Raw genomic sequence first — 56,651 nt, forward strand, 5'->3', positions numbered from 1 at the left:
CGGCGGCCTGATCCGCCGCCACCGCGACCGCTTCGACTTCTGGCGATGGTCGCGCCAGGTAGAGCGCCAGGTTGGCGGCGGCCTGGGCCCGCACCTTGCCGCGCAGGAAGGGCGACCAGCCCAGCAACAGGCCCGGCGTGCCCAGCGCCTGGCGCGACCATCGCCAGAAGTCGAAGCGGTCGCGGTGGCGGCGGATCAGGCCGCCGGGCGTGAACTCGAACTCGGCATCGATGCGGTTGAGCACCAGGCGGCCGGTGGCCGAGAAGCGGTAGTGAGCGTCCCAGTGCGCGCTGCGGTCGGTGATGTCGCTGACCTCCAGCTTCCAGGCGTCGCGGCCCTTGGCCTGGGTGGCGTCGCACAGCATGCGCCACATGCCACCCACCTGGCGCTGGCCGGCGAGCGTGAAGACCTCGTCCTCGAAGCTGGCGTCGGGGGCGTAGCAGGCCTGCATGGCCTTGCCATCGAGCCGCTCGAAAGCGGCGTAGAAGCGGGTGATGGTGTCTCGGCTCATCGCGGGGCTCCGGTGGCGGTCTGCCGCACGGTGTCGGCGTGGTGGCAGGCGACCCAGTGGCCGCCGGCGATCGGGCGCAGCGGCGGTGCCTGGCCCAGGCAGTCATCCTGCCTGAAGGCACAGCGTGGCGCAAAAGGGCAACCCCCGGGGGCGGCGATGGGCGTCACCGGGGTGGGCCGCGCGCGCCGCGCGCCGGGTTGCGCGCGCGGCACGGCCGCCATCAGCAGGCGGGTGTAGGGGTGCGCGGCGGCCTCGAACAGCAGGTCGGGGCTGCCCAGCTCGACGACGCGGCCCTGGTAGAGCACCAGCACCTCGTCGCACACCAGGTCGACCACCGCGATGTCGTGGCTGATGAACAGGTAGGTCACGCCTAGGCGGTCCTGCAGGTCCTGCATCAGGTTCAACACCTGCGCCTGCACCGACACGTCGAGCGCACTCACCGGCTCGTCGGCGACGATGAGCCGAGGCCCGGTGACCAGCGCGCGGGCGATGGCGATGCGCTGGCGCTGCCCGCCCGAGAACTCGTGCGGCACCTTGGCCGCGTCGCTGGCGCGCAAGCCCACCGCGTCCAGCATCGCGGCCACGCGCTCGGCCCGCTCGGCCGCGGTGCCCTGGCCCTGCGCCACCAGCGGCTCGGCGACGATGCGGCCCACCGGCTGGCGCGGGTCGAGCGAGCCGAACGGGTCCTGGAACACCATCTGGAAGTCGCGCCGCGCGGCGCGCAACTCGGCCGCCGACAGCGCCTGCAGGTCGCGCCCGGCCAGGCACACCCGGCCGCTGGTGGGTGGCTCCAGCGCCATCACCAGCCGGCCCAGCGTGCTCTTGCCCGAGCCCGATTCGCCGACCACGCCCAGGCTGCGCCCGGCCTGCAGCGAGAAGCTCACGCCCTGCAGCGCGCGCACCACCGGCGCCGCGGCCAGCAGGTGCCGGCGCGGCAGCCGGTAGTGCCGCACCAGGTCGGTCACCTGCAGCAGCGGCGCGTCGTCGACGCATTCGTGCACTCTGCGGCCTTCGGCCGGTCTCGCCCCGCGGGAATGAGCCCCTTCGGGCGGCTGCGCGGTGCTCACCGCACGGCGTCCAGGCGGATGCACCGCGCCGTGTGGCCGGGGGCCACCGGGGCCGGATCGGGCAGCGCCCGGCGGCAGGCGTCCACCGCCAGGTCGCAGCGCTCGGCGAACGCGCAGCCGGCCGGCAGGTCGGCCAGTTCAGGCACGCGGCCGCGGATGGTGGCCAGCCGGCTGCCACGCGGCAGGCCCATCCGTGGCCGCGCCGCGAACAGGCCGCGCGTGTACGGGTGCGCCAGGCGCTCGAAGACCGAGGCCGTGGGCCCGCTCTCGACCACCGTGCCGCCATACATCACCAGCATGTGCTGCACGGTCTCGGCCATCACGCCGAGGTCGTGGCTGATCAGCAGCAGCGCCATGCCGTCCTCCTCGACCAGGCGGCCGATGAGGTCGAGCATCTCGCGCTGCAGCGTCACGTCGAGCGCGGTGGTCGGTTCGTCGGCGATGAGCAGGTCGGGCCCGCAGGCCAGCGCGATGGCGATGACCACGCGCTGGCGTTGCCCGCCCGACAGCTGGTGCGGGTGCGCATCGAGCCGCCGCGCGGCCTGCGGCAACTGCACGCGCTCGAGCAGGCGCAGCGCTTCGGCGCGCGCGGCGGCGGTGCCCAGGCCGCGGTGCAGGCGCAGCGACTCGCCCACCTGGTGGCCGATGGTGTGCAACGGGTTCAGCGCCGTCATCGGTTCCTGGAAGACCATCGCGACGCGGTCGCCGCGCAGCCGGCACCAGCCGGCCTCGTCCAGGCCCAGCAGCTCGCGCCCGTCGAAGCGGACCGAGCCCTCGGCGCGCGCGCCCTCGGGCAGCAGGCCCATCAGCGCCAGCGCGGTGATCGACTTGCCGCAGCCCGATTCGCCGATCAGCCCCAGCGTGCCGCCGCGGTCCAGCGAGAAGGACACGCCGCGCAGGGCGTCGGCCGGCCCACGCGCGGTGCGCAGCGTGACGCGGAGGCGATCGACTTCGAGCAGGGCCAAGCGGGTGGGTCGGTGGACGCGAAGGCCCGACCATAACGCCTTGGCGGTCGGCCGCCGTCGCCGCGGCGGCGCAGTGCGTCAGGCGGGCAGCGGCGCCGCCATCTGCAGGCCCGGCAGCTGCTGGGCCGGCACCGGTCGCGAGAACAGGTAGCCCTGTCCGTAGCGGCAGCCGATGGACTGCAGGATGCCGGCCTGCGCCGGGTCCTCGATGCCCTCGGCCACGCTGGCCATGCCCAGGTTCTCGATCAGCGTCACGGTGGCGTGGATGACGGCCAGCACGTCGGGGTTGGCGACCAGCCCGTCGACGAAGGACTTGTCGATCTTGACCACGTCGAAGGGGTAGTCGCGCAGGCACCCCAGCGACGAGGTGCCGGTGCCGAAATCGTCCATCGCCAGGCGCAGGCCCATCGCGCGCAGGCGGTCCATCAGCGCGCGGGCGTGGGTCGGGTCGCGCATCACCTCGCGCTCGGTCACCTCGAGCTGCAACCGCGAGGGCGGCATGCCGGTGTCGTCCAGCACATGCTGCACGTGGGCGATCAGCCGGTCGCCCTGGTGCATCTGCACGCGCGAGAGGTTCACGCTCATCACTGCCGGCGTGCGCTCGGGGATCGTGCGGTGCCAGGCCATCCACTGGCGGCAGGCCTCGTGCAGCACCCATTCGCCCACCGGCAGGATCAGCGACGATTCTTCGGCGATGGGGATGAACTCCGAAGGCGACACCGAACCCAGCTCGGGGTGGCGCCAGCGCAGCAGCGCCTCCACCGAGGTGGTGGCGCCGGTCTGCAGGTCGACGATGGGCTGGTAGACCAGGCGGAACTCGCGCCGCGCGATGGCGTGGCGCAGCGCTGCCTCCATGGCCTGCGCGCGGGCCAGCCGCTGGTGCATGGCCGGGTCGAAGAACACCGCGGTGGCGCGGCCGGCGCGCTTGGCCTCGTACATCGCGATGTCGGCGTCGCGCAGCAGGTCTTCGGCGCTGCGGCCGTCGGCCTCGCCCATGACGATGCCGATGCTGGCGCTGGAATGCACCTCCTGGTCGAGGATCTGGTAGGGCGCCGAGAACACCTCCAGCAGCCGCGCGGCCACGCGCGCCGCGTCGTCCACCGTGCGGGCGTCGCGCAGCAGCACCACGAACTCGTCGCCGCCGAAGCGCGCCACCGCGTTGCCGTTGCCGCCATGCACGTCGCCCACGCGCAGCGCGCCGCGCAGCCGCTGGGCGATCTGCTGCAGCAGTTCGTCGCCCGCGGCATGGCCCAGCGTGTCGTTGACCTTCTTGAAGCGGTCGAAATCGAGGAACAGCAGCGCGAAGCGCTCGTCGGGGTCGACCTGCTGGAAGGCCACCGCCAGCTCCAGCCGCTGCAGCAGCATGGCGCGGTTGGGCAGGCGGGTGAGGCGGTCGGTGTGGGCGGCGTCGAAGAGCTGGTGCTCCAGCTCCTTGCGCTCGGTGATCTCCATCAGCGTGCCGTACAAGGTCAGTGGCTGCCCGTCGGCATCGCGCTGCAGCACGCGGCCGCGCTCGTGCACCCAGACCCAGTGGCCTTCGCGGTGCAGCACGCGGCACTCCACGTCCACCAGCGACAGCTCGCCGCGCAGGTGACGCTGGATCTGGTCGTCGCGGTAGGCGCGGTCCTCGGTGTGAACGCGTTCGTGCCAGTCGGCGGCGCCCAGGGCCTGCAGGTCGGGCAGGATCAGGCCGACGATCTCGGCGAAGCGCGCATCGACCTGCAGCGCGCCCGACGGCCAGTGCCAGTCCCAGGTGCCGGCCATGGTGCCATCCAATGTGGCCTGCAGGCGCTGGCGCAGCAGGGCGCATTCGTCGCGCAGGGCCTGCAGGTCGGTCGGCGCGTCGTCGCGCGCCGCGGCGGGTGGTGCCACGGCCTGCGGCGCGGCGCGGGCCGCCGTGGCGGCCTGGCGTCGGTCGCCCTTGCGACGGTGGGGCGCATGCATCGGGGAGCCTCTTCGGTGTTCAGCCCGCGGCGGTGAAGGGCTCGAGCAGCGCCGGCAGCTGCGCCTGCAAGGCCTCGAGCCGGGTGCGGTCCAGGCCCAGGTGGGCGTGCTCGGCGGCCAGCGCGGGCGCGGCTGGGTCGCCGCCGGTGGCGCCGTCCCTGGTGCCGTCAATGGTGCCGGCCAGCAGCTCGGTGGGCAGGCCGAAGCCCGCGGCCGTGGCCACGGCCTCGGCCAGGCGCAGCAGCGCGCACACGTCCGCGGCCTGCGGGTCGTCGGGCAGCGCATCGTCGTGGTGGAGGGCCACGGCCGACTGCAACCACTGCGGCAACTGCCAGGCCCGCATCACCAGCAGGCCGCAACGCGCATGGGTGGTGCCGATGGTGGCCAGTTCGCTGCCGCAGTCGGGGGCGGCCGACCAGTGGGCCATCGCCACCGGTCGCATCGCCCACTGCACCAGCACGCCGATGTCGTGCAGCACGCCGGCCATGAAGGCCTCGGCCTCCAGCGCCGGCCGCGCCTGGCGGGCCAGCGCCTGGCCCGCGCAGGCCACGGCCAGGCTGTGGCGGCGCAGCCGCGCGGCATCGTCGGCCGGCAGGCCGGGGTGCACCGAGACCACGCGGTCCAGGCAGGCCGCCGCGGCGATGCCCTTGACCGTGGCGGTGCCCAGCACCTGCACCGCGCGGGCCACCGTGCCCACCTCGCCCGATCGGCGGTAGTAGGCCGAGTTGGCGACCTTCAGCGTGCGGGCGGCCAGCACCGGCTCGGCGGCGACCAGCCGCGTCAGCTCGTCTGGGTCGATGTCGGGCTTGTAGAGCGCGGCCATGCGCTGGGCCGGACCGGCGCCGCCGCCCGGCGACAGGTTCATGGCCCGGGCCGCGGCCAGCACCTCGTCGTCGACGAGCGGGGTGGAGCTTTCGTGCAGGTGCAGGGCGGTCATGGCGGAGGCGGGCGGGTTCGGACGCTCCCGCCAGACTACCCGCCACGCGCGGTGCCGATCGCTTGAAAAGCCCGGCCTGTCGATGCGAAATCGCCGCCCTTCGCCGAGCGGCCGGTGTGGTGGCTCGTGGCGCTCGGAGCCTCAGCCGCGCCACGCGGCCCAGGCGCCCCGGTCGAATGCGTCCGTTGCGCCCCAGCGGCCGCTGACCTAAGCGGGCACGCCCGCCAGCAGGTCGAGGTAGGCGCCGGAGACCAGCGCGTCTTCCTTCACGCCCAGCGCGTTCATCACGGCGCGCGCGATGGCCTGGCCCTCGGCCTCGGTCTGGCCCTTGGACAGCACCACCTCGAGCTCGAGGAAATCGCCCAGGCCCTCGACCCGGTCGAGGTGCACCCGGGTGGGGCCCACCAGCACCAGGAGGCGGGCCTTGCGCACCCGGCCGAGCTGGCCACAGGCGCGCTGCAGGGCCTGGCGCAGGGCGTCGGGGTCGGTGACCGGCGCGATGACGTAGTCGGACACCTTGGGTCCGTCCGTGTCGACGCGGTGGTAGTGGATCAACTCGCCGGCCCCGTCGGCGAAGACGCGCAGCTTCAGCCGACCATGCGGCACGGTGAAGAACGTGTCGTCCTGGTGGATGAGCTGGGCGTGTTCGTCTTCCGACAGCGCCAGGGCGCGGGGCAGCATCGCCTCGACGCTGGCGATGCGGGCCTTGATCTCGACATTGGCTGGCATGGCGCGCATTTTGCGGCATGCTCAGCGTGTCGGGCATCGGGGCCCGGGGGCAGGAACTTGTTGGAGATCAAGATGATCGGATCGAATCGCCGGCGCGTGTTGCGCTGGTTCGGCAGTGCGGCGCTGGTCGGCCCGTTGGTTGGCCCGCTCGGCAGTGGCCCCGCGCGGGCCCAGGACGGCAAGACGCTGCGGCTGCTGGTGGGCTTCCCGGCCGGCGGGGGCACCGATGCCATCGCGCGCTTGTTGGCCGAACGGCTGAAGGGCGAACTCGGTGTCACGGTGCTCGTCGAGAACAAGCCCGGCGCCGGCGGCCAGATCGCCGCGCAGGCGCTGAAGGCGGCGGCGCCCGACGGCAGCACCTTTTTCCTGTCGCACGACCACACCGTGTCGATCTTGCCGCTGGTGGTCAAGTCGCCCGGCTTCGACCCGGCGCGCGATTTCGTGCCGGTGGCCGGCTTCGCCAGCTTTCCCAACGCCTTCGCGGTGTCCGGCGGCACGCCGGCCAAGACGCTGGCCGAGTATGTGGCGTGGGTCCAGTCGCAGGGCGGTGGCAAGGGCGTGGTGGGCGTGCCCGCACCGGCCTCGGTGCCAGAGTTCATGGTCAAGGTGCTGGCCGAGAAGTTCAAGCTCGACCTCGTCTCGGCGCCCTACCGCGGCAGCGCGCCGATGATGGCCGACATGCTGGGCAACCAGATCGCCGCCGGCGTGGGCTCGATCCCCGACTTCATGGAGAACCACCGCGCCGGCAAGCTGCGCGTGCTGGCGGTGATGGGCTCGGCGCGCCAGGCCACGCTGCCCGACGTGCCGACGCTGGCCGAGGTGGGCCTGCCCGGCTTCGACGAACTGCCCTACTACGGCGTGTTCGCGCCCGCCGGCACGCCGCGGCCGGTGCTCGAGCACTTCGGCGTGGCGCTGGCGCGGGTGGTGGCGATGCCCGACGTGCGCGAGCGCCTCACCGCGATGGGCCTGACCGTGGGCTTCATGTCGCAGGGCCAGCTGCAGGCCCGCGAACGCGCCTACTCGGCGGTGTGGTCGCGCATCATCCAGGCCAGCGGCTTCCAGCCGCAGTGAGCCCGGGCCGCGGCGGCGCCGGGGTGCGCAAGCCCCCTCAGCGCTGCCGCGCCAGCCGCGGGTCCAGCAGGTCGCGCAGGCCGTCGCCCATCAGGTTCAGGCCCAGCACCGACAGCGCGATCGCCACGCCGGGGTAGACGGCCAGCATCGGCGCCTGGAACATCAGCGCCTGTGCCTCGTTGAGCATGCGGCCCCAGCTGGGCTGCGGCGGCTGCGTGCCCAGGCCCAGGTACGACAGCGCGGCCTCGGCCAGGATGGCGGTGGCGAAGGAGATCGTGGCCTGCACGATCAGCACGCCGGCGATGTTGGGCAGCACGTGGTCGGTGGTGATGCGCCAGGCGCCGAAGCCGGCGGCGCGCGAGGCCAGCACGTACTCGCGCGCCCACACCGCATTGGCCGCGCCGCGGGTGATGCGGGCGAACACCGGGATGTTGAATAGGCCGATGGCCACGATGCCGGTCATCAGCCCCGGGCCGTAGATGGCGCCCAGCATGATGGCCGACAGCAGCGCCGGGAAGGCGAAGACGAAGTCCGAGCTGCGCATCACCAGCTCTTCCACCGCGCCGCGCCGCGCCGAGGCCAGGCAGCCCAGCGCCACGCCCACGGCCAGGCCGATGCCCACCGCGACCACGCCCACCATGATGGAATTCTGCGAGCCCACCAGCAGTTGCGAGGCGATGTCGCGGCCATACACGTCGGTGCCCAGCCAGTGCGCCGCGCTGGGCGGCTGCAGCTTGTTCGGGATGTCCATCTCGGCCGGCGGGTAGGGCGACCACACCAGCGACAGCAGCGCCGCCAGCACCAGCAGCGCGCTCAGGCCCGCGCCCACCAGGAAGCTGGGGTGGCGCCACGCGCGGGCGGCAAAGCCCGGCATGCCTGGCGACGCGGCGGCCTCACGCATCGCTGGCCTTCAGGCGCGGGTCGATCGACGCGTACAGCACGTCGACGACGAAGTTCACCACCACCACCATGGCCACCAGGCCCATCACCACGTCGCGCACCACCACCAGGTCGCGGTTGGCGATGGCCTGGAAGACCAGCCGGCCGATGCCCGGCAGCACGAACACGTTCTCGACCACGATGGTGCCGGTGACCAGGTTGGCGAACTGCAGCCCGGTGACGGTGAGCACCGGGATCATCGCGTTGCGCAGCACGTGGCGCCACAGCGTGGCGCGCGCGCTCAGGCCCTTGGCGCGCGCGGTGCGCACGAAATCCTCGCGCATCACCTCCAGCACCGCCGACCGCGTGACCCGCGCCAGGATGGCCGCCTGCACCAGCGCCAGCGACAGCGCCGGCAGCAGCAGCGCCTTCAGCCCCGGCCAGAGCCCGCCGCCGTCGTCTTCCGACCAGCCCGGGAAGCCCCCGGCGCCGACCCACTGCAGCTTCACCGCGAACAGCAGGATCAGCAGGATCGCGAACCAGAAGCTCGGGATCGCGATGCCCAGCTGGCTGAGCGCCATCACGCCCACGTCGCCCAGGCGCTGGTGGCGCGACGCGGCGTACACGCCCAGCCCGAGCGACAGCACCACGGTCAGCGCCATCGCCATCACCGCCAGCGGCAGCGTGACGTGCAGGCGCTCGGCGATCAGCTCGGCGGTGGGCGTGCCGTACGACACGCTGTCGGCCGTGCGGCCCTGCAGCAGCCCGCCGACCCAGGCGATGTAGCGCTCCAGCGCGGGCCGGTCCAGGCCCAGCCGGGCTTCCAGCGCGGCCAGCGATTCGGGCGTGGCGGTGTCGCCCAGGATCACCTGCGCCACGTTGCCGGGCAGCAGTTCCAGCACCGCGAACACCAGCGCCGAGGCGATGGCCAGCGTGGCCAGGAAGGTGGCCAGGCGCTTGGCGAGGAAAACGCTCATGCGTTGCCGCAGTCGACCACGGCAGCGACGCACCGACACCGGGCCGCCGAGGGGCTTCGAGGCGAAATCATGCGAACTATCATGCCCCAAACCCCGAGGAGACCGTGATGCCGCAGATCGGATTCGACACCCGCCAGGTGCTGATCGGCGGCACCTGGCGCGCCCCTGCCGGCGGCCAGGTGCTGCCGCTGATCGACCCCAGCGACGGCCGCCTGCTGGCCGAGATCGCCCGCGGCGGCGCGGCCGACATCGACGCCGCCGTGCAGGCCGCCCAAGCCGCGCTCGAGGGCGACTGGGGACGCCTCACCGCCGCCGAGCGCGGCCGGCTGATGCTGCGCATGAGCGCCCTGGTCACCGAGCAAGCCGACGAGCTGGCGCGGCTCGAGGCGCTGGACGTGGGCAAGCCCGTCAAGCAGGGCCGCGCCGACGCGCTGGCCATGGCCCGTTACCTGGAGTTCTACGGCGGCGCGGCCGACAAGGTGCACGGCGAGACGCTGCCCTTCGCCAACGGCTACATGGCCCTGACGCTGCGCGAGCCGCACGGCGTCACCGGCCACATCGTGCCCTGGAACTACCCGATGCAGATCATCGGCCGCTCGGTGGGCGCGGCGCTGGCGATGGGCAATGCCTGCGTGCTCAAGCCCGCCGAGGAGGCCTGCCTCACCGCGCTGGCCTTCGGCCGGCTGGCGCAGCAGGCGGGCTTTCCGGACGGCGCCGTCAACATCGTGCCGGGGCTGGGCGAGGAGGCCGGCGCCGCGCTGTCGTCGCACCGTGGCGTGGCGCACCTGTCGTTCACCGGCTCGGTGGCGGTGGGCCAGCTCATCCAGGCCGCGGCCGCCCGCAACACCATCCCGGTGACGCTGGAGCTGGGCGGCAAGAGCCCGCAGCTGGTGTTCGCCGACGCCGACCTCGACGCCGCGCTGCCCTTCCTGGTGAACGCCGGCATCCAGAACTGCGGCCAAACCTGTTCGGCGGCGTCGCGCATCCTGGTCGAGCGCCCGGTGTTCGACGAGGTGGTGGCGCGCATGGCCGAGCGCTACCGCGCGCTGCGCGTCGGGCCGGCGCTGGCCGACCTGGACGTCGGCCCGCTCATCTCGGCGCGTCAGCGCGAGATCGTGCAGGGCTACCTCGGCATCGCGCGCGACACCGGGCTGCGTGTCGCAGCCCAGGCCACGCTGCCGACCGACCTGCCCGCTGGCGGCTGCTACGTGGCGCCCACGCTGCTGGCGCCGGCCACGGCCGACCACCGCCTGGCGCAGGAGGAGATCTTCGGCCCGGTGCAGGTGGTGATCCCGTTCGATGGAGAAGCCCAGGCCCTGGCCATCGCCAACGGCACCGACTTCGGCCTGGTGGCCGGCGTGTGGACGCGCGACGGCGGCCGCGCGCTGCGCGTGGCGCGCAAGCTGCGCTGCGGCCAGGTCTTCATCAACAACTATGGCGCCGGTGGCGGCATCGAGCTGCCCTTCGGCGGCGTCAAGCACTCGGGCCACGGCCGCGAAAAGGGCTTCGAGGCGCTGTACGGCTTCTCGGCGCTGAAGACCATCGCGATCAAGCACGACTGATGCCGGCTTCAACGCACAGGAGGCGCACCATGGCCCACCGCGTGCACGGCGAGGGCCGGCGCTGACCGCCACGTCCTGGTGCCCGTCGGCACGTGCCCGTGGCCGTGCCGCCCGTGCCACACTGACGCCCGAGGGACGCGGGGAGGTGGAGGTCGATGGGCGCGAGCGCTGAGTGGGGTCTCGGACTTCGGGCGTGGCGCCGTGTCGTGGGGCTGGCCGTGCTCGCCGCCTCGGTGCTGGCATGGGCCGATGCAGCTGGCGCGGTCGAATACCGGTTCCGTTCGCCCACGACCGCCGCGGCGGCGTTGCCGCTCAACACGCGGGTGCTCACCGAGGCCGAGCGGCAGTTCATCGCCGGCCTGCCCGAATTGCGCGTGGGCGTGCCCACGCCGCCCGCCCAGCCCTACGAGATGGTCGCCTCCGACGGCCAGGTCTCGGGCATCCACCCCGAGATGCTGGTCGCGCTGGCGCGCACCTTCGGCCTGCGGCTGACGCCGGTGGTGCTGCCCGACTGGAGCAGCGTGCTGCAGGCCGCGCGCGAGCGCCGGGTGGACATCGTGATGACGCTCGGCGTCACCACAGAACGGCTCGAGTACCTGGCCTTCACGATCGGCGCCACGCCCCTGCCGGGGGCGCTGTTCGCCCGGCGCGGTGCCGAGATCGACCCATCGCACGCCAGCTTTGCGCTGGAGCGCAACTACCTGGCCGTCGACCATGTGCGGCGCCAGTACCCCGAGGCCAGCATCCTCACCGTCGAGACCACGGCCGACGCCCTGCGCGCGGTGGCCGACGGCCGCGCCGACGCCTACCTCGGCAGCCTGCTCGAAGCCAGCGACTGGCTGGCGCGCGAGCCGCAGCCCGGCATCGAGCTCAATCGCCTGGTCAGCTATGGCACCGGCTACTACCACTTCGGCGTGCGCAAGGATTGGGCGCCGCTGGCCACCATCCTCAACAAGGGCATCCAGTCGCTGCGGTCGAGCACCGGCCGCGACCTTGCCGCGGCGCTGGGCGCGTCGCTGCCCGCGGGCACGGTGTTGTCGCAGCCGCTGGCCTTGCCGGAGGCCGAGGCGGCGTTGCTGGCCCAGCGGCCGGTGTGGCGCGTCGGCGCGGTGCGCGGGCTCACGCTGCTCAACGACATCGACGTCAACGGCCTGCACTCCGGCATCGGCGCCGAGTATGCCGAGCAGGTGGCGCGCCGGCTGGGCGTGGCGATGCAGCCGGTGGCCTTCGGCAGCGTGGCCGCGATGCTCGACGCACTGCGCCGCGGCGAGCTCGACCTGGTGCCCTTCCTCACCCGCACGCCCGAGCGCGAGAAGGACTTCCAGTATTCGGCGCCCTACGTCGAGATGCCCTACATGCTGGTCGCACGCAGCGACGGGCCGCTCTACTGGAACCTCGACAGCCTGCGCGGCAGACGGCTGGCGCTGCCGCCGCAGCACCCGCTGCGCGGCCTGCTGGCGCGGGACTATCCGGACATCCGCATCGTCGACTCCGCCAGCGGCAACGACGCGATGGACCGCGTGGCCCGCCGCGAGGCCGATGCCGCGGTGGAGGTGAAGCTGTTCGCCAACCTGCGCATCAACGCCGACAACGACGGCAGCCTGCGCACCGTGGCCGAGGTGTACGAGCTGCCGGCGCAGTTCCACCTGGCCACGGCACGCGGCGGGCCGTCGCTGATGCCGCTGGTCGAGCGGGCGCTGGCCGACATCCCGGCCGACGAGCGCCAGCGCATGCTGCGGCGCTGGGTGGCGGTGGACCTGCGGCCGGGCTTCCCGTGGCGCCGCCACCTGCCGCTGCTGGCGGTGTCGGCCGCTGCACTGCTGGCGCTGGCCGGCGGCACCGCGTGGTGGATGCGCCGGCTCAGCCGCGAGGTGCGCGCGCGCCGGCGCTCGGAGGCGCTGCTCAACGACATCGCCACCACCGTGCCGGGCGTGGCCTTCCGTTATGTCATCGAGCCCGACGGCTCGCTGCGCCAGAACTACTTCACCCCGGGTGCGAAGGCCTTCCTGGGCATCGACCTCGACCCGAAGCACACGGTGCTGGGCAGCCTCGGCCCGCGCCTGCGGCCGGAGCACCGTGCCGCGGCCCTGGCCGAGCAGGAGGCCAGCCTGCGCACTGGCCGGCGCTTCAAGACCACCGGCGCCTACCGGCACCCCGATGGCCGCGAGCGCTGGCTGCATGCCGAGGCGGTGCGCGCGATGCGGCCCGACGGCCGCGCGGTGTGGACCGGCTACATCGTCGACGTGAGCACCGAACGCGAGCTGCAGGAGCGGCTCGAGCGCGAGGCCGATGCCCGCCACCTGATGCTGGCCTCGGCCAGCCACGAACTGCGCGCGCCCACCCACACGCTGTCGCTGGCGCTGCAGGCGCTCGGCACCGAGGGGCTGGAAGGCGACCAGCAGCAGGCGTTGCGCATCGCACGCGAGTCGGCGCGCACCCTCACGCAACTGCTCGACGACGTGCTCGACAGCGCCCGGCTCGACCAGCAGGCGCTGGGCCTGCACCCGCGCACCGTCGACCTGCCCGCGCTGCTGTCCGAGGTCTGCGACGCCTGGCGCGCGGCAGCCCGGGACAAGGGGCTGGACTTTGTGCTCGAGATCGCACCCGAGGTGCCGGCCCAGGCCGAGCTGGACCCGCTGCGCGTCAAGCAGGTGCTGACCAACCTGCTGAGCAATGCCTGCAAGTACACCGCGGCCGGCCGGGTCGGCCTGCGCGTCGAGGTGGTCCATGGCGCCAGCACGGTCGATGGGCCGCGGCTGCGCATGGTCGTCGACGACACCGGCGTGGGCATCGATGCGCAGGCGCAGGCCCGGCTGTTCGAGCCCTTCGCCACGGTCGACGACCCGGCGCAGCCATCCACCACCGCCCCGAGCAGCGGCCTGGGCCTGTCAATCTGCCGGCGCCTGGCGTCGATGATGGGTGGCTCGATCACGCTCGACAGCGAGCGCGGGCGCGGCACCCGCATGAGCTTCGAGCTGCCCTTGCGGCAGCCGATGCCGATGGGCGAGACGCCGGCCCTGCGCCCCGAGGGCAGCCTGGTGGTGGTGTGCGACGACGACGCCACCAGCCGCCTGCTGCTGGCCCACATGCTGCGCCGCCAGGGGCTGGAGGTGGCCGAGACCGGCCAGGGCGACGAGGCCCTGGCGCTGTGGCGGCGTGGGGGCGTGCGCGCCATCGTCACCGACCTCGACATGCCCGGCATGAATGGCCCGGCGCTGCTGCGCCAGGTGCGCGCCGAGGAGACCGGCCGGGGCGAACGCACCGTGCTCATCGTGTGCTCGGGCAGCCTGGCCGAGTTCGGCGACGACGTGCCCGCGCCGCCCCCGCACGACGCCATGCTGCTCAAGCCGGTGGACGTGTCGGCGCTGGTCGAGACCTTGCGCCGGCTGGGTGTCACCGCGGCCCACCCGGCACCGGGTTGATGCGGCGCCGGCGCGAACGCGGGCGGGTCAGCCGGCCAGCACGGCCGCCATGGCCTCGGCGGTGCGCTCGACGTTGCCGGTGTTCAGCCCGGCCACGCAGATGCGGCCCGAGCGCAGCAGGTACACCGCGTGCTCGTCGCGCAGCCGGTCCACCTGCGTGGCGCTGAGGCCGGTGTAGCTGAACATGCCGCGCTGCGACAGGAAGTAGCCGACATCGCGCCCGGGCAGCAGCGCGCTCAGGCGCTGGTGCAGCATGCGCCGCATGGCGGCGATGCGCTCGCGCATGGCGGCCAGCTCGAGCTCCCACATCGGGCGCAGGTCGGCATCGCCCAGCACGTGCGAGACGATCTTGGCCGCATGCAGCCCGGGGCTCGAGTAAAGGCGCCGCACCGTGAAGCGCAGCTGGCCCATCACCAGGGCCGCCTCGGCCGCATCGGCGCACACCGCCGTCAGCGCGCCGCAGCGCTCGCCGTAGACGCTCATGCTCTTGGAGAACGAGTTGGCGACGAAGAAGGTGATGCCCGCGTCGGCCAGCGCCCGCACCGCATAGGCGTCTTCGGCGATGCCTTCGCCGAAGCCCTGGTAGGCCAGGTCCAGGTAGGGCAGCAGATTGCGCTCGCGCAGCACCGGCAACAGCGCGTCCCATTGCGCTGGCGTCAAGTCCACGCCCGTCGGGTTGTGACAGCATGCATGCAGCAGCACGATGCTGCAGGCCGGCAGACCGCGCAGCGTGGTCAGCATGGCGTCGAAGGCCACGCCACCGGTGGACATGTCGTGATAAGGATAAGAATTCACCTCGAAGCCACTGCCCTCGAACATCGAGCGGTGGTTGTCCCAGGTGGGGTCGCTCACCCACACCGCGCTGCCGGGCAGCCAGGTGCGCAGGAAATCGGCACCCACCTTCAGGCCGCCCGACGAGCCCACGGTCTGGATCGTCGCCACGCGGTTGGCGGCGATGGCCGGGTGGCCGGCGCCCAGCAGCAGCGCCTGCACCTCGCGCCGCGCCGCGGCATCGCCTTCCATCGGCAGGTAGGGCTTGGCGCCGCCTTCGGCCAGGATGCGCTGCTCGGCGGCCAGCACGCTGGGCAACACCGGCAGGCGGCCCTGCTCGTCGAAGTAGATGCCGATCGACAGGTTCACCTTGTGCGGCCGCAGGTCGGCATTGAAGGCGTCGACGATGGCGAAGATCGGGTCGCCGGCGTAGTGCTGCACGTGGTGGAACATCGGATTCTCCGGGGGAATGGAGCCGGGATTATCCGGTCCGCGCCACCCGGCCATGTGAGTGGCCGCGCCACCCCCCTCACCGTTTCGATGACGGCGGGGCCAGCGCAGCGCGTCGCGCGTTCCGTGTGCCCGCGGCCCGCGGCGACGCTCGGTCTGCCGTCGAATTCCTTTACATCGCGCGTCGCCGATCCCCGGGTTGATGCGCTAAGTCCATGATATCGATGAGGTTTAATTTTCGGTACGCCACTTGCTTGTGTTTTTTGTGCTAGCCGAAAATGGAAAGGTCGGCCACGGTGGACTGAATGCAAGCGATCGTCACGTGCGTCCAGAGCACTGGTGAGACAAGGTTTGAAGGCGTCACGACAAGGTCGAAGCAGTCTTCTCTATCTGTTTGCGGCAGGGGCAATCCCACTAAACCGGAGGTAAAGACCATGAAACGAAACACGCTCAGCATCCTTTGCGCGTCGGCCTTGGCAACATTCGCCGTGGGAGTCCAGGCGGGCGGCTTTGACAACTTCAAGGCCGATGTCAATGCAGCGATCGACGCGGGCCTGAACTTTTCTCGGAGCAACGGCCTGTTCACGTCCGAGGTCTATGGAGGCTATGGCTACGCCACCGGACTGTCCTTGCTGACCCTGCTCGAGAAGGAGTCGATCCCTGCGGGCTACAACGGCCTGTCGGCGGCCGACAAGCTGTTGGCGCAGAACGCCGCCTGCATCCTGATCGACAGCGGCAATTTTGGCGACCGTGCGGGCTTCTACTCGTACTACGACGGCCAGGTCTTGATGGCGCTGTCCGTCTACCTCACCACGGGTGGACCGGACCAACCGGCCGCCTCCGCGGGCTATTCCTGCGCCGGTCGGTCGGCTCGCGCCACCATCGACAAGGTGGTGGACCGCTCCATCGCCGCGCAGTCACCCGGCGTACCCGCCTTGGGCGGAGCACCTGGCTACTGGGGCTACAGCGGCGCCGGCACCGACTCGTCCACCACCCAGTTCACCCTGGCGGGTTTGTCGGCGGCAAAGGGGTTCTATTCGGGCCTGGGCGAGTCGGTCGACAAGGCCCGCATTCCGCTCATCACCAGCACCCTGGACAAGACCTCGGCGGCTTACGCCATCAACGGCCGGCAGAACGTGGGCGGCCTGTTCGACACCTGTGGTGCGGTGGGTTGCTTCGGTCACGGTTACCAGTCCACGTACGGTTCCGCTAACACCAGTTCGCAGCAGACGGCCTCGGGGACGTGGGGCCAGTTGGCAGGTTCGGGCAAGGACGTGAACGACGCCTCCATCCAGAAGTACCTGCGGTGGTTGCAGAACACCTACAACTACAACACCAACATCCGGCCCGACTCATGGCCTGAGGCCTATTTCTACTACCTCTGGTCCTCGTCCAAGGCCTACAACATCATCCAGCACGCCGGCGTGTCCGCAGCGGCGGGCAACATCGATCCGGCCGCCATGGGCACGCTGCCCGCCATCGGCACCAGCCGGCTGACCAACCGGGATCCGGCCACGGACACGCGCCCCGCATCGCGCGGGGCAGGCGCGGCCGGCTACTACAGCGGAACCTCCCAGGGCTGGTACTACGACTATGCCTACCGGCTGATGTCGCTGCAAAACGCCGCCGGCCGGTTCCTCAACTCGAATGGATCCTGGGATATGTTCGCGGACCAGGCGTACGCCATCCTGGTGCTGCAGCGGTCGCTGGGCGGTGCCTGTGTCGACACCGACGCCGACGGCGTGTGCGACAGCGTCGACAACTGCCCGGCCGTTCCCAATCCGGATCAGGCCGACAGCAATCGCAACGGCATTGGCGACGTCTGTGAGCCGCCGGTCGCGAAGTGCGACATCGATGGCGATGCCGACATCGACAGCATCGACATCGCTCGGATCATGGCGCTGCGCAACAAGCCGGCAAGCGTTGAGCCGAAAGCCGACGCCGATGGCAACGGCACGATCAACGTCAACGACGCCCGGGCCTGCGCGCTGAAGTGCACGCGCCCGAACTGCGCGACGCAGTGAGCGACGTCTGGCTATCGACTTCCGAATCAGAAAGGATTGATCATGACAAGTCTCAAGAAGCTGGCCCGCGTTGCCGCGGTGGCTGCTGCCCTGGTCATCGGCGCGGCGTCGGCCGTGGCCGCGCCCACGATCTATTTCGGCCCGGCAACGGATGCCGGTGGTGGGGTGATCGGTGTCGACGTGGTCGTGGGTGACCTGGGCGCGCAGATCGTCTCCGCGTTCGACCTGGACGTGAGCTACGACGTTGGCGCACTGACCTTCGGGACCGTGCTGTTCAGCAACATGCTGGGCGATGCCTCCTTTTTCGAGGCCATCAACGCGTTCGCAGAATCCGGCGGCGTGGTCGATCTGGCGGCGGTTTCGCTGCTGAGCGACGCGGAACTGCTCACCCTGCAAGGCGGCGGACCCGTGGTGCTGGCCACGCTGCAGTTCACGGGCAGCGATGCCAGTTCGTTGGCCTTCATCAACTGGGGCACCGACCTGGTGAACAACACCACCAACGACGTGAAGGGCCTGGACAACCAGGTCATCATCCCCGTGCCCGAGCCCGCGAGCTATGGTCTGGCAGGCCTGGCCTTGCTGGCGGCGGGCATCGCACGCCGTCGCGCGCACTGATCGGGAACGGCCGCTTCTCGCGCCGACAGGCCGGCCTCGTGCCGGCCTTTTCCTTCGGGGATGAGGCCCGGGGGGTGGGCACCCCCGGCGGGCCCCGAGCCGTTCAGCCAGCGGCCAGTGCGGCCTCGATGTCGTCGGCCAGTTTGGCGGGCGCGTCCTGCGGTGCGTAGCGTCGGATCACGTGGCCGTCGCGGCCCACGAGGAACTTCGTGAAGTTCCACTTGATGGCCTTGCTGCCCAGCAGGCCCGGCGCCTCGCGGCTGAGCCACTGGTACAGCGGCAGAGCCTGCGCGCCGTTGACCTGCACCTTGCCCATCATCGGGAAGCTGACCCCGTAGTTCAGCTGGCAGAACGACGCGATCTCGTCGTTGCTGCCCGGGTCCTGCGCACCGAATTCGTTGCTCGGGAAGCCCAGCACCACCAGCCCGCGCTCGCGGTAGGTGTCCCACAGCGTCTCCAGCCCGGCGAACTGCGGCGTGAAGCCGCACTGGCTGGCGGTGTTGACGATCAAGATCACCTGACCTTGGTATCGGGACAGCTTGACACGCTTGCCGTCGATGGTCTCGGCGTCGAAATCCCCGATGCAAACTTCGGCCATGGCTGCGACACTCCGATGAAGGACGGTGATGGACGCCGACCATGTTATCCATCCCCCATGCAACGCGCCCGCCCCGCCACGATCGCCCTTGTTGACGAGGCAGGCACCGCGTTGCTCAACTGAGTCGTCTCGATGTCCGCGCCGATCCCCGTGGCCTTGCTGGGCTTCACCAACTTCGAGCGCAACGCGCTGGCCTCGTACTTCCGGCTGTCGCCGAGGCGCAGCCCGTCGTACGTTCACGTCCTGGATGTCGACGATGCGCGTTTCGTCGTGGCCGATGCCGACCAGTCGGGCGTTCCCGAACTGCTGAACACATTGGGCCGCACGGGTGACGCGGTCTTCATCGGCGCCCACGGTCCCGAGGACGGGGCGGCCTGGATGATGCGGCCGATCGATCCCGCCCAGGTGCTGCGCGAGCTGGACCACCTGCTGGCCGCCCGCGACAACCCGTCCACCGGCCCGTTGCCGTTGAGCACGCGGTCCGCTGCCGTGGCCCGCGCCCGCGGCGCTATGCAGGCCGCGGCGCCCGAGCGCACGCCACCGACGCGGCGCGCCGACGACGAATCGTCCTCCCCGGCCATCGCCAGCGAGCGGCTGGCCGAGGCCCAGGCGCGGCGTGCCCGGCGCGAGGCGGCGCTGCGCCCGGTGTCCGTGCGCCGCGCGCTGATGGTCGACGACAGCGAGGTGGCGCTGGCCTTCCTCGAGCGCCAGCTGCACCGGCACGACATCGCCGCCGATTGGGCGCAGACCAGCGAGAAGGCCATCGAGCTGATGTCGCAGCGACCCTACGGCATGGTCTTCCTCGACGTCGACCTCGGCGAACGCAGCGAACTCGATGGGCTGGCGCTGTGCCAGCACATCAAGCGCCGGCAGGTGCATCCGAGCGGCCGCACGCCGGTGGTGGTGCTGGTGTCGGCCTTCAACGAGCCGGTCGACCGCGTGCGCGGCACGCTGGCCGGGGCCGACGGCCAGCTCGGCAAGCCGCTGGACACCGCGGCGCTCGATCGCCTGTTGGTGGCGCACGGCCTGGCTGCGCAGCCCACCGGGCCTGCGCCCCGCGCGCCGCGTTGAGCCGCTCGGCCCGCGGCGCCGCCGCGGGATAGGCGATCAGTCGCGCTGCCAGGCGGCCAGTGCGGCGGCCCCCACGATCAGCGCGCCGCCCACTGCCGTGCGCAGGGTCAGTGTGCCGGCGCCCAGGGCCACGGCCGAGGCGCTGGCGAAGAACACCTCGGTGATCATCACCACCGCCGTGGTGTGCGCGGCCAGCCGCGCCGCACCGAACTGCAGTGCCAGGTTCGACACCAGGTACCAGGCCGCCAGCAGTACCAGGCCGATCATCCAGCCCGCGGCCGGGGCGGGAAGCGCCGGCACCCGCCCCGCCTGCCACAGGGCCATGGCCAGCACCCCGCTGACCACGGCGCCACCGATGAACATCGCCAGCGCGCGGGCCGGCTCGCTGCGGTGGGCTTCGCGGCGCAGCATCACGTTGTTCAGTGCGAAACTGAATCCGCCCAGCAGTGCCAGCGCCTCGGGCAGCCCCAGCCTTTCGGTCAGGCTGGCCAGGCGACCGTCGGCCGGCCACAGCACCACCACCGCGCCGGCCAGCGCCATGGCCACGCGCACGGCGGCACGCCAGCCGATGCGCTCGCCCAGCAGCGGCCGTGCCAGCAGCACCGCCCACAGCGGCATCAGGTAGAACAGCAGCACGACGCGGACCACGTCGCCGATGGTCACGCTCCAGTTGAAGCAGGCGTTGGTGGTGCCCGAGGCCAGCACCAGCACCGACAGCGTGGGGGTGCGCAGCACCTCGCCCAGCGCCGCGGGCCGGGCCACCAGCAGCAGGCTCACCACCAGCAGGAAGGTCAGCGCCGTGAGCCACAGCGGGTGCAGGCCCAGGCCTTCCATCTGGCGCAGCGGCCACCACGAGATGCCCCAGGTGAAGGCGTTGAAGACCAGCGCCGCCACCGCCGGCCCGCGGGCCGCCACCGTGGCGCTCAATGCTTGTCCGAGCGGGCGATGGCCAGCAGGCGCTCCACCTCGTCGCGGTGTTCGACCAGGTTGCGCTTGTGCCAGCGGCCGATCAGCGCCATGGTGCCGGCCACCACCAGGCCGAACACCGCGATGGCGATGTAGGCCGACAGGCCGGCCTTGGTCATGCCCGCGTAGAACGCGCCCAGTCCCAGGATGCAGGCCTGCTCGTTGAAGTTCTGCACCGCGATCGAGCGGCCGGCCCCCATGAGGTTGTGGCCGCGGTGCTGCAGCAGCGCGTTCATCGGCACCACTAGGAAGCCGCTGAGCACGCCCAGCAGGATCAGGAACGGGGCGGCCACGTAGACGTTGGTGATGACGTTCAGACCGATCACCAGCATCCCCATCACGATGCCCAGCGGGATGACGCCGACGGCCTTGTCCAGCCGCATCGTCATCGAGGCCATCACCGCGCCCAGTGCCGAGCCGATGACCACCACGCCGGCCAGCTTGGAGGCCTCGGCGGTGCCGTAGCCCAGCGCCGCCGCCGCCCAGGCGAACACGATGACGCGCAGGTTGCCGAACACGCCCCACAGCAGCGTGGTGCTGGCCAGCGAGATCTGGCCCAGCTTGTCGCGCCACAGCCGCGAGTTGCAGGCAGAGAAGTCGCGCAGCAGCACCGACGGGCCGCCGGCCAGCGGTTGCAGTGCGGTCTCGGTGCGCGGGATGAACAGGTTGAAGCCGGCGGCAATGATGTAGACCAGCACCATCCAGGCGATCGAGACCTCGGGCGCGGTGTCGATGCCGGTGTCCATCATCGGCACGTCGATGCCCAGCACCCAGGTGGCCAGCTTGGGGTCGATGAGCAGGCCGCCGAGCAGGATGCCCAGGATGATCGAGGCCACCGTAAGGCCTTCGATCCAGCCATTGGCCTTGACCAGCTGCGACGGTGGCAACAGCTCGGTGAGGATGCCGTACTTGGCTGGCGAATAGGCCGCTGCGCCCAGACCCACCACCGCGTAGGCCAGCAGCGGGTGCGTGCCGAACAGCATCATCAGGCAGCCCACCACCTTGACGGAGTTGCTGAAGAACATGACGCGCCCCTTGGGCACGGCATCGGCGAAGGCCCCGACGAAGGGTGCCAGCACGACGTAGAACAGCGCGAACATCGGTGTCAGCGCCGGCACCTGCCAGGCGGGGGCGTTGGAGGTCTTCAGCAGTTCGATCGCGGCCACCAGCAGCGCGTTGTCGGCCAGCGAGCTGAAGAACTGCGCCGCCATGATGGTGTGGAAGCCTCTTTTCATCGACTGCGTGTCTTCCGCATCCTGCCCGCGTGTGTCCCCGACGTTTTCTTTGGTCCGCCTGAGTCGCAGCGGCCGCGGGTTATAGCATGCCCCGGGTGGCAGAATCCGCCGCCGCCCCCGCGAAGCAAGGCCCGCCGTGCCCCGTCCGATCGATGCCGTGATCCACTCCGATGCGCTGGCCGCCAACCTGGGCCGGGCCCGCGCCGCCGCGCCCGATGCCCGCGTCTGGGCCGTCGTCAAGGCCGATGCCTACGGCCATGGCATCGAGCGTGTCTACGAGGCCCTGCGCGGCGCCGATGGCTTCGCGCTGCTCGACCTGGCCGAGGCCGAGCGCGTGCGCGCCCTGGGCTGGCGCGGGCCGGTGCTGCTGCTCGAAGGCGTGTTCGAGCCGCGCGACCTCGAGCTGTGCTCGCGCCTGGGCCTGTGGCACACGGTGCACTGCGACGCCCAGATCGACTGGCTGGCCGCGCACAAGACCCAGCAGCCGCACCGTGTCTTCCTCAAGATGAACAGCGGCATGAACCGGCTGGGCTTCGCCCCGACGGCCTTCCGCAGCGCCTGGGCGCGGCTGAACGCGCTGCCGCAGGTCGACGAGATCTCGCTGATGACGCACTTCTCCGATGCCGATGGGGAGCGCGGCATCGACCACCAGGCGGCGGTGTTCGAGGCCACCACGGCCGACCTGCCCGGCGAGCGCAGCCTGTCCAACAGCGCCGCGCTGCTGCGCCACCCGGCGCTGCGCAGCGACTGGGTGCGTGCCGGCATCCTCAGCTACGGCAGCGCGCCCGACTTTCCGCTGCACGACATCGCCCACTGGGGGCTGCAGCCGGCGATGACCCTGCGCTCGCGACTCATCGCCACCCAGCAACTCCAGCCGGGCGACACGGTGGGCTACGGCAGCCGCTTCGCGGCGCCGCAGGCCCTGCGCATCGGCATCGTGGCCTGCGGCTATGCCGACGGCTACCCGCGGCTGTGTCCCACCGGCACGCCGGTGCTGGTGGACGGCGTGCGTTGCAGCACCGTGGGCCGGGTGTCGATGGACATGCTGGCGGTCGACCTGACGCCGGTGCCCGGCGCCACGCTCGGCAGCGAGGTCACGCTGTGGGGCCGCGGCCCGGGGGGGGCCGTGCTGCCCATCGACGAGGTGGCGCAGGCGGCCGGCACCATCGGCTACGAGCTGATGTGCGCGCTGGCGCGGCGCGTGCCCGTGAGCGTGGCGCCATGAAAAAGGCCCGGCAGTGCCGGGCCTTTGCACCTCATGGCGTCGGGACGACGCCGGACGATCAGGCCTTGCGGTGGCGGGCGCCGAAGCCGATGCCGACCAGGGCCAGGCCGACCAGCGCCAGCGACCCGGGTTCCGGCACCTGGTTCTGGCGCACGTCGTAGCTGAACCCGAACTGGTCGACAGAGAGATCCCAGCCCACGGCGCCGTTGATGGCCAGGGCCAGCGTTCCGCCAGCCGACACGGCCGCCAGTTCTGCGGCGCTCAGACCAAAGGACACGCCCTTGTTGATCGTGTTCGGAGCGATGCTGAAGCTGGCCAGCGGGTTACCGTTGAAGCTGAAATCCAGGCTCGTCGGATTGCCATCCGAGGCGACGATCTGCATGAAGAACCCGACATTGAACGCGTCGGCCGGCAGGGCGAGCGCGCCGATGGTCCATTCCAGGCCGATGGTGGCGTCACGCGAGTCGGTGTTGGCCACGGTGAGCACGCCGCCGGTGGCGCCGTTGCCGAAGCCGACCAGGGTCGACTGGACCAGGTTGTTCGGCCCCGAAAGGTTGCCGAGCGTCAGCGTCCGCGTGGCATCGCTGTGTGACGACGCGAGGTTGCCGGCGCCGGTGAGCACGACGTCGGGCGAGTTGAAGTCGTCGATCGTGATGACGGCGGCGTTGGCGCTGCCGATCGCGGCCAGTGCGATCGACGCGGCAAGGACGGTGAGTTTTTTCATTGAGACTGCTCCGGAAAGGGGACTGCTTGGGGGACTGAGGGACACCCGGATCGGGCGTCCTGGAGCCTGAAAAGCCAGTTTCATGCCATCGAACCTGAAAGCGAAAAATCCATTTGCTATCAATGGCTTGCAAAGCTCTGCGAAATGCACCCTACACGAAAATGCAAGAACTCCCGACACGATCATAGGTATAGGTATGACCTCTCCATTTGGCCTGTTGGGATGAGGCTGCGGAGCCGCCCGCGAGGCGCCCGCCAGTGGCGCTACAGTGCCCGGGTGAGCACCCGAGCCAAGACCCAGTACACCTGCAGCGCCTGCGGCGGCACCAGCCCGCGCTGGCTGGGCAAATGCCCGCACTGCAGCGAATGGAACACGCTGGAGGAGACGGTGGCCGAGCAGGCCCCGGCCAACCGCCACCGCTACCAGTCGCTGGCGCCGGTGCAGGCGGTGGCCACGCTGTCGGAGATCGAGGCCGCCGACGTCGAGCGCACGCCCACCGGCCAGCCCGAGCTCGACCGCGTGCTCGGCGGCGGCATCGTGCAGGGCGGCGTGGTGCTGATCGGCGGCGACCCGGGCATCGGCAAATCCACGCTGCTGTTGCAGGCGGCCGAGTCGCTGTCGTCGCACATCAAGGTGCTTTACGTCACCGGCGAGGAATCGGGCGCCCAGGTGGCGTTGCGCGCCCGCAGGCTGGGCCTGGCGGGCACGCAGTTGCGCGTGCTGGCCGAGATCCAGCTCGAGAAGATCCAGGCCGCGCTGGCGGCCGAGGCGCCCGACTTCTGCGTCATCGACTCGATCCAGACGGTGTATTCCGACCAGCTCACCAGCGCGCCGGGCTCGGTGGCGCAGGTACGCGAATGCGCGGCGCAGCTCACCCGCACCGCCAAGTCCAGCGGCTGTGCCATCGTGCTGGTGGGCCACGTCACCAAGGAGGGCGCGCTGGCCGGCCCGCGGGTGCTCGAGCACATCGTCGACACGGTGCTGTACTTCGAGGGCGACACGCACAGCAGCTACCGCCTGGTGCGGGCCATCAAGAACCGCTTCGGCGCCGTCAACGAGATCGGCGTGTTCGCGATGACCGAGCGCGGCCTCAAGGGCGTCAGCAACCCCAGCGCGATCTTCCTGTCCACCCACGGTGCGCCGGTGCCGGGCTCGTGCGTGCTGGTCACCCTGGAGGGCACGCGGCCGCTGCTGGTGGAGATCCAGGCGCTGGTCGATTCCGGCGGGCCCAGCCCGCGGCGCCTGAGCGTGGGCCTGGACCGCGACCGCCTGGCCATGCTGTTGGCCGTGCTGCACCGCCATGCCGGCGTCGACAGCCTCGACCAGGACGTGTTCGTCAACGCCGTCGGCGGCGTGCGCATCAGCGAGCCGGCGGCCGACCTGGCGGTGCTGCTGGCCATCCAGAGCAGCCTGCGCGGCAAGGCGCTGCCGCAGGGCTTCCTGGCCTTCGGCGAGGTGGGCCTGGCCGGCGAGGTGCGGCCCGCGCCGCGTGGCCAGGAGCGGCTGAAGGAGGCCGCCAAGCTCGGCTTCAGCGTGGCGCTGGTGCCGCGCGCCAACGCGCCGAAGAAGCCCATCGAGGGCCTGACCGTGCACGCCATCGAGCGCATCGAGGAGGCAGTCGATGTCGTGCGTTCACTCTGAGCCTGCGCGGGCCGACTGCCTGCCGCCGATGCGCGCGGGAGGCTCGCGATGAACGCCAACCTGGGCTGGGGCCTGGCCGTCGTGGCCATTGCCGTGGGCTACAGCGTCTATGGCTGGCCCGGTGTGGCGCTGGCGCTGACGGTGATCGTGTTCTGGCTGCTGCTGCAGTTCAGCCGGGCCATGCGCGTGATGCGCGTCGCCGGCCAGGCGCCGGTCGGGCAGGTCGACAGCGCGGTGATGCTGCACTCGAAGATGCGCACCGGCATGCGCCTGATGGACGTGCTGCCGCTCACACGCAGCCTGGGCGAGAAGGTGTCGGACGACCCCGAGACCTTCGTCTGGCGCGACCCGTCCGGGGCCAGCGTGCGCGTCGAACTGCGCGGCGGCCGTTGCACGGCCTGGTCGCTTCAGCGGCCCGATGCGGGGCCCGACGCGCCGGCTGTGGGCCCCGTGGCCTCGCCGGCCGAATAAAATCCCGGCTTTCACCCCACACGAGGACCCTCTCATGTCGATGTCCGACCGCGACGGCAAGATCTGGATGGACGGCCAACTGGTCGACTGGCGTGATGCAAAGATCCACGTGCTGTCCCACACGCTGCACTACGGCTGCGGCGCTTTCGAAGGCGTGCGCGCCTACAACACGGCGCAGGGCACGGCCATCTTCCGGCTGCGCGAGCACACCGAGCGGCTGTTCAACTCGGCCAAGATCCTGCGCATGAAGATCCCGTTCTCGATCGAGCAGGTCGAGGACGCACAGAAGCAGGTGGTGCGCGAGAACAAGCTCGAGAGCTGCTACCTGCGCCCGCTGGTCTGGATCGGCGACCAGAAACTCGGCGTCAGCCCCAAGGGCAACACCATCCACCTGATGGTCGCCGCCTGGGCCTGGGGCGCCTACCTCGGCGAAGAGGGCCTGCGCCGCGGCATCCGCGTCAAGACCAGCAGCTACACCCGCCACCACGTCAACATCACGATGACGCAGGCCAAGGCGGTGAGCAACTACACCAACTCGATCCTGGCCAACATGGAGGTCACCGACGAGGGCTACGACGAGGCGCTGCTGCTCGACTCGGCCGGTTTCGTCAGCGAAGGCGCCGGCGAGAACATCTTCATCATCAAGAAGGGCGTGGTGTACACGCCCGACCTGTCGGCTGGCGCGCTGAACGGCATCACCCGCGACACCATCTTCAACATCTGCCAGGACCTGGGCTTGAAGCTGGTCGAGAAGCGCATCACCCGCGACGAGGTCTACATCGCCGACGAGGCCTTCTTCACCGGCACCGCGGCCGAGGTGACGCCGATCCGCGAGCTCGACCGCATCCAGCTGGGCGCCGGCGAGCGCGGCCCCATCACCACCCAGATCCAGGCGGCGTTCTTCGACATCGTCAACGGCCGCAATCCCAAGTACGCCGAATGGCTTTCCAAGGTATGACCGACATGACAGACGCAAAGGCCGTGGTCGAGCTGACCGCCAAGGATCTGCAGGGCCCCGGCGTGGTGGCCTGCCCCAACCCGAAGATGGCGCTCTGGAGCGCCCACCCCAAGGTGTTCATCGACGTGGCCGCCACAGGCGAGGGCAAGTGCCCGTACTGCGGCACCGTGTACCGCCTGAAGGCGGGCGAGAAGGTCGGCGCCGGGCACTGACCGGCCGTCGCCACGGCGCCGCCGGTGCGGGGCGCGGGGGCCGGCTGCCTACAATGCGCGCCCATGGCGCGACACCCCGAGTTCATCCTCACCCTGTCCTGCAAGGACACCACCGGCATCGTCTACGCGGTGTCCGGCCTGTTGTTCCAGGCCGGCTGCAACATCATCGACTCGCAGCAGTTCGGCGACGTCGACGGCGACGATGCGACGGGCCTGTTCTTCATGCGCGTGCACTTCGCCGCGCCGCCCCATCTGGCCGCGCCGGGCATGCTGCAGAGCCTGTTCTCGCATGTGAGCGGCCAGTACGGCATGGAGGCACGCTTCCATGCGGTGGCCGAGCGGCCTCGCCTGCTGCTGATGGTCAGCCAGCATGGCCACTGCCTCAACGACCTGCTGTTCCGCTGGAAGAGCGGCCAGCTCGCGGTGGACATCCCGGCCATCGTCTCCAACCACGCCGCCTTCGAGTCGCTGGCGCAGAGCTACGGCATCGCCTTCCACCACCTGCCGTTGCCCACTGGCAGCGACGCCGCCACCAAGCGCGCACAGGAGCGCGAGGTGGAGGCGCTGGTCGACCGCGAGCGCATCGACCTCGTCGTGCTGGCGCGCTACATGCAGATCCTGGGGCCGGATTTCTGCGCTGCGCTGAAGGGCCGGGCCATCAACATCCACCACAGCTTCCTGCCCAGCTTCAAGGGCGCCAAGCCCTACTTCCAGGCCCATGCCCGCGGCGTCAAGCTGATCGGCGCCACCGCGCACTACGTCACCGCCGATCTGGACGAGGGCCCCATCATCGAACAGGACGTGGCGCGGGTCGACCATTCGCTGTCGGCCGAGGAGATGACGGCCGTGGGCCGTGACGTCGAATGCGTGGTGCTGGCCCGCGCCGTGCGCTGGCACGTCGAGCGCCGCGTGCTGATGAACGGCCACAAGACCGTGGTCTTCCGCTGAGCGCCGCATGTCCCGCCCCAAGCCGCAGACCGCCCACCTGATGGCCTCGCCCGACGACGTCGAGGCGCAGTTCTACGACGCGCTGCGCGAAGGTGACATCGACAAGCTCATGTCGCTGTGGGCCGACGACGACGAGATCGTCTGTGTCCACCCTGGCGGTGGGCGCGTGGTCGGGCCACAGGCCATCCGCCACACCTTCGAATCGATGTTCGCCACCGGCCGCATCCCGGCCCATGCCGAGCAGGTGCGCCGGGTGCACACCATGGATGCGGCCGTGCACAGCGTGGTCGAGCGCATCGAGATCGGCACCGCCGACAGCCCGCGCACCGGCTTCGTGCTGGCCACCAACGTCTACCTGCGCGGCGCGCAGGGGTGGCGCATGGTGGCCCACCATGCCAGCCCCGGCGCGGCCGACGAGGGCCCCGAGGTCGTGGCGCCGCACGCATCGATGCTGCACTGACCGGCGCGCCCGGCCCCGCGCCCCCGCAGCGCCCGACGATGCAGCGCTTCTCCGCCCCCTGGTGGCTGCCTGGCGGCCACCTGCAGACCATCTGGCCCGCGCTGTTCTCGCGGCCCCGTGTGGGGCCGCCCCTGCGCTTCGAGCGCGAGCGCTGGACCACGCCCGACGGCGACTTCATCGATGTCGACCATCTGGCGGGGGCGCCGTCCGAGGCGCCCATGCTGGTGCTCTTCCATGGCCTCGAAGGCTCGTCGGCCAGCCACTACGCGCAGGCCTTCGGCCTCTGGGCGCGGCAGGCCGGCTGGCGCTATGCGGTGCCGCACTTCCGCGGCTGCTCGGGCGAGCTGAACCTCGGGCCGCGGGCCTACCACTCGGGCGATTTCGAAGAGATCGGCTGGATCCTCGCGCGGCTGCGTGCGGGTACGCAGGCGCCCCTGCGCGCCATCGGCATCTCGCTGGGCGGCAATGCGCTGCTGCGCTGGGCGGAGGAGGCCGGCGACAGCGCCTCGGCCACCGCCGCCGCGGTGGCGGCCATCAGCTCGCCGATCGACCTGGCCGCCGGCGGCCACGCCATCGGCCGCGGCTTCAACCGGCTGGTCTACACCCGCATGTTCCTGCGCTCGATGAAGCCCAAGGCGCTGGCCAAGCTGGCCCAGCACCCGGGCCTGTTCGACCGCGAGCGGCTGCTGGCCGCGCGCGACCTCTACGAGTTCGACAACGTCTTCACCGCGCCGCTGCACGGCTTCCGCGACACCGACGACTACTGGGCCCGCGCCTCTGCGCAGCCGCAGCTGCACCGCATCCGCATCCCGGCGCTGGTGCTCAATGCGCGCAACGACCCCTTCCTGCCCGGCCACCACCTGCCGCGGCCGCAGCAGGTGGGTCCGCACGTCACGCTGTGGCAGCCGGCGCATGGTGGCCACGTGGGCTTTCCGGCGGGCCGCTTTCCGGGCCATGTGATGACCCTGCCGCAGGCGGTGATGGGCTGGATGCACGCCGCGCTCGCCTGAGGCACCATCGGGCCATGGACGACATCGTCAAGGCGGCGCTGCGCAAGTGGCCCAACGTGCCCCACTGCCACGGCTGGCTCGCGCTCGACGCGCGTGGTGACTGGTACATGCGCGACGAGCGCATCCAGCGTGCCGGCCCCTTCCCCGGGGTCAAGGGCAGCCGCATCGACCACGACAAGCTCAAGGCCTTCATCGAGCGCAACTACGAGGCCGACGAGCAGGGCCGCTGGTACTTCCAGAACGGTCCGCAGCGGGTGTACGTGCAGCTGGAGGCCGCCCCCTGGGTGTGGCGCCTGATGTGGCCCACCGACCAGCCCGCGGTCACCAGCCACACCGGCCGCGCGGCGCGCGTGCATGCCTCCTGGCTGGACGAGGCTGGCCGCCTGTTCCTGGACACCGACATCGGCTTCGGCATCGTCCACAGCCAGGACGTGCTCGACGCCTCTCGCGCGGTGGAGCAAGGCCTGTGGTCGCCGCGCGCGCTGGTGTTCGCCGACGCGCCGGCGCGCTTCGGCTATGCGCTGGATCCGCAACCCAACGAGCCGGTGCGGGCATGAAAAAGCCGGCCCGCGGGCCGGCTGGTGGGTCAGGCGGCCCGCAGGCCCCGCATCACTTGGTGGCGCTGGCCGCAGGGGCGGCGGCGCTGGCCGCGTCGGCGGCCGGAGCGGCGGCAGCGCCGCTGGCGGCCGCGGCCGGTGCCTTGGGCTCCTCGAGCTTGCCGCCCGACTGGTTGGCCATGTAGACCACCGCGCGGCCGATCTCGACCTCGCCGAAATCGCCGCCGCCCTGCGCCCCCATCGCGCCCTTGCCCTTCAGCGCCGAGGTCAGCAGGGCCTCGTAGCCGGTCTTGATGCGCGGGGCCCAGGCGGCTTCATCGCCCACCTTCGGCGCACCGGCGACGCCGGCGGCATGGCACGCCGAGCACTGGGCCTGGAACACCTGCTCGCCGGTCTTGAGCGCGCCGCCCGAGGCCGTGCGGATGACGATGCTGCCGATCGGCTGGATGCGCCGGGCCACCGCCTCGGCCGACATGCCCTCGCTGCCGGCGCCGGTCTTGGGGCCGAAGTTGACGAAGTTGGTCAGCAGGATGATCGCGACGATCGGCACCACGAACGACGCCACCACCGCGGCGATCAACTGCTTCGGGGTCTTGATCGGCCCCTCGTGCACTTCATGGTCTGCGTCGTGGGAAGGCTGGGCGTCGCTCATGAAATCCTCGTTCTTGTGTCGCGCCGATCGTCGACCGGCACCTGGGCTTGTGCTGGGCTTGCCGCAGGCCTTGCTCCGTGGCCTGCGGGGGGAACCGACCCGGGGCGTGATCCGCCGCCCCGAGCAAAGCGCGCGATTATAGCGAGGGGCTTCGTCCGCCACCCCATGCACTAGAATCCGCAGCTTGCCGAGTGCGGCGACCGTGGTGAAGTGGATATCATGCGGCCCTCCGAAGGCCACGTCGCAGGTTCGATTCCTGCCGGTCGCACCAGCCCCTCGCCTTCCGGCGTCCTGTCAAAAACACCCCTGACCTCCATCGCGTGAGGGCGTCGCCAGACGCAGGGTGATGCCGAGCCGCCTTCTTTTTGGCCTTCACGATTCGCTGCAGCTTCGGCGCGTTGGTGTGCGAGCTTGCGCGCCACCGAATCCGTCGCGGCAATTCATGATGTCCTGCACGGCATCCAGCGCGTTGTAGAGCCGGGGTTTGGCTGACCTCGCGTGCCGCGCGCGCATACTCATTCGGGGATTGGCTCAACTCAATGGCATGCGGAGCCGGCCGGTGAATAGTCGGGCTCCCGATGGGCCGGGAGCAGTCGATGAGAACTCAGCTGGCGCAGGTCGCCGCCACCACGGAGTCGGCGCAATCGCTCCTTCACGCATTGCTGCGCGATTGCGACGACCTGATCCTGCTGACCGACGAACAACTTCGCCTGGTTTTCGTCAGCCCGAGCTTGGCGCGTGTCGCCGATCGGCCAGGCGCCGACTTGCTGCAGCACAGCGTGGTCGATGCAGGGCTGTTCGGCCCGGCAGCGGGGCGGCTGAAGACGGCGCTCCAGGCGGCGCTGGCCAGCGGGCAGCCCCGGCGGCTGCAGATCGACTGGCCACGCGACGGGGTGACCAGCACCTACGACGTCCACATTGGCGTCGACACCGACCGCCCGTGCGCGCCGCGCGTGCTGGCCTTGGCACGCGACATCACCGAGCAGTCCCGGGTCGAGCACGACCTGCGCGTGCGCGAACGCGAGTTCCGTACGCTGGCCCAGAACTGGCCTGACAACATCATCCGCTACGGCCTCGACAAGCGGGCCGTCTACTGCAACCGCGAGATCGAGGAACGTGTTCAGGTCACGGCGCAGCGCATCGTCGGGCGGACACCCACCGAGGCTGCGCCGCCGGGCATGGTGGGCGTGCAGGCCTACGAACGGCAACTCGAGCAGACGCTGGCCACCGGACAGCGAGGCACGGTGGACTTGATCGTGCCGCACCCCAGCGGCGAGATTCGCGTGCACAGCGTCATGTTCGCCGCCGAGCAAGATGCCGACGGCGTCATCTGCGGTGCCATCGCCGTCGGCCGCGACGTGACCGACCAAGTGCGCACCCAGCGGGCGCTGGCCGCGAAGGAACGCGAGTTCCGCACCTTGGCCGAGAACTCGCCCGACACCATCATCCGCTATGGTCCCAATGCGCGTGCCACCTACATCAACCGGGGCGACAAGGGGGGCGCGGTTCGTCGCGCCGAGCACAGCGTGATCGGTCGCAAGGCAGGCGAGATCGCGTTGCCCGGCACGCTGGGCGTCGACGCCTACCGGGCGCAGATCGAACGGGCTCTGGTCGAAGGTGAAAGTGGCACGGTCGAACTGCAGGTGCCGCTGGCCCAGGGCGGGTTTGGCGTGCACAGCATCGCGATCGCTCCCGAGCGCGATGCCGACGGGTCCATCTGCGGCGTCATCGCGGTGGGGCGAGATGTGACCGAGCAAGTGCGGGTGCGTCAGGCGCTGGCCGCCAAGGAGCGCGAGTTCCGCTCGCTGGCCGAGAACGCCGGCGACAACATCGCGCGCTGGGACCTCGACCTGCGCGTGCTCTACATCAACCCTGCGATGGCGCGCGTGTTCGGCCAGCGCCTCGAGCACGTGCAGGGACTCGCGCTCAGCCAGACTGCGCTGGGCATGGCGGTCGACCTGGCGCCGGTCGAGCAGGCGCTGCGGCGGGTGGTGTCCGAGGGCCGCGACGAAATGCTGGACCTGCGCTTCGTGGCGCCGGGCAGCGCCGTGCCGTCCGTGCACCAGATCCACCTGGTGGCCGAGCGGGACCACAGCGGCGCCGTCTGCAGCGTGCTGGGCATCGGCCGCGACATCAGCGAGAAGATTGCCCAGTTGGAGTTGATCGAGTCGCTGGTGCGCACGGACCCGCTCACGCGGCTGGCCAACCGTCAGGCGCTGCACGAGCGCGCGCCGGGTCTGTTCGCCGCCGCCGAGCGGCGTGGGAACCGCGTCGGCGTGCTGCTGCTCGACCTCGACCAGTTCAAGGCCATCAACGACGGCATGGGGCACAGCGCCGGCGACGCGTTGCTGCGCGAGGTGGCGCGCCGCCTGACGAGTGGCCTGCGCGCCAACGACCTTCTGGTGCGCCTGGGCGGCGACGAGTTCGTGGTGCTGGCGCCCGATGTCGATCATCCGCAAGTGCTGGGCACCATCGCCGACAAACTGCACGTCGCGTTGGCGCAGCCGATGACGCTGCTGCACCGCGAACTTCGCATCACCGTCAGCATCGGCGTGGCCATGTACCCGCTCGACGGCCAGACCCTGGAGTCGCTGCTGGCCAACGCCGACACCGCGATGTACCACGCCAAGCGCAGTGGTCGCGCGCGCACCGAGTACTACCGCGCCGAGCTCGGCGAGGCCGTGCGCCACCGCCTGGCGCTCGAGCAGGCCATGCGGCACGCCGCCGGCGGCGACGGACTGGTGCTGCACTTCCAGCCGCAGGTCAACCTGAGCGATCCGCACAGGATCCTCGGCGTCGAGGCGCTGCTGCGCTGGCAGCACCCCACGCTGGGCATGCTGGCACCGGACAGCTTCATCGGCCTGGCCGAGGAGACAGGGATGATCCTGCCGATCGGCCGCTGGGTGATGCGCACCGCGGCCGAGGCGGCGGTGCGGCTGAACCGTGGCCGCAGCGAGCCCCTGCACGTGGCAGTCAACGTGTCGACGCGCCAGGTCACGGACGATGGCCTGCCGGCCCTCGTCGACGAGGTGTTGGCGCAGACCGGCTGCCACCCGGACTGGCTGTCGATCGAGATCACCGAGAGCGTGCTGCTGCAGGATTCGAACCGCGTGCAACAGGCACTGGACGCGTTGCGAGCGCGCGGCCTGGGCATCGCGATCGACGATTTCGGTACCGGCTACTCGGCGTTGAACTACCTGGCGCGCTTTCCGATCGACTGCCTGAAGATCGACAAGAGCTTCGTGCACTGCATCGGGCGGAGCCGGCGCGACGACGAACTGGTCAAGGCCTTCGTCGCCCTGGCCGCCGCGTTGAACCTGACCACCGTGGCCGAGGGTGTGGAAACGGCCGAGCAGGCCGACTTCCTGCTGGGCCAGGGTTGCGGGCAGGCGCAGGGGTGGTTGTTCGGTCGACCGATGCCGGAAGACCGGTTCGTGGCCTGGCTGGCGTCCCGGCACGATGGCTGCTGAACCGGCCTCCGTGGCCGGCCGGTGCCGCGGCGGGGCGTCGGTGCCTCAGCTGCCCGAGAACGACGGTGGCCGCTTTTCCTTGAAGGCGGCGATGCCTTCGCGGTAGTCGTCGCTGTCGTAGACGATGCGGCGCAGGCCCTGGATGCGCTCGAAGCCCCGCGGGGTCATCGGGTTGGCGCCGGTCAGCACGCGCAACTGCTCCTTCATCACGCGGATCGACAGCGGCGAATTCTTCGAGATCACGCCCGCCATGCCGTAGGTGAACGAGCTCAGTTCCTCGGCCGGCACCAGGTGGTTGATCATGCCCATGCGCTCGGCGCGCTCGGCCCCCACAGGCTGGGCGGTGAAGACCATCTCCTTGACCAGCCGGATGTTGGCCGAGTTCATGAAGGTCATCATGCCGCTCACGTTGTAGGGTACGCCCAGCTTGGCCGGCGTGACGGCGAAGGTGGCGTTCGGGCCGGCCACCACCAGGTCGCAGGCCAGCACCACCTCGCAGGCGCCGCCCCAGACGCCGCCGTCGACCATCGCGATGACGGGGCAGGGGAAGTCCTCGATCGCGCGAACGAGGTGGCGCAGCGCGTCGTCCCAACCCAGGGGGTCGCGCCCGCTCACGGGCAGCTCGTCGACATCGTGTCCGGCCGACCAGACCTTGGCGTCGTCGGCCGCGCGCAGCACCACCACGCGCGCCTCGGCGGCTCTCATGCGAGCAAAGCCGTCGAGCAGTTCGTCGACCAGCTCGTTGCTCAGCGCATTGCGCTTGCGCGGGTGGTTCAGCGTGAGCGTGCCGATCGCATGCTCGATGTCGAAGAGGACGAGTCTCATGCGGCGCTTTCCGTCGGCGCACGGCACTCGACATCGGACGGGGCTGCCGTGCGAGCCGCCGCCGGGGCCGGCGAGACCGACCCTGCCAGCACGTCCATGGTGTGCCGGGCGATCATCAGTTCCTCGTTGGTCGGCACCACGTAGACGGGCAGGCGGCCGTCGGCGGCGGAGATGCGGTGGGCGTGGCGCTGGTTCGCCTCGGTGTCGAGGCGGGCGCCCAGCCAGGCCAGACGTCCGACGACCTGCTCGCGCACCAGCGCCGAGTGCTCGCCGATGCCGGCCGTGAACACCAGCGCGTCCAGGCCACCCATCGACGTGGCCAGCGAGGCCACTTCCTTGGCGATGCGGAAGCAGTACAGGGCCACGGCCTGACGGGCCGCCGGATCGTCCGAGGACTGCAGCACCTTCATGTCGTTGGACAGGCCGGACACGCCGAGCAGGCCCGAGCGCCGGTACAGCAGGTCCTCGACGGCGTCGAGGTCCATGCCGCGCTCGCGCATCAGGTGGAGGATCACGCCGGGGTCGAGGGCGCCCGAGCGGGTGCCCATCGGCAGGCCGTCGAGCGCGGTGAAGCCCATCGTGCTGTCGACGCTGCACCCGCCGTGCACGGCGCAGGCGCTCGAGCCGTTGCCCAGGTGGCAGATGACCATGCGGCCGGCCGCCAGCTCGGGCTGTCGGGCGATCAGCCGCTGGCTGACGTACTCGTACGACAGGCCGTGGAAGCCGTAGCGGCTGATGCCGGAGTCGCTCAGTTCGCGCGGCAGCGCGAAGGTGCGCGCCTCCCAGGGCAGGGTGCTGTGGAAGGCGGTGTCGAAGCAGGCCACCTGGGCCAGGCCCGGGTGGTTGCGGGCCAGGATGCGGATCGGCGCCAGGTTGTGCGGCTGGTGCAGCGGGGCCAGCGACACCAGCGCGTCGAGCTGCTCGATCAGGGCCGCGTCGATGCGCGCCGGGCGCTGCAGCGCCCGGCCGCCGTGCACCACGCGGTGGCCGGCGGCGACGATTTCGTCGTCGGCCTGCGTGGTGGCGATCCACTGCAGCACATGGGCCAGCAGGGCCTCGCGGCTGCGCGAGGTGGTGGCGTCGAAGGCGTGCTCGGCCAGCACGCGGCGCTGGGCGTCGCGGGCCTCGAAGGTGGCCGCGGCGCCGATGCCGGCGATCTGGCCGCTCACGATGGGCAGCAGCTCGCCGCCGTCGGTGGGCTGGCGGAAGACCGAGAACTTCAGGCTCGACGATCCGGCATTGAGCACCAGGCAGGCCTGGTGTCTGGCGCGTGCGCTCATCGCGGGCTCCTTCAGTGGGCGGGTCGTGCGGCGCGCGCGTCGCGGTTGGCCTGGGCCAGCAGGGCGGCCACGGCGCACGAGGCCTGGCGCGTGCGCAAGTTGTCGGCGCGGCTGGTCAGGATGATCGGCACCTTGGCGCCCAGCACGATGCCGGCGGCGTCGGCATGGGCCAGGAAGGTGAGCTGCTTGGCCAGCATGTTGCCGGCCACCAGGTCGGGCACCAGCAGGATGTCGGCGGAGCCGGCCACCGGCGACACCAGGCCCTTGGTACGCGCGGCCTCGGCCGAGATGGCGTTGTCGAAGGCCAGCGGGCCGTCGAGCACGCCGCCGCGGATCTGGCCGCGGTCGGCCATCTTGCACAGCACGGCGGCCTCCAGCGTCGACGGGATCTTCAGGTTGATGTTCTCGACCGCCGACAGGATGGCCACGTTTGGCTTGGGCACGCCCAGCACATGGGCAAGATCGATGGCGTTCTGGATGATGTGGACCTTGTCCTCCAGCGTCGGCGCGATGTTGATGGCCGCGTCGGTGATGAGCAGGGTGCGCGAGTAGGTGGGCACGTTCATCACGAACACGTGGCTGATGCGCGACGAGGTGCGCAGGCAGTTGTCCTTGCGCACCACCGCGCTCATCAGCTCATCGGTGTGCAGCGAGCCCTTCATCAGCGCATCGACCTCGCCGTCGCGGGCCAGGCGGGCCGCGGCCTCGGCGGCGTCCTGCGGGAACTCGGCATCCACCAGCCGGAAGCGGGTGATGTCCATGCCGAAGGTGGCCGCCACCTCGCGGATGCGCTGCGCCGGTCCGACCAGCACCGGCTCGATCAGGCCGGCCGCGGCGGCGTCGACGGCGGCGCGCAGCGAGGTCTCGTCGCAGGGGTAGGCCACCGCGGTGGGCATCGGCGGCAGGCCGTCGCAGCGGGCCAGCAGCGCGTCGTGCTGGTGGTGGTGGATCAGCTGCACCTGCGGCAGCTCCTGGTTCTCGCGGCGCACCTTCTGCGTCGGCGCCGTCACCACGGCGGTGCCGGTGACCAGCAACTGGCCATCCTGGTTGGTGCACACGCAGTTCAGCACCACCACCGACTGCTCGGCCCGCTTCTCCACCACGGTGACGGTGGCGGTGATGGTCTCGCCGACGCCGATGGTGTTGAGGAAGCGCAGGTCCTGCCCCAGGTACACGGTGCCGGTGCCGGGCAGCTTGGAGCCCAGCACGCCCGAGACGAGCGCGCCAGACCACATGCCGTGGGCGATGATGCGGTGGTGCCGGGTGTCGGCGGCGAAGGCCTTGTCCAGGTGCACCGGGTTGCTGTTGCCCGACACGGTGGCGAACAGCTCGATGTCGTCCATCGTCAGCTTGCGCGACATGCTGGCCGTCTGGCCGATCTGGATCTCGTCGAAGGGCACGTTCTCGTACCCGCCCGCCAGCAGGGCGCTGTCGTCGGCATTCGGTGTCCAGGCCGCGGGCACCATCGGCTGCGGCATTTGTTCCAGTTCCACGTTGCTCTCCAAGGGTCAGTTCAGTCCCGCCCCGCGGGGTGGGGGCCGGTGGTCAGCGCCGGCCGGGTTGCGGCAGGTCCAGCACATGGCGTGCCTGCTCGAGGGTTTCGATGGCGCCGGGCCGGGCCTGGCGCACACGGGCGATGGCCTCGTGGGCCGGCGTGCCCAGCTCGACCAGCAGGCGCGCAGCCACCGAGCCGGTGCGGCCCAGGCCGCCGCGGCAGTGCACCAGCACGCGCCCGCCCTGGTCCAGGTAGCGCCGCACCAGCGGGCCGGTGCGGTGCCAGCCGGCCTCGAAGCGCGCGTCCGGCGGCTGCATGTCGACGATGGGCAGGTGGTGCCATTCGATGCCGCGGGCCTGCAGCTGCGGTCCGAGCTGGGGCACGCCCAGCAGGTCGAACTCGTGCGCTTCCAGCAGGGTGAGCACGGCGTTGGGGCGCCAGCGTTGCACCACGGCCAGGTCCATTGCCAGATCGCGCTGCCAGCGCGCGCCCTTCAGGCTGTGGCCGCGCTTGCCGGGGCAGATGCACAGGCCGATGCGGCCGGCGGTGTGGGCCACCACCACCTCGTCGATGCGCAGGGGGTGGCTCAGGCTGGTGCGGGGCACGTCGGGCTGTGGCGTCAGCACGGTGGCCAGGGGCGGGCGGTCGGCCGCGGCGAAGCCGGCCTCGGCGGGCTCGCGGTGGTCGGCGGCCAGGGGGCAGCCCGTGTCGGCGGAGGTGTCGGCCATGGGCGTGGCTCAGTTCATGATGTGGGCGCCACCGTCCACGTACACCGTCGAGCCGGTGAGCATGCGCGCGCTGTCCACGGCCAGCATCGCGGTGGCGTAGCCCACGTCCTCGATGCCGGCCATGGCGCCGGCGGGGGCGCGCTGTTCGGCGTCGTTGGCCATGTCCTCGAAATCGGCGATGCCGCTGGCCGCACGGGTGCGGATCGGCCCGGGCGAGATGGCGTGCACGCGGATGCCCTGGCGGCCCAGCTCATGGGCCAGGTAGCGCATCGACGATTCCAGCGCGGCCTTCACCGGCCCCATCACGTTGTAGTGCTCGGTGACGCGGTGGGCGCCGTGGTAGCTCATCGTGAACAGCGTGCCGCCGGCGGTCATCAGCGGGGCGGCGTAGTGGGCCATCTCGATGAAGCTGTAGCAGGAGCAGTCCATCGCCTTCAGGAAGCCGGCGCGCGAGCAATCTGTGAGCGAGCCGTGCAGGTCGGCCTTGGGCGCGAAGGCGATCGAGTGCAGCGCCGAGTGCAGCACGCCGAAGTGCGAGGACAGGCGTTCGAAGACGGCCTTCATCTGGCCTTCCACCATCACGTCCAGCGGCAGGCACAGGGCCTCCAGGCGCTCGGCCAGGGCGCCGACGGCGTCGCGGTCGCGGTCGTTGCGGTAGGTGACGGCCAGGCTGGCGCCCATGTCGTGGAAGGCCTTGGCGCAGCCCCAGGCGATGGACTTCTCATCGGCGATGCCGGTGACGAGGATGTTCTTGCCCTCCAGGGGGCGGGCGACGGTTCGTGAAGACATGGCGGGTGTTCGAATTGAAGTGGGGATCAGGCCGCGGTGGGCACCTTGACGGTGGCGCGGCGGCGTGGTCGGGCGCGCGCGGCTTCTGCCGGGGTGGGCGTCGGCAGTGCGAGCGGCGGCGCGCCATCGGCCGGCGCCGGGGCGTGCACGGCACTGGCGCACAGCTGCGCGGCCAGTTCGGTGACACGCTGCGCATCGGCCTGCAGCGCGCGGATCAGGCCGGCGATGACGTCCGGCGGCGACTTGATCACCGTCGAGTCCACCATCAGCACCGCGGTGGCCACCGCCAGCGCGCGCTCGCGCTCCGGGGCGGTGGGCAGCATGCGCGCCAGGGCCTCCAGGCCTTCCAGCGGGGCCACGGCCAGCACGCGGGCCTCGGCATGGGCCAGCGCGCGCCATTCCACCACCGACCGCGGCGCGGCGCCCGGGGCAGGGGGCAGCTCGGCCAGGCGGCGGGCCAGGCGCAGGCTGCGGCGCTCGAAGGCGCCGTGGCCGGCCATCGCCGCCAGCACGATGCGGCACACCGCGCGGGCGTAGCCGCCGCTGTCGATCTGCGTCAGCACCTCGTCGCGCGCGAGCTGCAACTCGGCCTGTGCCCGGGCCACGGCCAGCTGTTCGGCCGGCGGGTCGGGGGGCAGCAAGGCACCGACGCCCAGCGGCCCGAAGGCCAGACGCGCGAACTGCACGGTGGCGGCGTCGCGCTGGTCGCGGTACCAGTTCAGGCCGAACTCGACCCACGACGACACGGTGCGTTCGACGTGCCGCGCCGGGTGGTCGTCGGCCACGGCATGGCGGTGCTCGCGCACGTGCTGGGCCAGCGCGCGCAGGCCGGGCGAGGCCGGGTGCACGTCCGACAGCGCCTGCCGCTGCCGGCGCAGCGGATGCAGGTGCACGGCCGCATCGGCCAGCGCACGGCCGCCCAGCGGCGAGGTCGACCAGGGGCGCAGCAGCGGGCGCAGCAGCGTCCGGTACAGCGACATGTTGATCTCGGAGTGCTTGGCCACGGTCGAGAACAGCTTCTCCTCGTCGCGGCCCTCCGGGTTGATGGCCCGCAGGTCGTCCATCGTGCGGCGCACGAAGGTCATGCTGTAGCTGCCGGGCTCCAGCGCATCCAGGTGCGCCGTGGGCTGGTCGCCCTTGGCCCGCACCTGCATCTCGTACAGCCCGGGCGGCAGGTGCTCGATCACGTCGTGCGAGTTGACGATCTGGTCGTGCTCCTTGCGCGCCACGTCGGCGCCCACGAAGATGCCCAGGTGGCCCACCGTCTCGTGCAGCACGTAGACGATGACGCGGCCCGCGGCGGCGATGGCGCGCTCGTCGCCCCAGGTGTCGATGATCCAGTTCAGCGCCTGCGGCGGCGGTGTGATGTTGTCGCCCCACGAGGCGAACACCACCACCGGCGCCGTGATGTTGCGCAGGTCGATGCGGTGGCCACCCAGTTCGACCTCGCCGCTGGCCAGCTTGTTGCCGACGAACAGGTTCTCGACGATGGTTTCGAACTCGTCGCCGGTCATGCGGAAGAAGCCACCCCACCAGCGCTCGAACTCGAGGAAGCGCTCGGCCTCGGTGTCCACCTTCGACCACAGGCTGTAGTAGCGGCTCCACAGGCTGTTGGCCGGGTTCAGGTTCTCGAAGTTCTTCACCAGGTGCGCACCGTCGAAGCGGCCGCCGCCCAGGTCGGAGCTGAGCGCGGCCAGCCACGAACCGCCCAGCGTGGCGCCGCTGTAGCGCATCGGGTTGAGCTTGGCGCCACCGGCCCAGTACGACAGCGGTGCGCCGACGAGGATCAGCGTGCCGAACAGCTCGGGCCGCACCGAGGCCAGCCCGGCCATGGCCCAGCCGGCCTGGCAGTTGCCGATCACCAGCGGCCGTGTGCTGCACTGCGGGTGGCGAGCCGCCACTTCTTCCAGGAAGCGGGCCTCGGCCAGACCGACGTCGAACAGGGTCTGCCCTTCCTCGGGCTGCGGCCGGAAGGTGACGAAGTACACCGGGTGGCCGGCGCGCAGGGCCACGCCCACTTCGGAGTCCACCTTGAAGCCGCCGATGCCCGGGCCATGGCCGGCGCGCGGGTCCACCACCACCACCGGCTGGCTGGTCGGGTCGATGGCCAGGCCATCGGGCGGCAGGATGTGCAGCAGCGAATAGTTGCAGGGCCGGGGCAGGTCGTGGCCGTCCAGCACCAGCTCGTGCTCGAACTTCAGCAGGTCGGCGGCGCCGGCGTGGGTGTCCTTGGCGTAGCGGTTGCCCCGGCGGCGCAGGGTGTCGAGGAACAGCACGGTCCGCTCGGCGGTGTCGCGCAGGTAGTCGGCGCCCGGTGCCAGGGTCTTCAGGGGCCAGGACGGGGAGAGGTCAACGGCAGAGGTGGTCAGGTTCGAGTCCATGTGAAACAGGATAGGCACCTTCTGTGACGGGTATCCCGCGAGGAAGGGCTGACTTACAGTCTATTTGCTGCACTGCACAATAGGATGGAGTGTGCCCTCCAATTTGTATGTGCACTGCGACACGGAGGCGGGCCTTTGGGGCCTGGCAGCGCCCAAAGTGCACCGGTGTGGTGCCTTTGGCCGTCGTGCCGGCGCCTTGCCTGGGCGTCTTTGGCGCGTCTCCCGCCACGCCGAGTGCGCGCCGATGCGCACAATGGCCGGCGATGTCCACGGCCCATGCCTCTTCGTCCACCGGTGCTTCGGCGGCCCGCACGGCCGGCCGGCTGCTGGCGTGGGTCGTGGCGCTGGGGCTGGCCGGTTGCGCGGGCTTGCGCACGCCGTCGGCACCGGGCCGCGACGGGCCCGGCGCGTCGCCGCCGCCCAACCTGGCCGCTGTGCCCGACGCGGTGCCGCGCGTGGACCCGGTGCGCGCGGGCGGACCCAACAAGCCCTACGAGGTGTTCGGCCAGACCTACGTGCCGCGGCTGGGCGACCCGCCGATGCGCGAGCGCGGCCTGGCCTCTTGGTACGGCCGCGCCTTCCACGGCCGGCCCACGGCCAACGGCGAAACCTACGACATGTACGCGATGACGGCGGCGCATAAGACGATGCCGCTGCCCAGTTATGCGCGGGTGCGCAACCCGGCCAACGGCCGCGAGGTGGTGGTGCGGGTGAACGACCGCGGGCCCTTCCATGCCGGCCGCGTCATCGATCTCAGCTACACCGCGGCCTTGAAGCTGGGCTTGCTCAACGGCGTGGCGCCGGTGGAGTTGGAACGGCTCACGCACGAGGCCATCCGCAGTGGCAGCTGGCAGCGCGACGCCGAGCCGGTCGCGGCTGCGCCCCCGCCCCCGCCCGTTGTCCTGCCGTTGGCGCCGGCGCCGGCACCGGCGGCTGTGCCTGGGCCCTTGCCCGCCGTGACGCCCGCGGCCGACACCGGCGATGCCGACCCCATCGCCGCTTTGGCGCAGCAGGTGGGCGCCGCACCCGGGCTGCGCCCGGACGCCATCCCCGGGCGCACCCACGACACCGCGACCGCGGCGCCTGCGGGGGCCCCGTTGGCACCCGGCTTCTGGCTGCAGTTCGGCGCCTTCCGCGACGCAACTTCGGCCGAGGCCTGGCGGCAGCAGCTGGCGCAGCAGGTGGACTGGCTGGCGCCCCGGCTGTCGGTGGTGGCCGATGCGCCCTGGCACCGGGTTCAGGCAGGGCCCTGGGCGAGCCGACAGGACGCCTTGTTCGCCGCCGATCGGCTGCGCGATCGGCTGGCCGCTGCGCCGGTGCTGCTGGAGCGGCGCTAGGAACGCGGGCCAGGCGTCTTGCTGCCTGCTTCCCGGGGCGCGCGCCAGGTTCGGCGACACGGCGGCGGCCTCAGCCCCGCATCTGCAGCAGCGCCAGCAGGTGGAACGAGCAGCCGGCCATGACGAACAGGTGCCACACCAGGTGGCCGTATCGCATGCGGCGGCCCAGCAGGAAGAAGCCGCAGCCCACCGAGTAGGCCACGCCGCCCGCCACCAGGAACGCCAGTGAACTCCCGCTCAACTGGCTCAGCGCCGGCAGGGCGGCGGCCCCGGCCAGCCAGCCGAAGCCCAGGTACAGCATCGTCGACGCGAGCGGCTGGCGCAGCCGGTCGGCCAGCTTGGCGGCCATGCCGGCCAGGGCCAGGGCCCACACGCCGGCCAGCACCAGCCACTGGCCACCGTTGTCGGGTGTGCCCAGTGCGAAGGGCGTGCAGCTGCCGGCGATGAACAGGTAGATCGCTGCGTGGTCCAGCCGGCGCAGCCGGTGGCGCGCCGGGCCGGCGGGTGCCGCGTGGTACAGCGTCGAGGCCACGAACATCAGCAGCATGGTCAACCCGAACACGCTGACGCCCGCCTGGTGCAGCACCGGTTGGCCGTCCACGGCCGGCGCGGCCAGGGCCGGCCAGGCCACCAGGGCCAGCAGGCCGCTCAGGCCATGGCTGGCCGCATTGGCAAGTTCCTCGGTCTGTTCTGCGTTGCGTGGCATGGCGGATACCCTCTCACGAGGTTTCGGCACCTGGCCGGCGAACTGCAGGGCGGGGGCGCCGCGGGTGTGCAAGCGGCTGTAAGCGGCGGCCCATGAGCCGGCGGGCCAGGCCCCATGGAACGCAGTCGCCGACCCTCGGCCAGGGGGCCGGAAACGCCGGCGCAACAAAGCCTTACGACAATGCGCGTTCCGCGGGCGTGCCCGCCCCTCGGACCACCGAATGGCACGTCATCCCGCCGACACCCCCTGCGCGCCTGTGCGGCGCCCCGCGGCCCTGGTCGTGGCCCTGGCCCTGGCAACGGGAGGGTTGGCCGGCGGCGCAGCCGCGCAGGGGGCGCCGGCGACGGACGACCCGGCGCCCAAGCCCCCCGCCGTTCCATCGACGCCTGCCGCCCCGCCCACGCCGGCCGGCGCCGCAGCCGTGCAGCGCGTGGAGATCAGCGGCAGTGCCGACGCGAATGCCGATCGTCGGCGCTCGACCGCCGCCAAGATCGTCTACGGCCGCGACGAACTCGACCGCATGGGCGACAGCACGCTGGGCGAGGTGCTCAAGCGCCTGCCCGGCGTGACGATGGGCGGGCCGCCGGGCCGGGGCGGCAACCCCAGCATGCGAGGCATGGGTGGCGGCTACACGGCCATCCTGATCGACGGCCAGCGCATGCCCTTCGGTTTTTCGCTCGACTCGATCGCACCCGAGCAGATCGAACGCATCGAGATCATGCGTTCGCCGGTGGCCGAGCATGGCGCGCGGGCCATCGCCGGCATCATCAACGTGGTGATGCGCGAGGACTTCAAGCGCAAGACCAACGAACTGCGCCTCGGCGTCGGCCTCGAGGACGACCGTCACCCCCAGGCCAACGGCAACTGGACCTACAGCGGCCAGAACGAGGGTCTGGGTTACAACCTGTCGGCGGCCTTCAACCGACAGCACCAGGCCGAGGAGTCCACCGGCCGGCGCGTCGACAGCGATGACGCGGGCAAACCCGTGCTCGAGCAGCGGACCGGGCAGCGGTCGCTGAACCGCCGCGAGGGCGTGTTCGTCAACGGGCGATTCCAGTTCCGCCTCGGGCCCGGCCACACGCTCGACCTGAACCCCATGGCCAGCGTGGGCCGCAGCCGCAGCAGTGGCCAGCACACGCTGGTCCAGGCGCCCGACCCCGAAGCGGCGCCCTATGCCCTTGCCGACCAGCGCACCGACGCCGACAGCTCGATGGCCCGGCTCAATGGCAATTGGCAGCGCACCCTCGGCAACGGCGGCCGCTTGCAGCTGCGCTTCGCGACCATGCTGGCGCGCAGCGCGAGCCTCACCCAACGTGAGGAATACGCGTTCGACGGCCTGTCGTTGCCCCGCAAGGTCGACGACGGTTCGGTGCGCGACCTCAGCCTCGAGCTCAATGGCAAATACTCGCAGCTGATCGCCGACCGACACAGCGTGTCGGCCGGCTGGGAGCTGCAGGGCGGCCAGCGCAGCGACCGCCGCCTCACCACCGAGGGTGGTGAGGCCACCTTGGCCGAGTTCGGCGACGCCCTCCAGGCCCGCACGTTGCGCCTGGCCGGCTGGGCGCAGGACGAGTGGGAGTGGAGCAAGACCTTCTCCTTCTATGCCGGCCTGCGCTGGGAGGGCATCCAGACCACCAGCGACGGCGTCGCACAGGTGGGTGGTGCGGTGCTTCAGGAGTTCAAGAACCGCAGCGGCGTGCTCACACCGTTGGCCCACATGGTCTGGAAGCTGCCAGACGCCCCGCGCGACCAGGTGCGGTTGAGCCTGACCCGCAGCTACAAGTCGCCCACCACGTCGCAGTTGATCGCGCGGCCGACGGTTGCGACGCTGCACCGCGACACCACCCAACCGAACAAGCCGCTCAACCCCGACCGCGCTGGCAACCCCGACCTGAAACCCGAACTGGCCTGGGGCCTCGACCTCGCCTTCGAGCACTACCTCGATGCCGGCGGCATCGTCAGCGCCAACCTCTTCGCCCGCCAGATCGACCAGTTGATCCGCACGGTGCGCGCCGAAGAGCAGCCCACGTGGGCTGTCGATGCGAACGGCCAGCCCGTGACCCGCTGGGTGGCACGCCCGCAGAACATCGGCCGGGCCGCGGCGGCGGGTCTGGAACTCGAGGCCAAGTTCCGACCGTCCGACCTGTGGGTCACCGATCTGCCCCTCACCTTGCGCGCCAACGGCAGCCTGCTCTGGTCGAAGGTGGACGGCGTGGCCGGCCCCAACAACCGGCTCGACCAGCAGCCGCGCTACACCGCCAACCTGGGCTTCGACTGGCCCTTGCGAGGCATGCCGCTCACTTTCGGCGGCAGCTTCAACTTCACGCCGTCCTTCGTCGTGCAGCAGATCGATTCGCAGGTGTACCGCCAGGGTGTCAAGCGCGTGCTCGACGCCTATGCGCTGTGGCGCTTCGGCACCGCCGCGAGCGCGCGCCTGTCGCTGGCCAATGCCTCGGCCAGCGACTACGACACCGGCACCACCGTGCTGCTGGCCGACGGCAGCACGCAGGCGCAGGACACGCTGTCGCGCACCTACACCAACGTCACGCTGCGCTTCGAGCTTCGGTTCTGACGCGCTCGGCGCCGGGCAGCGCGGCCAGGCAGGCGCGCAGCACCGCCTCGGGCGCGGTGTGCGGCACCTCGCCGATGAGCTGGCGCAGCCGCGTCTCGTCGAGCCGGTGCGGCCGCTGCCACAGGTAGCGCATCTCGATCAGCGCGCGCGGCATCGCCGCGAACGGCGCAGCCAGGCGCATCAGCCACCACGGGAAGCCGGCGCGCTGCAGCGGGCGGCCGCTGGCCTGCTCGATCAGGCCATGCATCTGCGCGCCGGTGAGCGTGAGGCCGGCGTAGTGCAGCACCGCATGCGGCGGCAGGGTGGCGCGTCGCTCGGCCACGGCGACGAACACGCGCGCCAGATCGGGCAGCCAGGCCCAGGCGTGCTCGAGGTCGTCGGGGCCCAGGTGCGTGACACGGCCACCGGCCAGGCTGCGCGTGAAGCCCAGGTCGATCCAGGTGCCCTGGTCGCCGAGGAAGTCGCCCGCCCGCACGACGATGCTGCGCACGCCGCGGCCCGCGGCCTCGGCCAGCGAGGCTTCGAGGGCGATGCGCTGGCGCGCCTTGTCGTGGGTGCCGGCGAACGGCGTCGTCTCGGTCAGCGCGGGTGGCAACTGGTTGCCGAAGTTGTAGACGTTGCCCGGCAGCATCACGGTGGCGCCGGTGGCCTCGGCCAGGGCGATGACGGCCGCGGTCAGCGGCAGCAGCAGCGTGGCCCAGCGTGTGTAGTCGGGGTTCAGCGCGTTGACGATCACGTCGATCCGCGGCGCCGCGCCGCGGATGGCGGCCACATCCAGCGCATCGGCCTGCACCAGTCTCACACCGAGGGGCAGCGGGCTGCGCGGCAGGCTGCGCATCTGTGCCACCACGTCCCAGCCAGCACGGTCGAACGCTTCCACAGCGGCGCGGCCGAGGCGGCCATTGGCTCCGAGCACCATCACGACAGACATGTTCATCTCCAGGGTTGATTCGATGGTGTGATCGTGCCGCGTCTCGCTCACTGTGAGAAGACGGATACCAGAATGCCTGCCATTCATGATTGAATAGGTGATGGCCGCCGCCTTCGACCCCACCCGCCTCGACTGGAACCTGCTGCGCGCCTTCGTGGCCGTGGTGGAGCAGGGCTCGCTGACGCGTGCCGCCGCGCACCTGGGCACCAGCCAGCCCACGCTGAGCCGCCAGGTGGCGGCGCTGGAGGCGGCGGTGGGCGCGCCGCTGTTCGAGCGCACCGCGCGGCGCCTGGTGCCCAGCGCGGTGGCGCAGGCGATGGTGGAGCCGGCCTCGCGCATGCTGGCCGCCGCCGAGGCCTGCGCGCATGCCGGCGCCGCACCGGTGCAGCAACTGGCCGGCAGCGTGCGCCTGACGGCCAGCCAGGTGGTGTCGGCCCATGTGCTGCCGCCGATGCTGGCGCGGCTGGCGGGGCTGCACCCCGAGATCCAGGTGGAACTGGTGGCCAGCGACACGCTGGGCAACCTGCTCGAGCGCGAGGCCGACATTGCGGTGCGCATGGTTCAGCCGACGCAGGGCGCGGTGATCACGCGGCACCTGGTCGACTGGCCGCTGGGCTTCTTCGTGCACCGCGACCTGCTGGCCGCCGCTGGCGGCACGGTGAGCCCCGACACGCTGCACCGCCTGCGCTGGATCGGCTTCGACCAGTCGACCCAGCTGATCGAGGGCTTTCAGCGCGCCGGCTTCGCCGTCGACAAGCGCTTCTTCGCCTTCCGCTGCGACAACCAGCTCGTCACCTTCGAAGCGCTGCGCGCCGGCCTGGGCGTGGCCATCGCGATGGTGCCGCTGGCGGCCAGCCAGCCCCAGCTGGTGCGCGTGCTGTCCGAGCTGGAACTGCCGGTGCTGCCGGTGTGGCTGACCGCGCACCGCGAGCTGCGCAGCAGCCGGCGGCTGCGGGTGGTGTTCGACTTCCTGGCGGAGGCGCTGGCGGGGTGGGCCGGGCCGGCGTTGGCCGCCCCACCGCCATCGGCCGCCGTCAGCGCCCGCCGCTCACGTCGATGATGGCGCCGGTGGTGTAGCTGGCCTCGTCGCTGAGCAGCCAGACGATGGCCGCGGCCACCTCGTCGGCGCTGCCGGGGCGGCCCATCGGGATCATCGACGCCGAGGTCTGCGCGCGGTTCGGCTCGCCGCTGGCGGCGTGGATGTCGGTGTCGATGATGCCGGGCCGCACCGCGTTGACGCGCACGCCTTCGCCGGCCAGCTCGCGCGCCAGGCCGATGGTGAAGCTGTCGATCGCGCCCTTGGTGGCCGCGTAGTCCACGTACATGGCCGGCGAGCCCAGCGTTGCGGCCATGCTCGACAGGTTGACGATGGCCCCACCCTGGCCGCCGTGGCGCGTGCTCATGCGCCGCAGCGCCAGTTGTGCGCACAGCAGGCTGCCCAGCACGTTGGTGTCGAGCAGCAGGCGCCAGCGGGCCACGTCCATCTCGTCCAGCCGCGACTTCATGCCGACGATGCCGGCGTTGTTCACCAGCCCGGCCAGCGGCGGCATCTCGGCGTCGACGCGCGCGAACATGGCGCGCACCGCGGCCTCGTCGGCCACGTCGGCCTGCACGGTGAGGGCCTGGCGGCCCAGCGCGCGCACGTCGGCGGCCACGGCCTCGGCGGCATTGGCATCGCGCGCGTAGTTGACGACGATGTCGAAGCCGCGCTCGGCGGCGCGGCGCGCCACGGCGGCACCGATGCCACGGCTGGCGCCGGTGATCAGCAGGGTCGAAGGTGGCATGGCGAGGGGGGCCCTTGGTTAAAGTCCGAGATTCACCTGCCGGAGTATGCCCACATGACCCTGCGCCGCCGCACCCTGATCGCCGCCACGCCCGCCCTGCTGGGCCTGCCCACCGCCCTGCGCGCGCAGGGGCTCGAGAAGGCCAGTCTCACGCTGGCCGTCGGCGGCAAGAACCTGCTCTATTACCTGCCGCTCACGGTGGCCGAGCAGCTGGGCTACTTCAAGGCCGAGGGCCTGGACCTGAAGATCGTCGACTTCGCCGGCGGCTCGCAGGCGCTGCGCGCGCTGGTCGGCGGCAGCGCTGACGTGGTCAGCGGCGCCTTCGAACACACCGTCAACATGCAGGCCAAGGGCCAGCGCCTGCGCGCCGTGGCGCTGATGGGCCGCGCGCCGCAGATCGTGCTGGGCGTGAACCCCAAGACCATGGCCGGCTTCAAGACCGTGGCCGACCTCAAGGGCAAGAAGATCGGCGTCACTGCGCCGGGCAGCTCCACCAACGTGATGGCCAACTTCGTGCTGGCCAAGGCCGGCCTGAAGCCGTCTGACGTCAGCATTGTCGGCGTGGGCGCCGGGGCGGGCGCGGTGGCGGCGATGCGCTCGGGGCAGATCGACGCGCTGTCCAACCTCGATCCGGTGATCACCCAGCTCACCCGCAGCAACGACCTGACGATCATCTCCGACACGCGCATCGTGGCCGAGGCCGAGAAGGTGTTCGGCGGCCCGATGCCCGCGGCCTGTCTGTACCTGCCGCAGAGCTTCATCGACAAGCACCCGCGCACGGTGCAGGCCCTGGCCAACGCCATCGTGCGCGCCGACAAGTGGATCCAGGCCGCCGGCCCCGGCGACATCATCAAGGCCGTGCCCGAGACCTACCTGCTCGGCGACCGCGCCGTCTACATCGATGCCTTCCTGTCGGCCAAGGGCGCGCTGTCGGCCGACGGCCTGTTCCCCGAGAAGGGTCCCGACACCGCCTACCGCGCGCTGGCCAGCATCGACCCCGAGATCGCCAAGGCCACGCTCGACCTGAAGGCGGTGTACACCAACGACTTCGCCAAGGCCGCGAACGCGAAGTACCCGAAGGGGTGACCGTGAACGCGCCCGCGCTGGCCCTGCACGACGTGGCCTGCACCTTCGTCGACAAGCACGACCCCGGCCAGCGCTACACGGCGGTGCGCGACGTGACGCTCACGGTGGGCGCGGGCGAGTTCGTCTCGGTGGTCGGGCCCACCGGCTGCGGCAAGAGCACGCTGCTCAACGTGGGGGCCGGCCTGCTGGCGCCCAGCACCGGACGGGTCGAGGTGTTCGGCCAGCCGCTGCAGGGCCTCAATGCCCGCGCCGGCTACATGTTCCAGACCGAAAGCCTGATGCCCTGGCGCACCGCGCTGGGCAACGTGGTGGCCGGGCTCGAGTTCCGCGGCATGCCGATGGACCAGGCCAACGAACAGGCCGAGGCCTGGCTGCGCCGCGTCGGCCTGGGCGGCTTCGGCGACCGCTACCCGCACCAGTTGTCCGGTGGCATGCGCAAGCGCGTGAGCCTGGCGCAAACGCTGGCACCCGACCCCGACATCATCCTGATGGACGAGCCGTTCTCCGCGCTCGACATCCAGACCCGCCAGCTGATGGAGAACGAGGTGCTCGACATCTGGCAGGGCACAACCGGCACCGGTCGCAAGGCGGTGCTGTTCATCACCCACGACCTCGACGAGGCCATCGCGATGAGCGACCGCGTGGTGGTGCTGTCGGCCGGCCCGGCCAGCCACCCGATCGGAGAGTTCGCCATCGACCTGGAGCGGCCGCGCGACGTGGCCGAGGTGCGCAGCGCGCCGCGCTTCATCGAGCTGCACAAGGCCATCTGGGCGGTGCTGCGCGACGAGGTGCTGAAGGGCTACGCGCAGCAACTGCAGGTGAAGGCGGCGTGATGTCGGCCTGGAAGTGGCTGGCCCCCCGCCCCGGCAACCTGCGCGTCTGGCAGGTCGGCCTGCTGGTCGCGCTGTTCGTGTTCTGGCACCTGATGACCACGCCGGGCCTGATCCCGCCGTTGATGTTCGAGAACGACAAGCAGGCGGCCTTCTTCTTCGGCGAGCCGCTGATCATCTTCAGCCGCATCTGGCGCTGGTTCGTCACCGAGGGCGACATCTACCAGCACCTGGCCATCACCCTGGTGGAGACGCTGCTGGCCTTCGCCATCGGCGCCGGGCTGGGGCTGGGCGGCGGCCTGTGGCTGGCGCTGGCGCCGATGGCCAGCGCCATCCTCGAGCCCTACATCAAGGCGCTCAACTCGATGCCGCGCATCATCCTGGCGCCGATCTTCGCGGTGTGGTTCGGCCTGGGCGTGGCCAGCAAGGTGGCGCTGGGGGTGACGCTGGTGTTCTTCATCGTCTTCTTCAACGTCTACCAGGGCGTCAAGGAGGTGAGCCCGGTGGTGCTGGCCAATGCGCGCATGCTGGGCGCCAGCCCGAAGCAGCTGCTGCGGCACGTGTACCTGCCCAGCGCCACCAGCTGGGTGTTCAGCTCGCTGCACACCAGCGTGGGCCTGGCCTTCGTCGGCGCGGTGGTGGGCGAGTACCTCGGCTCGGCCAGCGGCGTGGGCTACCTGATCCACCAGGCCGAGGGCGTGTTCGACATCAACACGGTGATGGCCGGCATCCTGGTGCTCACCGGGTTCGCGCTGGCGCTTGACGGCGCCGTCGGTCGGCTCGAGCGGCGGCTGCTGAAGTGGCAGCCGCGCAGCGGCGAAACCGAGAAGCTCTGACGTGGGCCTGCCGCTGCCTTCGCCACCGTCGGCCACACCGACCCGGACGGTGCGCCCGTGATCACCCGCTGGCTGTGGCGCGGGCTGCTGGTCGTGTTGAGCGCTGTGCTGGCCGTGTTGCTGCTGGGGGCGCTGGTGGGCTCGGTGGTGCTGCAGGGCCAACCCGAGGTCGCCCGCGCTGCCGACGTGTCGGTGCTGGACTTGGCCCGCGCGGCGCGGCTGCTGCGCTCGATCGACCCGCGACGTCAGGCTGGCGAGGGCGTGCGCGAGCTGGCCATGACGCAGCGCGAGGTCGATTTGCTGCTCGACCAGATCGCGCAGCGCAGCGCGCCGGCGGCGGCGCGGGCAACCCTGCAACCGCGGCGCCTGCGGCTGCAGGCCAGCATCGGCACGCGGGGGTGGATGGCCGGCCGCTGGCTCAACATCGACCTCACGCTGCGCGACACCGAGGCCCTGCCCTTGATCGAGCGCCTGCGCATCGGGCGCGTGCCGGTGCCTGGCTGGTTGGGCGAATGGGCGCTTCGGCAAGTGGCGGCCTGGCAGTTCGGGCCCGACCAGGTGCTGCTGGCCCGCGACGTGGTGCGCGGCATGGCCTTCGACACGGGCCAGGTGTCGGTGCGCTACGTCTGGCGGGCCGACCTGGCCGGTCGACTGGTCGGCTCGATGATGGCCGCGCCCGAGCAGGACCGTCTGCGGGTGTACGTCGAGCAGTTGGCGACGCTGAAGCTCAAGTCGGTCGCCGGCGGGCGCATCCCGATGGTGCAGCTGATGCCGACGGTGTTCGCGCTGGCCGCGCAGCGCAGCGGCGTCGAAGGCGCCGACGCCGCGCAGGAGAACCGGGCCGCGATCCTGGCCATGGCCTTCGCGTCGCACCCGCGGCAATTGGTGTCGGTGGTGCCGGCGGCGCGCCGCTGGCGCCTGCCGCCGCCCTGGCGCTTGACCATGGCCGGGCGTGACGATTTCCCGCTGCACTTCCTGATCTCGGCAGCGCTGGCGGTGGAGGCGGGCGGCCCGTTGTCCGATGCCATCGGCCTGTTCAAGGAGGTGAACGATGCGCGCGTCGGCAGTGGCTTCAGCTTCACCGACGTGGCGGTCGACCGCGCCGGCACCCGCTTCGGCCTGGCTGCGCTGCGCCAGCCCCAGCGTCTGCAGCGGGCGCTGGCCGCGGGCGTGACCGATGCCGACCTGATGCCCGAAGTGAGCGACCTGCCCGAGTTCATGAAACCCCCCGAGTTCAACCAGCGCTACGGCAGCGTCGGCTCGCCGGCCTACCAGCGCCAGCTGGCCGACATCGACGCCCGCCTCGACCGCCTGCCGATGTACCGCTGAGAGAATGCGCTGGGCGCAGTCCGGTGCGCATGGCGCGCCGCGGGCAGGGGTGCGCTGGAGTCCCGCATGACGACCGATCCGCACGACATCGAAGACAGCAACCGCTCGGCCAGCCCGGGCGTGCACGAGGTGTCCGACCCCGCGCGGCGCCAGGTACTGCGCGGCGGCTTCGGCGCCGCGGCCGCGGCCGCCTTCGGCCCGCTGGCTGCCGCGGCCGACGAGGCCCCCGCCGGGTCGCGTCTGGGCTTCAAGGCCATCCCGCCCAGCGTGGCCGATGCGCTGGTGGTGCCCGAGGGCTATGTGGCCCAGCCGCTGGCGCCCTGGGGCGAGCCGGTGGGCGTGGCCGGCGCGATGCCGGCCTTCCGCTTCGACGCCGGCAACAGCGCCGCCGAGCAGGCGCTGCAGATGGGCATGCACCACGACGGCCTGCAGTACTTCCCGCTGGACGGCAGCCGCCGCGGCCTGCTGGCCATCAACCACGAGTACACCGACGACGGTCTGCTGCACCTCGACGGCCTGGCCAGCTGGTCGGCCGACAAGGTGCGCAAGGCCCAGGCCGCGCACGGCATGGCGGTGATCGAGGTCGAACTGCACGAGGGCCGCTGGCGCATGGTGCGGCCGTCGCGGTTCGCCCGGCGCATCACCGCCACCACGCCCTGCGCGGTGCAGGGGCCGGCGGCCGGCCACCGGCTGATGCGCACGGCTGCAGATCCCGATGGCCGCACCGTGCTCGGCACCATCGCCAACTGCGCCTCCGGCATGACGCCCTGGGGCACCTGCCTGTCGGGCGAGGAGAACTGGGCCGGCTACTTCCAGGGACCGGGCGAGCCCGACGCCGACCAGCGGCGTTGGGGTCTGGGCAACGACACGTGGTACCGCTGGAGCCGGCACGACGAGCGCTTCGATGCGCGCCGGCACCCGAACGAGTTCCACCGCTTCGGCTGGGTCGTGGAAGTGGACCCGATGGACCCGGCGAGCGCGCCGGTCAAGCGCACCGCGCTGGGCCGTGCCGCGCACGAAGGCGCCTGGGTGGCGGTGACCAAGGACGGCCGCGCGGTCGTCTACTCGGGCGAGGACGCCGCCTTCGAGTACATCTACAAGTTCGTCAGCCGCGATCGCATCGCCCCGGCCGGTGGTGGCCGCACCGCGGCACAGGCCAACCGCACCTTGCTCGACCACGGCACGTTGCACGTGGCGCGCTTCGACGCCGACGGCACCGGCCGCTGGCTGCCGCTGGTGCACGGGCAGGGCCCGCTGACCGCGGCCAACGGCTTTGCCGATGCCGGCGAGGTGGTGATCAAGGCACGCCAGGCCAGCGACCTGCTCGGCGCCACGCGCATGGACCGGCCCGAGTGGCTGGCCATCGACCAGCGCAGCGGCTGGGTGTACTGCACGCTCACCAACAACCGGGATCGCGGCGCGCCCGGCCAGCCGGGCGTCGACGCCGCCAACCCGCGCGCCCGCAACGACATGGGCCACATCATCCGCTGGAAGGAAGCGAGCGATTTCGACGCCACCACGATGCGCTGGGACCACCTGGTGCTGGCCGGCGACCCGGCCAACGAGCGCGCCGAGGCCCGGGGCAATGTCCAGGGCGATGCCTTCGGCTGCCCCGACGGGCTGATGCTCGACGCGCGCGGCGTGCTCTGGATCCAGACCGACATCGGGCCCACGTCGCTGAACCAGGGCGAGTTCGGCCGGCTGGGCAACAACCAGATGCTGGCCTGCGACCTGCGCAGCGGCGAGGTGCGGCGCTTCCTCACCGGGCCGACCCATGGCGAGATCACCGGCGCGGCGATGACGCCCGACGGCAGCACCCTGTTCATCAACGTGCAGCACCCCGGCGAGACACCGCGCTACCGCGGCGACCCGGCGGCCCCGCGCAAGGTGTCGAACTGGCCCGACTTCCGCCCCGATGGCCGCCCTCGTTCCGCCACCGTGGCCATCCGACGACGCGACGGCGGCGCGGTGGGCACCTGAGCGTCAGCGACGGAGCGCAGGCGACGGAGCGTGGGGGCCGGCAGCCCGTCGCCGGGCCGCCCCAAGGCGGGCTGGGCCCCCTCGGGGGGCAGCGACGGAGCGCCATCGACGGAGCGTGGGGGCCGGCAGCCCGCCGCCGGGCCGCCCCAAGGCGGGCTGGGCCCCCTCGGGGGGCAGCGACCGAGCGCGAGCGACGGAGCGTGGGGGCCCTGGGTCAGGCGCGCACGCGATTGCGGCCGGCCTGCTTGGCGCGGTAGAGCGCGCGGTCGGCGAGCTCGAACAGCCCGTCCTGGTCATACGGCGGCGTCTGCGCCAGGCCGACACTCACGGTCACCGACAGGCCGGGCGACAGCGTGTCCCAGTCGTGGCCGGCCACGCGCTCGCGCAGCCGCTCACACACCTCGATGGCGCGGGCGAACTCGGTGTCGGGCAGCACGATCAGGAATTCCTCGCCGCCGATGCGGGCCAGCAGATCGGCCGCACGGGTGTTCTCGCGCAGCATCTGCGCCAGCATCACCAGCACGCGGTCACCGCAGAGGTGCCCGTGGCGGTCGTTGGTGAGCTTGAAATGGTCGATGTCCACCACCACCAGCGCCAGCGATTGCTGGCGTTCGTGCGCACGCGCCAGCAGCGCCGGCAGGTGGCTCTCGACATGGCGGCGGTTGCCCAGGCCGGTGAGCGCGTCGTGGTTGGCGTGCCGCGCCATCTCGGCGGCGCGCGCGCGCTCGGTCTGCGCCTCGAAATGAGCGCGCTCCACCTCGAGCCGCGTCACCAGCAGTTCGGACTGCGCGCGCAACTGGCTGGCCGCGCGCTGGCGCAGCAGGTGCTCGTAGCGCTCGAAGTGCTGCAGCGCCTCGATCGGCAGTTCGAGCGTGCGGCAGGCCAGGTACAGCCCGTGGTGCAGGCGCAGCGCGGTGGCCTGCGGCACCTGGGTGCCGCCCTCGGCGATCAGCTCTAGCAGCAGCGCGCGGGCCTCGGCGGGCCGGCCGCGGGCCAGGTGTTCTTCGGCCTTCGTGCAGCGGATGCGCCAGGCCTGGGCGGTGAAGCCCTTGTCGATCGCGTCGCGCAGGGCCTGGTCGAGCAACCGCCCGGCCTCGTCGAGCAGGCCCAGGTGCAGCAGCACCTCGCCCAGGTTGCCGTGCACGAAGACCAGGAAGAACGGCTCGCCGGCCGGTTGCGCCAGCGCCAGCGCCCGCTCGGCGTAGCCGTGGGCCCGCTCCAGCGCCGCGCGGGCCTCGTCGTCGGCCACGCCGCGCAGCATGTGGTACGCGCCGATGGTCAGGCCGCACAGGTTGTTCAACGTCACCATGCGGGGATAGACGCCGCCGTCGGCCTCGGCCTGCGCCAGGGCGTCGACCATCAGTCGCTCGCCCTGCCAGGGATCGCCCATGCGCTCGAAGCAGGCGGCCAGCGCGTTGAGCGCCATGGCGCGCTGTCCGGCATCGTCCTGCAGCTGGGCCAGGCGGTAGGCCTGGTCGGCCGACTGCAGCGCCAGGTCGAAGCGACCGGTCTCGGCGCCGCCGATCGCCATCCAGCGCAGCAGTTCGACCCGCTCCTCGATCCGCCCCAGGGTTTCGAGCTGCCCGGCCACTGTCCGTCCCAGGGCCAGCATCGCGTCGAGCTGGCCGAGGCGGTAGTGG

48 protein-coding genes and 1 tRNA gene (1 of these 49 running past the window's edge) are annotated in these 56,651 nt (G+C 71.4%); 25 read left to right on the top strand and 24 right to left on the bottom strand.

Translation table 11 applies throughout. The annotated features are described in order from the left end of the window. The 6 genes from EOINJALH_RS24630 to EOINJALH_RS24655 form a co-directional block, all read right to left on the bottom strand. Nucleotides 1-511: nuclear transport factor 2 family protein (locus EOINJALH_RS24630; protein ID WP_144290154.1), on the bottom strand; the 511-nt coding region annotated here is incomplete at its 3' end. Continuing rightward, nucleotides 508-1,512, bottom strand: coding sequence for an ABC transporter ATP-binding protein (locus tag EOINJALH_RS24635; protein WP_088285162.1), 1,005 nt, complete (start codon nt 1,510-1,512; stop codon nt 508-510). The genes EOINJALH_RS24630 and EOINJALH_RS24635, both read right to left, overlap by 4 nt. Nucleotides 1,513-1,574: 62 nt before the next feature. Further along, nucleotides 1,575-2,543, bottom strand: coding sequence for an ABC transporter ATP-binding protein (locus tag EOINJALH_RS24640; protein ID WP_088285164.1), 969 nt, complete (start codon nt 2,541-2,543; stop codon nt 1,575-1,577). A gap of 78 nt (nt 2,544-2,621) precedes the next feature. Continuing rightward, a complete protein-coding gene (locus tag EOINJALH_RS24645) occupies nt 2,622-4,487 on the bottom strand; it encodes a bifunctional diguanylate cyclase/phosphodiesterase (RefSeq protein ID WP_158219884.1) in 1,866 nt (621 codons plus the stop codon). A gap of 19 nt (nt 4,488-4,506) precedes the next feature. After that, nucleotides 4,507-5,424 carry an HDOD domain-containing protein gene (locus tag EOINJALH_RS24650; RefSeq protein WP_088285168.1) on the bottom strand — a complete coding sequence of 306 codons (918 nt, stop codon included), beginning with the start codon at nt 5,422-5,424 and terminating at the stop codon, nt 4,507-4,509. Between the two features lie 207 nt (nt 5,425-5,631). After that, nucleotides 5,632-6,153: a class IV adenylate cyclase gene (locus EOINJALH_RS24655; protein ID WP_088285270.1), complete on the bottom strand. Its 522-nt coding sequence runs from the start codon at nt 6,151-6,153 to the stop codon at nt 5,632-5,634. 72 nt (nt 6,154-6,225) lie between these two features. Here EOINJALH_RS24655 and EOINJALH_RS24660 point away from each other — a divergent pair, with 72 nt between their 5' ends. Continuing rightward, a complete protein-coding gene (locus EOINJALH_RS24660) occupies nt 6,226-7,224 on the top strand; it encodes a Bug family tripartite tricarboxylate transporter substrate binding protein (RefSeq protein ID WP_088285272.1) in 999 nt (332 codons plus the stop codon). Between the two features lie 37 nt (nt 7,225-7,261). On the opposite strand, the gene EOINJALH_RS24665 is transcribed toward EOINJALH_RS24660, so the two are convergent. Both EOINJALH_RS24665 and EOINJALH_RS24670 read right to left on the bottom strand, forming a co-directional pair. Then, nucleotides 7,262-8,125, bottom strand: coding sequence for an ABC transporter permease (locus tag EOINJALH_RS24665; protein ID WP_234414022.1), 864 nt, complete (start codon nt 8,123-8,125; stop codon nt 7,262-7,264). After that, nucleotides 8,118-9,080, bottom strand: a complete 963-nt coding sequence (locus EOINJALH_RS24670) for an ABC transporter permease (protein ID WP_088285170.1) — start codon at nt 9,078-9,080, stop codon at nt 8,118-8,120. The genes EOINJALH_RS24665 and EOINJALH_RS24670 overlap by 8 nt, the downstream gene beginning before the upstream one ends. A 107-nt stretch (nt 9,081-9,187) precedes the next feature. Between EOINJALH_RS24670 and EOINJALH_RS24675 the strand changes: the two genes are divergently transcribed. Then, the gene (locus EOINJALH_RS24675; RefSeq protein WP_088285172.1) at nt 9,188-10,642 is read left to right on the top strand and encodes an aldehyde dehydrogenase family protein; all 1,455 of its coding nucleotides are present in this window, start codon (nt 9,188-9,190) and stop codon (nt 10,640-10,642) included. A gap of 218 nt (nt 10,643-10,860) precedes the next feature. Continuing rightward, the gene (locus EOINJALH_RS24680; protein WP_158219885.1) at nt 10,861-14,064 is read left to right on the top strand and encodes a transporter substrate-binding domain-containing protein; all 3,204 of its coding nucleotides are present in this window, start codon (nt 10,861-10,863) and stop codon (nt 14,062-14,064) included. Between the two features lie 27 nt (nt 14,065-14,091). Here the strand turns inward: EOINJALH_RS24680 and EOINJALH_RS24685 are convergent, their stop codons facing one another. Beyond that, entirely contained in the window at nt 14,092-15,288 is a 1,197-nt protein-coding gene (locus EOINJALH_RS24685) for an amino acid aminotransferase (protein WP_088285176.1), read from the bottom strand. 431 nt (nt 15,289-15,719) lie between these two features. Here EOINJALH_RS24685 and EOINJALH_RS24690 point away from each other — a divergent pair, with 431 nt between their 5' ends. Then, a complete protein-coding gene (locus EOINJALH_RS24690) occupies nt 15,720-17,309 on the top strand; it encodes a thrombospondin type 3 repeat-containing protein (protein WP_199873474.1) in 1,590 nt (529 codons plus the stop codon). A 42-nt stretch (nt 17,310-17,351) separates the two neighbouring features. Then, a complete protein-coding gene (locus EOINJALH_RS24695) occupies nt 17,352-17,924 on the top strand; it encodes a PEP-CTERM sorting domain-containing protein (RefSeq protein ID WP_144290155.1) in 573 nt (190 codons plus the stop codon). 103 nt (nt 17,925-18,027) lie between these two features. Here the strand turns inward: EOINJALH_RS24695 and EOINJALH_RS24700 are convergent, their stop codons facing one another. Beyond that, nucleotides 18,028-18,522 (bottom strand): glutathione peroxidase, encoded by a 495-nt coding sequence (locus EOINJALH_RS24700; protein ID WP_088285180.1) that lies wholly within the window; start codon nt 18,520-18,522, stop codon nt 18,028-18,030. Between the two features lie 132 nt (nt 18,523-18,654). Here EOINJALH_RS24700 and EOINJALH_RS24705 point away from each other — a divergent pair, with 132 nt between their 5' ends. Further along, nucleotides 18,655-19,593 carry a response regulator gene (locus EOINJALH_RS24705; protein ID WP_088285182.1) on the top strand — a complete coding sequence of 313 codons (939 nt, stop codon included), beginning with the start codon at nt 18,655-18,657 and terminating at the stop codon, nt 19,591-19,593. A gap of 36 nt (nt 19,594-19,629) precedes the next feature. Here the strand turns inward: EOINJALH_RS24705 and EOINJALH_RS24710 are convergent, their stop codons facing one another. Both EOINJALH_RS24710 and lplT read right to left on the bottom strand, forming a co-directional pair. Further along, complete coding sequence (locus EOINJALH_RS24710) at nt 19,630-20,520, bottom strand: DMT family transporter (RefSeq protein ID WP_088285184.1); 891 nt, start codon at nt 20,518-20,520, stop codon at nt 19,630-19,632. Next, the gene (gene lplT / locus EOINJALH_RS24715) at nt 20,517-21,794 is read right to left on the bottom strand and encodes a lysophospholipid transporter LplT (protein ID WP_088285186.1); all 1,278 of its coding nucleotides are present in this window, start codon (nt 21,792-21,794) and stop codon (nt 20,517-20,519) included. Before lplT ends, EOINJALH_RS24710 begins: the two co-directional genes overlap by 4 nt. Before the next feature lie 136 nt (nt 21,795-21,930). On the opposite strand from lplT, the gene alr reads away from it, so the two are divergent. Beyond that, entirely contained in the window at nt 21,931-23,019 is a 1,089-nt protein-coding gene (alr, locus tag EOINJALH_RS24720) for an alanine racemase (RefSeq protein WP_088285188.1), read from the top strand. 58 nt (nt 23,020-23,077) lie between these two features. Here alr and EOINJALH_RS24725 read toward each other — a convergent pair whose 3' ends face one another. Continuing rightward, entirely contained in the window at nt 23,078-23,827 is a 750-nt protein-coding gene (locus EOINJALH_RS24725) for a PEP-CTERM sorting domain-containing protein (RefSeq protein ID WP_158219886.1), read from the bottom strand. A 192-nt stretch (nt 23,828-24,019) separates the two neighbouring features. On the opposite strand from EOINJALH_RS24725, the gene radA reads away from it, so the two are divergent. The 8 genes from radA to EOINJALH_RS24765 all read left to right on the top strand — a co-directional run bounded on the left by radA (nt 24,020) and on the right by EOINJALH_RS24765 (nt 30,000). Next, nucleotides 24,020-25,384: a DNA repair protein RadA gene (gene radA, locus EOINJALH_RS24730; protein WP_234414023.1), complete on the top strand. Its 1,365-nt coding sequence runs from the start codon at nt 24,020-24,022 to the stop codon at nt 25,382-25,384. A 48-nt stretch (nt 25,385-25,432) separates the two neighbouring features. Next, nucleotides 25,433-25,855 carry a hypothetical protein gene (locus EOINJALH_RS24735; protein WP_088285194.1) on the top strand — a complete coding sequence of 141 codons (423 nt, stop codon included), beginning with the start codon at nt 25,433-25,435 and terminating at the stop codon, nt 25,853-25,855. Nucleotides 25,856-25,889: 34 nt separating this feature from the next. Next, nucleotides 25,890-26,813: a branched-chain amino acid transaminase gene (locus tag EOINJALH_RS24740; protein WP_088285196.1), complete on the top strand. Its 924-nt coding sequence runs from the start codon at nt 25,890-25,892 to the stop codon at nt 26,811-26,813. A gap of 5 nt (nt 26,814-26,818) precedes the next feature. Continuing rightward, nucleotides 26,819-27,025 (top strand): zinc-finger domain-containing protein, encoded by a 207-nt coding sequence (locus tag EOINJALH_RS24745; protein ID WP_088285278.1) that lies wholly within the window; start codon nt 26,819-26,821, stop codon nt 27,023-27,025. Nucleotides 27,026-27,088: 63 nt separating this feature from the next. Beyond that, nucleotides 27,089-27,973: a formyltetrahydrofolate deformylase gene (purU, locus tag EOINJALH_RS24750; protein WP_088285198.1), complete on the top strand. Its 885-nt coding sequence runs from the start codon at nt 27,089-27,091 to the stop codon at nt 27,971-27,973. 7 nt (nt 27,974-27,980) lie between these two features. Continuing rightward, complete coding sequence (locus tag EOINJALH_RS24755) at nt 27,981-28,433, top strand: nuclear transport factor 2 family protein (RefSeq protein ID WP_088285200.1); 453 nt, start codon at nt 27,981-27,983, stop codon at nt 28,431-28,433. 38 nt (nt 28,434-28,471) lie between these two features. Then, nucleotides 28,472-29,443 (top strand): YheT family hydrolase, encoded by a 972-nt coding sequence (locus tag EOINJALH_RS24760; RefSeq protein ID WP_088285202.1) that lies wholly within the window; start codon nt 28,472-28,474, stop codon nt 29,441-29,443. A 14-nt stretch (nt 29,444-29,457) separates the two neighbouring features. Further along, nucleotides 29,458-30,000, top strand: a complete 543-nt coding sequence (locus tag EOINJALH_RS24765) for a DUF2946 family protein (protein ID WP_088285204.1) — start codon at nt 29,458-29,460, stop codon at nt 29,998-30,000. 52 nt (nt 30,001-30,052) lie between these two features. Here EOINJALH_RS24765 and EOINJALH_RS24770 read toward each other — a convergent pair whose 3' ends face one another. After that, complete coding sequence (locus tag EOINJALH_RS24770; RefSeq protein WP_088285206.1) at nt 30,053-30,652, bottom strand: cytochrome c5 family protein; 600 nt, start codon at nt 30,650-30,652, stop codon at nt 30,053-30,055. 196 nt (nt 30,653-30,848) lie between these two features. On the opposite strand from EOINJALH_RS24770, the gene EOINJALH_RS24775 reads away from it, so the two are divergent. Together EOINJALH_RS24775 and EOINJALH_RS24780 are read left to right on the top strand one after the other, a co-directional pair. Then, nucleotides 30,849-30,923 (top strand) — tRNA-Arg (locus EOINJALH_RS24775). Nucleotides 30,924-31,248: 325 nt separating this feature from the next. Continuing rightward, nucleotides 31,249-34,122: a bifunctional diguanylate cyclase/phosphodiesterase gene (locus tag EOINJALH_RS24780; RefSeq protein WP_158219887.1), complete on the top strand. Its 2,874-nt coding sequence runs from the start codon at nt 31,249-31,251 to the stop codon at nt 34,120-34,122. A gap of 45 nt (nt 34,123-34,167) precedes the next feature. Here EOINJALH_RS24780 and scpB read toward each other — a convergent pair whose 3' ends face one another. From scpB to EOINJALH_RS24810, 6 genes are all read right to left on the bottom strand, one after another. Then, on the bottom strand, nt 34,168-34,947 hold the full coding sequence (gene scpB / locus EOINJALH_RS24785) for a methylmalonyl-CoA decarboxylase (protein WP_088285210.1): 780 nt from the start codon (nt 34,945-34,947) through the stop codon (nt 34,168-34,170). Beyond that, a complete protein-coding gene (locus EOINJALH_RS24790) occupies nt 34,944-36,227 on the bottom strand; it encodes an acetate/propionate family kinase (protein WP_088285212.1) in 1,284 nt (427 codons plus the stop codon). Before EOINJALH_RS24790 ends, scpB begins: the two co-directional genes overlap by 4 nt. An 11-nt stretch (nt 36,228-36,238) precedes the next feature. Beyond that, nucleotides 36,239-37,693, bottom strand: coding sequence for a bifunctional enoyl-CoA hydratase/phosphate acetyltransferase (locus tag EOINJALH_RS24795; RefSeq protein WP_088285280.1), 1,455 nt, complete (start codon nt 37,691-37,693; stop codon nt 36,239-36,241). A gap of 79 nt (nt 37,694-37,772) precedes the next feature. Further along, on the bottom strand, nt 37,773-38,450 hold the full coding sequence (locus tag EOINJALH_RS24800) for a cyclin-dependent kinase inhibitor 3 family protein (RefSeq protein WP_088285214.1): 678 nt from the start codon (nt 38,448-38,450) through the stop codon (nt 37,773-37,775). A 9-nt stretch (nt 38,451-38,459) separates the two neighbouring features. Beyond that, the gene (gene fabI, locus EOINJALH_RS24805) at nt 38,460-39,239 is read right to left on the bottom strand and encodes an enoyl-ACP reductase FabI (protein ID WP_088285216.1); all 780 of its coding nucleotides are present in this window, start codon (nt 39,237-39,239) and stop codon (nt 38,460-38,462) included. Between the two features lie 26 nt (nt 39,240-39,265). After that, a complete protein-coding gene (locus EOINJALH_RS24810; RefSeq protein ID WP_088285218.1) occupies nt 39,266-41,620 on the bottom strand; it encodes a DUF3141 domain-containing protein in 2,355 nt (784 codons plus the stop codon). A gap of 263 nt (nt 41,621-41,883) precedes the next feature. On the opposite strand from EOINJALH_RS24810, the gene EOINJALH_RS24815 reads away from it, so the two are divergent. After that, nucleotides 41,884-42,957, top strand: a complete 1,074-nt coding sequence (locus EOINJALH_RS24815) for a septal ring lytic transglycosylase RlpA family protein (protein WP_088285220.1) — start codon at nt 41,884-41,886, stop codon at nt 42,955-42,957. A gap of 70 nt (nt 42,958-43,027) precedes the next feature. Here the strand turns inward: EOINJALH_RS24815 and EOINJALH_RS24820 are convergent, their stop codons facing one another. Next, the gene (locus tag EOINJALH_RS24820) at nt 43,028-43,663 is read right to left on the bottom strand and encodes a hemolysin III family protein (RefSeq protein WP_088285222.1); all 636 of its coding nucleotides are present in this window, start codon (nt 43,661-43,663) and stop codon (nt 43,028-43,030) included. A 220-nt stretch (nt 43,664-43,883) separates the two neighbouring features. On the opposite strand from EOINJALH_RS24820, the gene EOINJALH_RS24825 reads away from it, so the two are divergent. Next, on the top strand, nt 43,884-46,235 hold the full coding sequence (locus EOINJALH_RS24825; RefSeq protein ID WP_088285223.1) for a TonB-dependent siderophore receptor: 2,352 nt from the start codon (nt 43,884-43,886) through the stop codon (nt 46,233-46,235). On the opposite strand, the gene EOINJALH_RS24830 is transcribed toward EOINJALH_RS24825, so the two are convergent. Next, a complete protein-coding gene (locus tag EOINJALH_RS24830; RefSeq protein WP_158219888.1) occupies nt 46,207-47,166 on the bottom strand; it encodes an NAD(P)H-binding protein in 960 nt (319 codons plus the stop codon). The genes EOINJALH_RS24825 and EOINJALH_RS24830 overlap by 29 nt on opposite strands. 100 nt (nt 47,167-47,266) lie before the next feature. On the opposite strand from EOINJALH_RS24830, the gene EOINJALH_RS24835 reads away from it, so the two are divergent. Continuing rightward, nucleotides 47,267-48,226: a LysR family transcriptional regulator gene (locus EOINJALH_RS24835; RefSeq protein WP_088285227.1), complete on the top strand. Its 960-nt coding sequence runs from the start codon at nt 47,267-47,269 to the stop codon at nt 48,224-48,226. Here EOINJALH_RS24835 and EOINJALH_RS24840 read toward each other — a convergent pair. Then, on the bottom strand, nt 48,201-48,950 hold the full coding sequence (locus EOINJALH_RS24840; protein WP_088285229.1) for an SDR family oxidoreductase: 750 nt from the start codon (nt 48,948-48,950) through the stop codon (nt 48,201-48,203). The genes EOINJALH_RS24835 and EOINJALH_RS24840 overlap by 26 nt on opposite strands. Before the next feature lie 54 nt (nt 48,951-49,004). On the opposite strand from EOINJALH_RS24840, the gene EOINJALH_RS24845 reads away from it, so the two are divergent. The 5 genes from EOINJALH_RS24845 to EOINJALH_RS24865 all read left to right on the top strand — a co-directional run bounded on the left by EOINJALH_RS24845 (nt 49,005) and on the right by EOINJALH_RS24865 (nt 55,011). Continuing rightward, entirely contained in the window at nt 49,005-50,036 is a 1,032-nt protein-coding gene (locus EOINJALH_RS24845) for an ABC transporter substrate-binding protein (RefSeq protein WP_088285231.1), read from the top strand. Nucleotides 50,037-50,038: 2 nt separating this feature from the next. Continuing rightward, a complete protein-coding gene (locus EOINJALH_RS24850) occupies nt 50,039-50,869 on the top strand; it encodes an ABC transporter ATP-binding protein (protein ID WP_088285282.1) in 831 nt (276 codons plus the stop codon). Next, nucleotides 50,869-51,702: an ABC transporter permease gene (locus EOINJALH_RS24855; protein ID WP_088285232.1), complete on the top strand. Its 834-nt coding sequence runs from the start codon at nt 50,869-50,871 to the stop codon at nt 51,700-51,702. Before EOINJALH_RS24850 ends, EOINJALH_RS24855 begins: the two co-directional genes overlap by 1 nt. A gap of 57 nt (nt 51,703-51,759) precedes the next feature. Further along, the gene (locus EOINJALH_RS24860) at nt 51,760-53,031 is read left to right on the top strand and encodes a hypothetical protein (RefSeq protein ID WP_088285234.1); all 1,272 of its coding nucleotides are present in this window, start codon (nt 51,760-51,762) and stop codon (nt 53,029-53,031) included. Nucleotides 53,032-53,097: 66 nt separating this feature from the next. Continuing rightward, entirely contained in the window at nt 53,098-55,011 is a 1,914-nt protein-coding gene (locus EOINJALH_RS24865) for a PhoX family phosphatase (protein WP_088285236.1), read from the top strand. A gap of 214 nt (nt 55,012-55,225) precedes the next feature. Here the strand turns inward: EOINJALH_RS24865 and EOINJALH_RS24870 are convergent, their stop codons facing one another. Next, nucleotides 55,226-56,651 carry the 3' portion of a GGDEF domain-containing protein gene (locus EOINJALH_RS24870; protein WP_088285238.1) on the bottom strand. The gene runs 158 nt beyond the window's last position, so only the last 1,426 of its 1,584 coding nucleotides appear in the window; its start codon lies off the right edge, out of view — the gene reads right to left on this strand; it ends in the stop codon at nt 55,226-55,228.

The organism is Ideonella sp. A 288 (assembly GCF_002198735.1).
Lineage (GTDB): Bacteria > Pseudomonadota > Gammaproteobacteria > Burkholderiales > Burkholderiaceae_C > Pseudaquabacterium.

What these genes read in the sequence shown, in the direction of transcription:
- lplT (WP_088285186.1), bottom strand. Translation starts at nt 21,794, where the DNA reads ATGAAAAGAGGCTTCCACACCATCATGGCGGCGCAGTTCTTCAGCTCG.
- EOINJALH_RS24725 (WP_158219886.1), bottom strand. Translation starts at nt 23,827, where the DNA reads ATGAAACTGGCTTTTCAGGCTCCAGGACGCCCGATCCGGGTGTCCCTC.
- EOINJALH_RS24760 (WP_088285202.1), top strand. Translation starts at nt 28,472, where the DNA reads ATGCAGCGCTTCTCCGCCCCCTGGTGGCTGCCTGGCGGCCACCTGCAG.
- EOINJALH_RS24740 (WP_088285196.1), top strand. Translation starts at nt 25,890, where the DNA reads ATGTCGATGTCCGACCGCGACGGCAAGATCTGGATGGACGGCCAACTG.
- EOINJALH_RS24780 (WP_158219887.1), top strand. Translation starts at nt 31,249, where the DNA reads ATGAGAACTCAGCTGGCGCAGGTCGCCGCCACCACGGAGTCGGCGCAA.
- EOINJALH_RS24645 (WP_158219884.1), bottom strand. Translation starts at nt 4,487, where the DNA reads ATGCATGCGCCCCACCGTCGCAAGGGCGACCGACGCCAGGCCGCCACG.
- EOINJALH_RS24800 (WP_088285214.1), bottom strand. Translation starts at nt 38,450, where the DNA reads ATGGCCGACACCTCCGCCGACACGGGCTGCCCCCTGGCCGCCGACCAC.
- EOINJALH_RS24765 (WP_088285204.1), top strand. Translation starts at nt 29,458, where the DNA reads ATGGACGACATCGTCAAGGCGGCGCTGCGCAAGTGGCCCAACGTGCCC.
- EOINJALH_RS24745 (WP_088285278.1), top strand. Translation starts at nt 26,819, where the DNA reads ATGACAGACGCAAAGGCCGTGGTCGAGCTGACCGCCAAGGATCTGCAG.
- EOINJALH_RS24830 (WP_158219888.1), bottom strand. Translation starts at nt 47,166, where the DNA reads ATGTCTGTCGTGATGGTGCTCGGAGCCAATGGCCGCCTCGGCCGCGCC.
- EOINJALH_RS24735 (WP_088285194.1), top strand. Translation starts at nt 25,433, where the DNA reads ATGAACGCCAACCTGGGCTGGGGCCTGGCCGTCGTGGCCATTGCCGTG.
- EOINJALH_RS24820 (WP_088285222.1), bottom strand. Translation starts at nt 43,663, where the DNA reads ATGCCACGCAACGCAGAACAGACCGAGGAACTTGCCAATGCGGCCAGC.
- fabI (WP_088285216.1), bottom strand. Translation starts at nt 39,239, where the DNA reads ATGTCTTCACGAACCGTCGCCCGCCCCCTGGAGGGCAAGAACATCCTC.
- purU (WP_088285198.1), top strand. Translation starts at nt 27,089, where the DNA reads ATGGCGCGACACCCCGAGTTCATCCTCACCCTGTCCTGCAAGGACACC.
- EOINJALH_RS24840 (WP_088285229.1), bottom strand. Translation starts at nt 48,950, where the DNA reads ATGCCACCTTCGACCCTGCTGATCACCGGCGCCAGCCGTGGCATCGGT.
- EOINJALH_RS24660 (WP_088285272.1), top strand. Translation starts at nt 6,226, where the DNA reads ATGATCGGATCGAATCGCCGGCGCGTGTTGCGCTGGTTCGGCAGTGCG.
- EOINJALH_RS24675 (WP_088285172.1), top strand. Translation starts at nt 9,188, where the DNA reads ATGCCGCAGATCGGATTCGACACCCGCCAGGTGCTGATCGGCGGCACC.
- EOINJALH_RS24825 (WP_088285223.1), top strand. Translation starts at nt 43,884, where the DNA reads ATGGCACGTCATCCCGCCGACACCCCCTGCGCGCCTGTGCGGCGCCCC.
- EOINJALH_RS24855 (WP_088285232.1), top strand. Translation starts at nt 50,869, where the DNA reads ATGTCGGCCTGGAAGTGGCTGGCCCCCCGCCCCGGCAACCTGCGCGTC.
- EOINJALH_RS24790 (WP_088285212.1), bottom strand. Translation starts at nt 36,227, where the DNA reads ATGAGCGCACGCGCCAGACACCAGGCCTGCCTGGTGCTCAATGCCGGA.
- scpB (WP_088285210.1), bottom strand. Translation starts at nt 34,947, where the DNA reads ATGAGACTCGTCCTCTTCGACATCGAGCATGCGATCGGCACGCTCACG.
- EOINJALH_RS24865 (WP_088285236.1), top strand. Translation starts at nt 53,098, where the DNA reads ATGACGACCGATCCGCACGACATCGAAGACAGCAACCGCTCGGCCAGC.
- EOINJALH_RS24685 (WP_088285176.1), bottom strand. Translation starts at nt 15,288, where the DNA reads ATGTTCCACCACGTGCAGCACTACGCCGGCGACCCGATCTTCGCCATC.
- EOINJALH_RS24665 (WP_234414022.1), bottom strand. Translation starts at nt 8,125, where the DNA reads ATGCGTGAGGCCGCCGCGTCGCCAGGCATGCCGGGCTTTGCCGCCCGC.
- EOINJALH_RS24655 (WP_088285270.1), bottom strand. Translation starts at nt 6,153, where the DNA reads ATGCCAGCCAATGTCGAGATCAAGGCCCGCATCGCCAGCGTCGAGGCG.
- EOINJALH_RS24700 (WP_088285180.1), bottom strand. Translation starts at nt 18,522, where the DNA reads ATGGCCGAAGTTTGCATCGGGGATTTCGACGCCGAGACCATCGACGGC.
- EOINJALH_RS24810 (WP_088285218.1), bottom strand. Translation starts at nt 41,620, where the DNA reads ATGGACTCGAACCTGACCACCTCTGCCGTTGACCTCTCCCCGTCCTGG.
- EOINJALH_RS24705 (WP_088285182.1), top strand. Translation starts at nt 18,655, where the DNA reads ATGTCCGCGCCGATCCCCGTGGCCTTGCTGGGCTTCACCAACTTCGAG.
- EOINJALH_RS24815 (WP_088285220.1), top strand. Translation starts at nt 41,884, where the DNA reads ATGTCCACGGCCCATGCCTCTTCGTCCACCGGTGCTTCGGCGGCCCGC.
- EOINJALH_RS24835 (WP_088285227.1), top strand. Translation starts at nt 47,267, where the DNA reads ATGGCCGCCGCCTTCGACCCCACCCGCCTCGACTGGAACCTGCTGCGC.
- EOINJALH_RS24690 (WP_199873474.1), top strand. Translation starts at nt 15,720, where the DNA reads ATGAAACGAAACACGCTCAGCATCCTTTGCGCGTCGGCCTTGGCAACA.
- EOINJALH_RS24770 (WP_088285206.1), bottom strand. Translation starts at nt 30,652, where the DNA reads ATGAGCGACGCCCAGCCTTCCCACGACGCAGACCATGAAGTGCACGAG.
- EOINJALH_RS24650 (WP_088285168.1), bottom strand. Translation starts at nt 5,424, where the DNA reads ATGACCGCCCTGCACCTGCACGAAAGCTCCACCCCGCTCGTCGACGAC.
- EOINJALH_RS24670 (WP_088285170.1), bottom strand. Translation starts at nt 9,080, where the DNA reads ATGAGCGTTTTCCTCGCCAAGCGCCTGGCCACCTTCCTGGCCACGCTG.
- EOINJALH_RS24755 (WP_088285200.1), top strand. Translation starts at nt 27,981, where the DNA reads ATGTCCCGCCCCAAGCCGCAGACCGCCCACCTGATGGCCTCGCCCGAC.
- EOINJALH_RS24845 (WP_088285231.1), top strand. Translation starts at nt 49,005, where the DNA reads ATGACCCTGCGCCGCCGCACCCTGATCGCCGCCACGCCCGCCCTGCTG.
- EOINJALH_RS24795 (WP_088285280.1), bottom strand. Translation starts at nt 37,693, where the DNA reads ATGGTGCCCGCGGCCTGGACACCGAATGCCGACGACAGCGCCCTGCTG.
- EOINJALH_RS24695 (WP_144290155.1), top strand. Translation starts at nt 17,352, where the DNA reads ATGACAAGTCTCAAGAAGCTGGCCCGCGTTGCCGCGGTGGCTGCTGCC.